Raw genomic sequence first — 57,671 nt, 5'->3', positions numbered from 1 at the left:
AGTATGTCGATAAACATGGATATTTCAGTTCGTTTTAATCCATTATATAACGAAATCGGTCAACTTCACGAGAAGTTTGGAGTAGATTATATTAGTGTATTGGTAATTCCTGAAGTTAGATCGGCTGTAAGAAGTATTACTGGTAGGTATACCGCAGAAGAACTTTTTGCAAGTAAACGTAAAGAAGTGGAAGAGCTTATTGAAAGTGAAACTACAAGAGCGCTTAAAGAAAACCATATTGAAATGCGTGCCTTATTAATTCGTTCTATACAGTTGCCTGAACAGATTAAGCAAGCCATTGAAAATAAGCTGAAGCAAGAGCAAGAAGCTCAAGCCTATCAGTTTAGATTAGATAAAGAGCGTAGCGAGGCTGAACGTAAACAAATTGAAGCAGAAGGCATTGCTACTTATAACAAGATTATTGACAATAGTTTAACTCCAAATATCATTAAACAAATGGGTATTGAAGCTACATTAAAACTTTCGGAGTCACCAAACTCAAAGGTTGTGGTTGTAGGTTCAGGTAAAGATGGTTTACCATTAATATTAGGTAATAACTAATTTATAGATATTGAATAAATTAAAAATGCAGAGATCTGAATTGATCTCTGCATTTTTCGTATAAAAAAAACTCCAATTTTTCTTAGTAGTACGATTGTGCGCCGGTTGTGGTTACACCGGTTATTAAAATATCCCCTTTTCCAATCTTCAGCGACTTCTTTTTTGACTTGGCCAAAGCTCTAAGTACTGAGTTATCTGATGTTAATTCGTAACGAATATTGGTTTTGGTATTGGTTTGTATTTTTACACTGCCCTCAGTAGTTTTTATATTAGACGAATCTGCAAACTTAATTCTCGTGCCTACGATATTTCCTTTTGAGGATTCTAGATTATATACTCCATTACATTGAAATAATTTTTGTTGACCAACAAATGTTCTGCAATTAATCTCTCCATTACAAAGAGATATTTTAACATTACCGCTTCTAGATTTTGTTTTTAATTTACCTGTAACCGTATCAAATTCCTGTGTTCCTTCACCTCCGAAAATTTGAATATCGCCTTCTACAGACTTTACTGCAATATCACCCTTATCAGCACTAATGTTTATTTTTCCCTTGTATTGATTGATGTTCAAACTTCCAGTTTTTGTTTTCCCTTTTATCGAACCTGCGCAATTTGATACCACAATATTCCCAGTGCTCGAGTCTGTGTTTATTTCACCTTTAACATTTGAAAAGTTGGCATGCCCCGATTTTGAATTGAAATTTAAGTTTACATTTTCGATATTGGCAACGTCTACTTTTCCAGACACACTATTCACATCAATTGCCACATTGCTTGGTACATTAAGTTGTATTTCACCCCAGTGTGATGTCCATTGTGCCGGTTTCTTAACACTAATTGTTACACTGCCATCATCGTTAGAAACCAATAGTTCGTAACCAACTGCTTTTTCGTTTACCTTTAAAGAGCCGCTAATATCTAACTTATCGTTTGTGCTGCCCGAAATCTTTACTGCACAAAAATCAGCTTCAATTAGTAATTTGCTCACATTAGTAAAACTGGTGTCTAATTTAGTGGTTTTAGTTTGTGCATTTGTATTCAACCCTAAGTATAGAAATGATAAGGTTAAAAGCACTTTTGAAAGAATCTTCATTTTAATAATAGTTATAGAACCAAACTTAAGCTTTACCATTTCAATATGATAGTGCTGCAAAGTAGATGGTCTAGGTGTTATAAATAAATATTGGTGATACCAACTGTTCATTTTCGCCCAATGAAATGTTGGTATAATACAAAAGCAATTACGAGGATTCCCTATAGATGTTACGATCTAAAGTTTAAAAAGTATGCTGATGTATTTTTTTACAAACGATTTTGATTACTTTTACAAGCATTCAATAAAATTCAGGGGTGGTTTTGAAAGATTTAAGAGTTCTATTTGTATATAATAGTAAAGGCATTGATGCCCGCACTTTGCTAGTGACTACACAAGGACGCTCCTTAATGAATAAGGGTGTTCATATCGATTACTACGATATTTGTAGTAAAAACGTATTTGGCTATATCAAACATGTTAAACACTTAAAGAATTATATTAAAAGAGGACAGTACGATATAGTACATTCTAAATTTGGTTTCTCAGCCTTTACCAGTACTCTGGCTGGAGCCAAGCCTCATGTAGTTTCTTTAATGGGCTCTGACTATAAGTTAGAAAGAGCTTCGCTATATATTTCTAAGTTATTCGCACGATTCTTTTGGGATGTAACCATTGCCAAATCGCCATTGATGTATAATGCCTTAAAAGGCCAAAACACAGTTATGATCCCTAATGGGATTGACTTCTCGCGATTTAAGCATATAGATAGAGAAATTGCTCGTAAAAGAGTTGATTTTTCATCATCAGCTCATGTACTTTGGGTATCTGACCCAGAACGTAAAGAAAAAAACTTTGATTTAGCGCGCGAAGGTTTTGCAAACCTTAATACAAATGATGTAGAATTAACTGTTGTAAATAATGTAGAACTCGATAAAGTTCCGTTTTATTATTATGCCGCTGATGTTTTACTAGTTACTTCAAAGTGGGAAGGATCGCCAAATGTTGTGAAAGAAGCAATGGCTTGTTCGCTTCCTATAGTATCTACTGATGTTGGCGATATAACCAATATTACAGAAGGAACCACGGGGTGTTATATTGTTGAAAGTGACCCTGAGTCAATTGCCATGGCTATTGATACAGCATTAAGTTTCGGAAAAAGGACCAACGGACGAGATAAAGTTAGAAACCTAGACGTTGATAATATCTCTGACCAAATGATCGAAATCTATCTAAAACTAGTTGATAAATAATCAGCACATTCAATAAACCATATATTAGAAATAGTCATCATAAAGACTTTACTAGTTACTTACCAAATAAAATTATTATCCATGAATATTAAAATTATAGCCACAGGCATTTTATTAATCACAAGTTTATATACACAAGCTCAATCTGATTATAATTTCACTCCTGTTTCTAATTTAGAAGCTACTTCTGTAAAAAGCCAAGGACGAACAGGTACTTGTTGGGCATTCAGTACTGTATCATTCATGGAAAGTGAAATCATCAGAATGGGTGGCCCTATTCTTGATCTTTCTGAAATGTATATTGTAAAACATGCCTACCAAAATAAAGCAAAGCAATATGTTTATATGCACGGAGTTGGTAACTTTAGCCAGGGAGGTCAGGCGCACGATGTAATAAAAGTAGTTGCCGAAGAAGGCTTTGTTCCTGAGAACTATTACTTAGGTAGAGACTCTAAAAAAACACCACATAATCATTCTGAATTAGAACCCATCCTTAAAAGTATGCTCGATACTTATATTGGTCAAAAGAATGCTCAGCCGAAGAAAATGTGGTTTGATAATATAGAAGCTGTATTAGAATCGCAGTTGGGTAATACACCAAAATCGGTATCGTTTAATAATAGAAAATACTCACCGCAAAAATTTGCTGATGCACTTGGCTTTAAAGCAGAAAACTATGTGGAGTTAAGCTCGTATACACATCATCCGTATTATAAACCTTTTGTATTAGAGGTACCTGATAATTGGTCGAATGATTTGTACTATAACGTTACGCTCGACGAGTTGGTAAATACAATGAAAGAGGCCTTAAATAGTGGTTATACGCTAGTTTGGGATGGAGATGTATCTGAAGAGTTTTTTTCTCATAAAAAAGGATTGGCCATAATACCAGCAGTTGATACTTTGGGGTTTCAACCACAAGAAGAGATTACTGTTACTCCCAAAATGCGCCAACAAAACTTCTTCAATTGGAAAGCTAGTGACGATCACTTGATGCATATAACCGGAATGGTAAAAGATGAAGAGGGTAAGATCTATTTTAAAACCAAAAATAGTTGGGGTGCAAAGTCTAACGAATTTGGAGGTTACCTTTACATGTCTGAAGCTTATATTCGAATGAATACAGTAGCGATAATGCTCCATAAAGCAGCGATAAATAAAGAACTTTCTAAAAAACTATTTAGCAAAAACTATAAATAGATGAATTCATTTCTTTCTGCAGAATCGCAGCAGAATCGGCAATTATTACTGATAGAGCAATATGTTGCAAATCAGTTTAACAATGTGGAGGCAGGCCATGACCTTTCGCACATTGAGCGCGTTTACAAAAATGCTATTGCCATTAACAAGAAAGAGAAAGCAGATTCTTTTCTTGTGGAAGCGGCGGTTTTACTTCATGATATTGCCGATGAAAAACTTTTTATAAAGGAAGAAGCAGAAGCAAAGTTGGATTTATTTTTTCAAGAGATTCAGTTGAATAAAACGGTTGCCAATAAAATTATAGATATCATTGAAAATGTTTCATTTGGTAATTCAATTGATAAAAATATTATACTAAGCAAAGAACAGAAGGTGGTTAGAGATGCTGATAGACTTGACGCCATTGGAGCGGTTGGCATTGCACGTGCCTTTCAGTATGGAGGCCATAAAAATAGGGCTTTGATTGATACTGAAAATCCGCCGCAAAAATATCTTAGCAAAGAAGATTATAGAAACAATAATGGCTCTACAATCAATCATTTTTACGAAAAGCTATTACTGCTAAAGGATAAAATGGAAACCGAAACAGGTAAGGAGTTGGCACAACAACGCCATGACTTTATGCTTAGTTACTTAAAGCAGTTTTACAGCGAAATTAATTTTGAAGGTTTCTCCTCTTTGGAGGGGATCAAATAAGGCATACAAAACATAAAATTTTTTAATCGGAAAGTTTTTCTATTTTTGTGCGCCTATACTAACTAATTGGCTTCTTAGTTCAATGGATAGAATACTGGATTCCGGTTCCAGCGATATGAGTTCGAATCTCATAGAGGTCACATAGAGACTGTCTCATACAGAGATGGTCTCTTTTCATTTTATACCAAAAACATCACAATTACACAATCCTATTGGGGATTTACTCAAAACCAATGGGGAAAAGTCCATTTTGATGGGGATTCATTGAACTTTAGTGGGGATTTAGCCAATTTGGCAGTACTTTATTGAATTCGATTGGGGATTTAGCCAATTTGGCGTAAAAAAATGCAATTTTATTGGGTACATGCAATCGCATTAAATAGTAAGCTGAAACTTAAAATTCAACTACCAAAAACAATATGTTTACAATCAAACCAATAGTTCGGTGCTATTGATTTGATTGTAATTAAGCCTAATTCTGTATTTACAGAGAATAGTATTATTTACCAGCTATTGTTTTTTCAACCTCATCAATGGTAATTGGAATACGATCTCCCATAATACGGCTTCCTTCTTTCGTAAGCAAAATATCATCTTCGAGCCTAATGCCACCAAAGCCTTTATAACTCTCAACTTTCGAATAGTTAATAAATTCGGATAAGTGTTTATCAGCTTTCCATTTATCAATTAATGCAGGAATAAAATAGATGCCTGGTTCATTGGTTATGGTAAAATTCTCTTCTAATTTACGTCCTAGTCTGAGCGCTGAAAGACCGAATTGAGTGCTTCGCTTTACCTCATCATCATACCCCACTAGAGTGTCGTTATAATCTTCCATATCGTGCACATCTAGCCCAATCATATGCCCTAAACCATGCGGGAAAAATAAAGCATGTGCACCTTCAGCCACAGCCTGATCAACGTCGCCCTTCATTAAGCCAAGTTCTTTTAAACCTGTAGCAATGGTTTTGGCGGCTAATAAGTGAACATCTTTATAGGTAACACCTGGCTTGGTAGCTGCCAATGCATTATTGTTAGCATCTAAAACAATCTGATATATTTCTTTTTGTTGTTGCGAGAATTTTCCTCCAACTGGCGATGTTCGTGTATTATCAGTTGCATAATGTAATGGTGATTCACTTCCGGCATCAACCAATAGCAAGTCGCCATTTTTTAAGGTATTTCCATGATAATGATTGTGCAGTGTTTCGCCATGTATAGAGCAAATTATAGGAAATGAAACCATTCCTCCCCCCGAAATAGAAATAGCTTCTAATATACCGGTGATTTCCTGCTCACTCAATCCTTCTTGGGCCATACGCATAGCAGTTGTATGCATTTGATGACCCACTGCCATATGACGATCCATCTCTTCAATTTCAGCAAGTTCTTTAATAGAACGAATAGAGATGCAAGCCTTTATCAATTCAAGCGAGGCCATTTCTTTTACCTTATTGGGATGAACGTTTAATAAATCGCCCATCGTCATCATATTCTTACCTCGGTAAGGTGGTGTAAAATGCACAGCTCTGCCCTGCTTTTGCGCTTGGGCAATTACCTCGCCTAACTTCGCAAAGGGATAGGTTTTGCTTACGCCAACTTTGGCTGCATTATCGGCTAATTTGGCCTGGGGACCCATCCAAATGATATCATCAACAGTAAAGTCGTCGCCAAAAAGCATTTCTTCGCCACTTTCTAAATCTATAACTCCGGCAAGGCCCTGTAGGTCTATCCCAAAAAAATATAAGAAAGTACTATCCTGACGGAAGTGATAGGTGTTATGCAAGTAATTGGTGCTGGCATCAACATTTCCCATTATTAGGGCAATTCCGTTGCTCAGTTTGTTTTTCAGCTGAGCCCGTCGGTTTATGTAAATTTCTTTAGCAAACATAGTTTAAAATTTTGCTGCTAATTTAATGATAAAGAATTAAGAAAAGTATGTGTTTACTCAAGGTTAAACACACTACAAATTACTTTACTATGCAGGCGGTATTATGCGTGAGGGATTGAAGTGGATACCCCACAGCTGAGGAACGAAGCGAGGAGTATGAACGCAAAGCCCGGCCCGATAATTATAGGGTTCTTTATTTTGAAGGGTTTTATTAAGGGACACGCCCTTATGCTTAAACTATGAACTTTTACCTATTAATAGGTTTGTGATTGGGCGATACCGTGGAAATTGATCGAGAATAATTTTAACAAAAACCGTTAATGGAATTGACATGATTAAACCTGGAATACCCCAAATATATCCCCAAAACATGAGCATTATTAAAATAGTAATTACGTTTACCGAGAAGGTTTTTCCCATAAAAATGGGTTCTAAAACTCCACCGAACAATACTTGAATGCCTGTTATTACTAACGAAAAAATGAGTAAAGTTGTGGCGGAATCAATTTCGACGAATGCAAATAGGCTGAGTGCTACCACTGAGATTACAGATCCGATCATTTGCACAAAATTGATTACAAAGGCAAATAAGCCCCAAAATATAGGGAAACTCACGTCGAAAAACCAACAGGCTAAACCGAAGCTTACACCGGTCATTAAACTAATTAGGAATTTTACGAAGACGAATTTAATGATGTCTTTCTCTATTTTACGAAATGCTTTTACTGATGAATGTTTCACCTTAAACAGGGTACTATTTAGTACATTTTCGAAGTTGATTGAACCTGATATTAATAGGATTACAAAAAATAGTGTGGTTAATGATCCGGAAAGTAGTTTACGAATAAAATCGAGCGATAGTGTAAGATTTGAAATGACATTAATTTGAGGTATATAATGTTCTAATACACCTTCGCCTTCAATACGAGAGATACCAAAAAATTCTTCGAAGGCTACAATTAAATGCACTAATTTAATCTCGGCCTTTGCCACAAACGATGCTCCTGTAGAGATTAATTCTTTACTAGTAAGATGAATAAAAACACTTCCCAGCTTAATAAAGCCAATCATGATAGCAATTACCAATAGGATACTAATTGGGTGTGGTACTTTTTTTCGGTGTAACCAACGCATTAGTGGCAAAAACAATAATGCAATAAACATGGCAAACACAAGAGGTACAAATATGAATGACAGCGTTTTGAGTAGATAAAAAATAATTGGAACGGCAATAATCAACAATAATATATTTGTTGTTTTTAAATCTTTCATCATAACAGTAGCATTACTTTGTTGGTAATATATGGTATCCGCCTCTTAATTGAGATTATAGAGAGGTTTATTTTCGAGATGGAGAAGGTATATTTTTTACAAAAAAACGAAATACTTTTCAGTATTTCGTTTTCTCTATATTAAATATCTTTACCACTATTGAGGTGCTGCGTACATTTTAACATCAGCGGCAGTGATTGTTTCTGCACAAAGAATAATTAAACGCTCCATTACATTTCTGAACTCGCGAATATTACCTGTCCAATTTAAAGCTTGTAAAGCTTCAATGGCAGAAGGTTCAATATTCTTTTGTGCCATACCTTGTTCCGTACAAAGAATTTTAATAAAATGATCGGCCAATAAAGGAATATCTTCTTTTCTATCGTTAAGCGATGGTACGTGAATTAAAATTACGCTTAAACGATGGTATAAATCCTCACGGAAATTACTATCTGCAATCTCTTGCTTAAGGTTTTTATTGGTAGCTGCTAAAACACGAACATTTACTTTAATATCCTTATCGCTACCCACACGGCTAATTACATTTTCTTGCAGCGCACGTAGTACTTTAGCTTGCGCTTTCATACTCATATCGCCAATTTCATCTAAGAAAATGGTACCACCGTTGGCTTGCTCAAATTTACCTTTGCGCTGTTTAATGGCTGATGTAAAGGCTCCCTTTTCGTGACCAAATAGTTCACTCTCGATAAGTTCCGATGGAATTGCCGCACAATTCACCTCAATAAACGGCTCCTTGGCTCTGTTGCTTTTCTCGTGCAACCAACGTGCAACTAATTCCTTACCCGTTCCGTTACCACCTGTAATTAATACACGAGCATCGGTAAGAGCCACCTTATCAATCATCTCTTTTACCTTCAGGATAGGTTCTGACTCACCAATCATATCGAAGGTTTTGCTCACTTTACGCTTTAGCACTTTGGTTTCTACCACCAATTCTTTCTTCTCTTGTGCATTGCGCAGGGTAACCAACAGGCGATTTAAATCGAGTGGTTTTTCGATAAAATCGTAAGCGCCTTTTTTGATGGCTTCTACAGCTGTGTCGATATTACCATGACCTGAAATCATGATAACAGGAATTTCTTGCGTTTTTGCCACAATATGATCGAGTACTTCCATACCGTCCATATTTGGCATTTTTATATCACAAAGCACCAAGTCGTATTTATCTTTTCCAAAGAGCTCAACGCCCTCTTCGCCATGTTCGGCCAAAACCACTTCGTGTCCTTCGTATTCAAGTATATCTTTTAAAGTATTTCTAATACTTCGCTGGTCGTCAATGACTAATATTTTAGACATAAATTAGAAAATCTATTTATTGTTTTTTAGGATTTGATAAATCGCCCCTTCCTTCAGTGCATAAGCACATTGAAAAATTTTATCAAATTTATATTTTTCGATCACAAAATTAATAAATAAAGAGGTTAAAACCATCATTTCTACACGATGAGGTTCCATCTTCTTCATTTTTAACCTCTCATTAACAGTTGACTTTAGATATCGCTTGTGCAAACGTAGGTATAAATTATAATCAATCTCATAATTTGTTAGTTTGCTCATATCTAAATGCGGATGCTCTTCTGCCGCAATCATAGCCGCCAATGTATCAAAAGAACCCGAAGAACCTATTAATGTTTCAATTTGATGCTTTTTCATTTCTTCAAAAAGCAGAACTAACTCTTGTTCGGCATAGGAATTCAGATATTCAATTTCGCAAGCATTAATTGGGTCGGAAGGTTTTATTAAATCCAACATACGTGCCGCCCCAACATTGAAGCTATGTTTCCAAATAACACCATCTTTATTGGCAATAATAAACTCGGTACTTCCGCCACCAATATCCATTATTAAAACCTTTTCTTCGCCAATGGGAACAACTTGTTTTACACCATCAAAAATTAACTCGGCTTCTTTATCACCTTTGATAACATTGATATCGAGATTGAATTTGTCTTTAACGGCATCTACAAAATCCTGCCCATTTGCCGATGAACGTATGGCTGATGTTGCAAAGCAATTTATCGATTCTACATTATAGACTTCAAGAGTTTTAAGATGCGTTTCTATACCCTTTAACCCACGTTCAAAAGCATCGGGCATAATTACTTTTTTATTAATACCACCCTTGCCCAGTTTAGCAGGGTACTTACTTTCCAAAAGAATTTTATAATTGTTATCTCCCGTAACTTCTGTTACCAGGAGGTTAAAGGTGTTAGTGCCTAAATCTATAATTGCTATCTGCATCTTAGTATATTCTTATGGGATTATTTGCCAGCTTGGATAAACCATTTCCAGATTTCCTTGTAGCTTACTTTTTTCCCGTACATTAAAATTCCGGTACGATATACCCTACCCGCAAACCATGTGAAAAACACGAATGATACCATCATGATAAACATAGATAATATGATTTCCCATGCTGGAACATCAAAAGGTATACGAGCCATCATAACCACAGGCGAAGTTAATGGAATCATTGAAAACCAAAAAGCCAAATCGCCATGCGGATTTTGCATAGCAGCCATGGCCACATATATTGATAATATAATAGGTATCATTACAGGCATTACAAATTGCTGTGTTTCTGTTTCGTTATCAATTGCAGAACCTATGGCAGCAAACAGCGTTGAGTAAATTAAATATCCACCAATGAAATAGAATAGGAAGAATCCGAATAAAGAGGCGATATTTAAATCACCGATGATTCCCATAATATCATTAAACTTTGATTGCACCTCAGGATTACTACCGGCATCAATACCCGCTTGTTGCATTGCCATGGCATCTCCTCCGCCAAATACAAAAGCTTGCATCACAAAAACAATAGCAACGGTTAAGCCTACCCACAATAAAAACTGTGTTAAGGCGACTAAGCCAATTCCTACAATTTTCCCCATCATTAACTGAAAAGGTTTTACTGATGATATGATAACTTCTACAATTCGATTTGTTTTTTCTTCGATTACACCACGCATTACCTGCGTTCCGTAAATAAGCATAAACAAATAAATAAGCAAAGCTGAAACCATACCAATAACCATTGCAAACTCAGCACTGTTGCGCTTTTCGCTACCATCTTCATCTAACCTTACGGTATCAATATTAACATGTATTTGATTTACTTCGGCAATTTTTTCTTTAATTCCTTCAATATCGTATGATTCTAATTTTTTATCGCGTAAGAAATTATTCAGCTGATTTTTGATATTGTTGGTTACATCCATTGTAATCTGTCCATCAGAATATAACCTCAATTGAGACGGATTTTGCAATAAGTCACCCTCTATAACCAATAATGCATCATATATTTCCTGAGTTACTACTGCATTTTTATCTGTAGCATCATTATGACCCAAAAATTTGTAAGTGATATTCTGATCCGATTTTAAAGCATCTTCATAAAAACCCGTTGCATCATCAACCGCAACCACCTTATCTTTTTTATCATCCATGCTCATTAACCAACCCGGCACAACCATCATAGCTGCAAAAAGTAAGGGCCCCAAAGCGGTCATTATTATAAAACTCTTCTTTTTTACGCGAGTTAAATATTCGCGCTGAAGTACTAATAATATTTTATCCATGATTAGTTTGTTTTAAGTTGGTTGGCGTTTTCAACAGCTTTAATAAATACTTCATCCATACTTGGGAGTACCTCTGAAAAGCTATGGATTTGATAATGTGTTAATACGGCTGATAGCAACTGATTAGAACTGGTTTCAGCATTTAAACTAACCAATGCATGTTGCATACCCTGCTTTACTTGTAAAGAATCTACATGACACAGGGCATCAACTTCTTTTGTGAAATGGTCTGCATCGCCAGTAAAAGCAACCTCAATTTTATTAGATTTAAAAGATTGTTTGATATCGCCAACCTGACCTTTTAAAATGGTTTTTGAATTGTTTACCAAACAAATTTCATCACATAGCTCCTCTACAGAACTCATATTATGGGTAGAGAATATAATGGTTGATCCCTTTTCTTTTAATCCTAATATTTCTTGTTTTAGAATATTTGCATTAATGGGATCGAAGCCACTAAAAGGCTCATCAAAAATAAGCAGTTCTGGTTCGTGCAAAACGGTTACTATAAACTGAACTTTTTGCTGCATCCCTTTTGAAAGTTCTTCTACCTTTTTATCCCACCAAGAAATAATTTCAAACTTCTCAAACCAATACTTTAGCTTTTTTAGAGCATCGTTTTTACTCATCCCTTTTAGGCGAGCTAAATAAAGCGCTTGTTCGCCGACCTTCATTTTTTTATAAAGGCCACGCTCTTCGGGCAAATAGCCGATGCGTCCAATATCGTTTGCTTTCAGAGGTTTTCCTTTAAAAAGGATTTCGCCTGCATCGGGCATGGTTATATGATTTATAATTCTGATAAAAGTTGTTTTACCAGCGCCGTTGGGTCCTAAAAGTCCGAAAACTTTATTTTCGGGTACAGCAATATCAACATGATCTAGAGCGAGGTGGTTGGCATATTTTTTTACCACCCCAGTTGCTTGGAGTAAATTCATTAAGTCTATGGTATTATTTATCTACGAAAATAAGATTTTGTTTTAGTAATTGAAATAGCTTATGGTGTTCGTCCTCTATTTATTAAAACAATTCCATAACGCTTCTCAATAAAAAGGAAGTAATTATATAAACGATAGTTCAATTCTATATCGTAATCTTCTAGTGCATCGTAATTAATTCTGGTCTCATAAAAATCGCCATACCTGAGTGCATCACTATGCCTCAAATTCCATTCTGCAACATAGCGTACATTCCAGGTTTGATAATAGTTATTACTATAAAAGTGTATTGGTTGTGCCTGCGACTGTAAAAAAGTTTCATAGCCAGGATCTAAAACTATTAATTCATATACAGTTGAATCTTCTGTATGATGCTCAAGATAAGCTTTTGGCGATTTATCATCACTGAGTTTTTTGGAGGTGTTACACGAATATATTAGACCCAATATTATTATAAAAGAAAGAAAACGCATAACCTGATATTTTAGCAAACAAGTTACTAAAAATAAAGACACAAAAAATCCCGAGTTCATCGGGATTAATGTAGCAATATCTTAAGTTAATATTTTCTATTTATTATAGTTTACAACACGCTCTGTTACCAACTTAGAACTGATAACTGCCATAGGTAAACCTGCCCCTGGAACCGTGGAAGCACCCACATAAAAGGTATTATTAAAATGCTCATCTTTATTACTTGGTCGGAATCCTCCAATTTGATCCATAGAGTGCGAAAGGCCTAAACCTCCACCCTTGTATAAGTTAAATTTGTCTTGCCATGTTTGAGGCGTAAATGCCATACGAAATACAACATCTGATGTAATATCTTTCTCTATCCTTGTTGAGAAGTCTTCTAAAATACTATCTATAATCGTATCCTTATCAGACCAATCTTCTTTGTATAATAAGTTAGGAACGGGACATACGAAAAACAAAGCCTCGTGGCCATCCGGGGCACAATCTGTATTATGCTTTGAAACTACATTCACATAATAGTATGGTTTCTCAAGCGTTCCCGGATTCTTCATCACATCCCTAGAATAAGTTTCGTAGTTGTTACCCAAAAAATAATTATGATGTTCAACCTGAGGAAGTTTGGTTTTTAGTCCGATATAAAAAGTAAGGTAACCCATAGTCCAACTCTTCTTACTCATTTTGAGGTCAGAATATTTGGCTCGATTAAAAACTTTATTTCTAAAAAAGGCCGCATCACTATTAATAACAAAGATATCTGAAGTCCATTCTTTCCCATTAGTATCAATAAGAGTTTTCAATGCCTTCTTTTCACCAATGTAATCAGCAATCTCAACATTAAAATTAAATTTGGCGCCACCCTTTATGAGTTCACGTACAAAACCATTTACTATCTCGTACATGCCTCCTTTTACATTGTAATAACCATCGTTCTGAAATTCAGTATATGACAATAAGGTATAAACTGAGTTAGTATCAAAAGGTGTACGTCCGAGAAAAAAAGCCACCAATGAAATAATTTGTCGGGCCTCTGTTGATGAAAAATAGTTTTCTACCTGACTCCAAAATGTTTTCATCAAAACGGGTATGTGAGTCGGGTTTACCTGCATCAATGCTAACAGATATTGAGGGATACTATCAAAGTTTCGCTTAATAACAATATCAACTGTATCGTTAAATAATGCATCACACTTTTTAATGTAACGTAAAAACCTATTTTTAAAATCGGGTTCTATACCCTCAAACTGAGACGAAAGCTTATCAATATCTTTGTATAAGTAAAATTTCTTATTGCTACCTCGGAAATTCACTGTATAAAGTGGATCGAGCTCTTCATACTCAAAAGGCATTTCTATACCAGAATCTTTCACAAGTTCTTTAAACTCATAAGACATTGAAAAGAAACTAGGACCTGTATCAAAGGTAAAACCATCCTTTTTTATTTGATTTAATCTTCCGCCTGATTTTTCATTTTTCTCAACAAACTCAACTTCATAGCCTCTTTTTAAGAGCCTAAGGCCAGTACTTAATCCTCCTAATCCTGTGCCAACAATTAAAACTCTCTTCATAGATTCTTATTTTGAATGATTATCTCTTTTTTCTTCTAATTCAGGAAATAGCTCTTTTTTAACCCAAACAAATTCTGGAGCAACAGCTAATGCTTTAGAACAATAGGTATCGGCCTTTTCGTGATTATCACATGCAATATTTGCTTGTATTAGTATTCCTAAAATATTCAGGTAATTCCAATCTTCTTTTACTTTTAAGCTATCTTGTTCAAACAACTCTAAAGCTCTTTCGTAATATTTAAGAGCTTCTATTTTTGAGCCTCCAAACACTGTAGGCATATAATATTGAATATTCCCTTTTTGCTCATAAGCAAAGGCATTACCTTCATCTAACTCCAATGCTTTGTCTGCAAATGTTACACTATCAAAACCAATAAATGGTGCCTTGTAAGGACTTATGCCTATCCGAAATCCGATGAATGCTGCTTTATATGCATACATTAACGAAGGTAAATAATCAGCCTTCAACATTGATTCAACAGTGTTTTCGGCTTTTTTCAAATACTGCTCCGCCTCTTTCTTTCGTTTATTACCTATGCACCATCCAATATAACCATATTGATAATTAAGCAATTCTAACTGTTTCTCTTCATCTAAAGAAGTAGTGTTTTCAAGGCTGTCAATAATTAGTTTCCAATTTTGCATATCACTTTTTACATAGGCCTCAAATATTTTTTGTTTACAAGATGCTTGCACCATAGTTACAATAATTAGTAATAGACTTATTAAAAGATATTTCTGTCTTTCCATTACAAGTATTTTTTAGTCCTATAAATTTTATTTTCAAGAAAAAACGAAAGAGTGGTGCTTGGCTTTGATATCATAACACATTAAATATTAAATGCAGTGATAGAAAAAATACAAACTGAACTATATAAATATATTTCGCTATTCGATTTATCGCATTAACCTTAAAACCTAATAAAATGGATGTAAATAAACTTGCAATTACAAACCACCCTAAATAATTCTGCAGCGGAATTACATCATCTTGCCAATACCACATATCAAGTATTGAGGCTACCTGCTCCATAACCACATCATAAATTACCATTAACATTGGAGCAAAAATATATTTTATTGAATTTGAGATTTTCAATTGCTGAACTATTGAAACAGAACAATATGATAGTACTAACCAATTTACGCCTATCAATAACGGTGTTTCGGCAATCTCTAAACCAAGTGCAGATCCATACCTATAATTTCCGAACAAGATGCCGGTTTTTACACCAATTGCTTCAATAATAATTGATGAAATTATTATACCAAAGAAAATAATAAGCGCTTTTGATCCCTGTTTATTGTAATCGAGCATCAATAAAAACAAGCTAAGTAAAATAGCTAGAGGAAAAATAGAAATAAACAATTCTTGCGTAATAGGTAATACAATTCCTATTACTCCAACAAGATAAAAAATGGCAATAACTATCTTGATAACCTTAATTTTTTGAGCGCTGAGTTCCATCATAAATAATTAGCTCTTATTAAAATAATCCTTAAAACACTCAGTTAGAAGAAGGTTCAGTAAAAGCATACTAAAGCCATACATAAAATCTTCAATCGGGATAGTCAGTATTCTTAATCCAATAATTTCATTTGGGTTATACCAAACAATAGGTTCGCTAATTAATGAACCTGTTAATATCCCATCCACTATTATAAAAGGAAGTAGAATTATTGTATATGTTGCATAAAATTTTGATAATAAGCCTTCAGCTTTATAAGTACCATAAATAATAACTCCCATCATTAAAACACAAGCATATCTGGTGTAAAATTTATCTACAAAAACGAACGTAAGAATCGATACCGCAATTATGAAAATGGATAATACTCTGGTTCCCTTAGCAGGTAATTTAAATTGACGAAAATAAAGAACCAACGAATAGTGAAGAAACATGCTTGCGTAAGGAATAACTATGAAAAATAAATATTCTTCAATGGGCAATCCAAGTAATACAAGGTTGCTATGATATTTTGAATTAAACCCCCAAACGGACGCTTCTGTAATGAAAATATCAGGAATTATAAATATCAGTGCGACTAAAATAATAGATAAAAGCACTTCCTTCCAACGCTTATAGAAAGCAAGTTTTTTATCAAATGATAAAACTACAGGGACTAGAATAGAAGTTAGCATCAGTAATAAGTACAGGCTCATTTACTATCTTTTAGATATTTACTAGGAAAGATTAACAAGCCATACGACTCAAAATCTGTCTTATTCTTAGGCTTATGATGTCCTCTGTGCGCGCGTAAAACTGCTTCAAAATACTTCCCATGCTTTTTTTGTATAAACGACATTTTAATTCTCTTATGATACATAACATCATGAATTAAAAAATAGGTAATACCATAAAATGTGATTCCTATGGATATACTAAGCATAATCCAATTCTGTAGATTAATGCCCAGGATCATTAAAACAATGGCTGGAAGAGCAAAAATTAAGAAGAACAAATCGTTTTTCTCGAAGCCATTATTTTGCACAAGCTTATCAGGTCTTTTTAAATCGTGCATATGGTGGCTTACATGCCAACTCTTTAATAAACCATGCATCAAATATTTATGACTCAAAGCTGCAATCCACTCCATTAGTAGATAGGCTAGTATCCCAAATAATATATTATAAAACCACATACAATATCATTTTAAAATTAAACCAATCGAAGCTTATACATCACCATGGTTTTTAAGATTAAATAGTATTTACGAATATTAGAAATACGCACGCGTTGATTAATTATTTTTTGTGGCGGTGTACGTTTAATTTTCTGAAGCAATCCATTATAATAATTAAAAGCCACTAAAACTGAGAGCTTTGAACGCCCGGGCAGATTTCGCAAGCCTATATATGCTGCTTCAAAATCTTCATCAATTGATTTCTCAATTTTTGCTTTTGTTTGTTCGTTAAAAGTAGCATTTGATAATTCGGGGAAGTAACTCCTACCTAACACTTGAAGGTCATCTTTTAAATCACGAAGAAAATTTACCTTTTGAAATGCTGAGCCCAATCTCATTGCAGAACTTTTCAATTCATCATATTGATCTTGATTGCCATTACAAAATATTTTCAAGCACATTAAACCAACCACATCTGCTGAACCATAAATATATTTATTCATATCATCGGCAGTATGATAAGTGGTTTGTGTTAAATCAGCCCGCATACTATCCATAAAAGCGGTTATATTTTCAGATGAAATATTAAACCGCTCAACTGTATCTACAAAAGAATACAAAACACCATTAGTACTAATTTTATGCTTTAATGCATAATCTAATTCGTCTTGTAGCTTATTCAAAAGTTCTTCTTTATTATAGGGATGAAAAGTATCAACTATTTCATCTGCCAATCTAACAAAACCATACAAAGCGTATATGGCCTCCTTTTTTTCATCTTCCATTAATGATGTAGCTAAAGAAAAAGAGGTACTATAACTTTTAGTAATCAGCTTTGAAGTATTATAACAAACTTCCCTATAAAGATTTAGACTCATAAATTATGGTTTAGTACGAAAACAAACATGTTTATTAAAGAGTAATGATACTACTTGCCTTTTGTTTAAATTAAACATACAAAAGTTTAAACAGTTCAATTGAACCAATAAAAAAAGGCTAGCTGAAATAAATCAACTAGCCTTTTTATGCGATAGAGAAGTAATAATTACTTCTTATAATCTTCTATATTTTTGATAAAATCATCAAATAAAAACTCTGTATCCGTTGGTCCACTTGATGCTTCAGGGTGGAACTGGGTAGAGAAGAAAGGTTTAGACTTGTGTCTGATACCTTCGTTACTTTTATCATTTACATTGATAAAATATGGCTCCCAATCATCAGTTAATGAATCATTATCTAAGGCGTAACCATGGTTCTGAGAAGTAATGTAACAACTATCAGTTCCTACTTTAATTACAGGGTGATTATGTGCTCTGTGTCCATACTTTAATTTATAAGTCTTTCCACCAGAAGCCATACCTAGTAATTGATTACCTAAACAAATTCCGAAGATAGGTTTACCAATTTCAATAGCCTTTTTAATATTAGCAATTGTAGCTTCACACATTTCTGGATTACCCGGGCCATTTGACAACATTACACCATCGTAATCTTCTTGTGTAAAATCATAATCCCAAGGTACAACAGTAACTGTAGTATCGCGCTTTAATAAACAACGTAGGATATTATATTTCGCACCAGTATCAACAAGTACTACTTTATTTTTACCATTACCGTAGGTCTTCTTTTCGGTAATACTTACTTGTGCTACTAAGTTATCGAAGTTTGGATCATATTGCTCAATATCAGTATCATCAACTAATATTTTACCTAACATAGAACCTTTTTCACGTAACACTTTTGTTAAAGCACGTGTATCGATATCAAAAATTCCAGGAATTTCGTTTTTTATCAACCAGTCTCTTAAAGAGCCTTCTGCATTCCAGTGACTATATTCAAATGAATAGTCTGAAATAATTAAACCTGAAATATGAATCTGATCAGACTCATAAAATTTAGGAATACCATTTTCCTCATCGCTTTTAGGCACACCATAATTTCCTATTAAAGGAAACGTGGATACTAATATTTGTCCTTTGTACGATGGATCGGTTAAACTTTCAGGGTAACCAGTCATGGCTGTATTAAATACAACTTCACCAGCTATTGATTTATGGTATCCAAACGACTTTCCTTCGAAGACTGTTCCGTCTTCCAGCACTAATTTAATTTCTTTAATCTCAGGCATAAATCCATTATTTATCAGAAAAAATGCACCTTATCGAGATACTCGAAAAAATGCACATACTCTTTTACAATTCTGGCGCAAAGTTAATAAATAATTGTTAGCCACACTAATAAATGACATAAAATGCATAATTATTAATATGGTTGTATATTTATACAACGCCTCGCAAAAAAGGCTGTCTGATGTTTCCCCCACAGACAGCCTTTCATTACCCAATCAACAAAAACACTTATCTCGATTCCAAAGGAAGATAAGTAGAACGATCAATTACACACTTATAAGCCGGTCGGATAATACGACGACTAGAGAATGTAACCTCCTCAATACGATGCGCTGCCCAACCAGCGATACGGGCAACAGCAAAAATTGGAGTATATATTTCTTTAGGGATTTTTATACATTGGTAAACGAAACCTGAATAAAAATCGACATTTGCACAAATTACTTTCGCATTTTCTCCTTTAAACTGATAGAATACTTCAGGAGCCAACTCCTCAATTAATTCATACAATTTAAATTCATCCATTCTATCTTTTTCAGCTGCTAACTCACGCGCTTTTTCTTTTAATAAAACAGCTCGTGGATCAGACAAGGTATAAATAGCATGACCTATACCGTAGATCTTGCCTGTTTTATCAAATGCTTGCTTATTAAGCATTTTCAAAAGATATTCCGTTACTTCTTTTTTATCACCCCAATCTTTAACGTTTTCCTTGATGTTATCCATCATATCAATAACCTTAAGATTAGCACCACCGTGTAAACCTCCTTTTAGAGATCCTAGAGCTGAAGCAATCGCTGAATAAGTATCTGTTTGAGCAGAACTCACCAAACGAGTAGTAAATGTAGAATTATTACCTCCACCATGTTCAGCATGAATAACTAAAGAAAGGTCTAATAGATCAGCCTCAAGTTTAGTATAATCATTACCCTTAAGCATATACAAGAAATTCTCGGCTAAGCTTAAATCTTTTTGTGGGTGGCGAATAATTAATGACTTACGTTGGAAAGAATGACGCATTCCGTAGTAGGCATAAGCTACAATCACAGGGAATTTAGCTATTAAACTCACTGCTTGCTTAATTAGATTAACCTCGTCAAAATTTTCAGCTTCCTCATCGGCAGCATATAAACCTAATACTGAACGAGCTAACATATTCATTACATCACGACCTCTGAGAGATAGTATCATGTTTTTTGAAAAGAATGGTGGTAACTCACTTTCTTCACCTAGTAGATCATTAAATGCACTAAGTTCATCAGCATTTGGCAATTGACCAGTTAAAAGAAGATATGCGGTTTCTTCGAAGCCATGACGCCCTGAAGACATGAAACCATTAGCTAAATCCTTCAACTCATATCCACGGTAGTACAATTCTCCCTCGCGAGGAACTAAGGCACCGTCTTTTTTATCGTATCCGACAACATTTCCGATATGGGTTAATCCAACCAATACACCAGAGAAATCATCATTACGCAAACCTCTCTTCACTCCATATTCGTTAAAAAGTTGTTTGGGGATTTCACATGATTGTACAGCCTTCTTAGCTAAGTTTTCCAATAACGTCATATATTCTTTTTCTAATTAATAAGTACTTCAATGGCTTTCTGAACTTTATCCATATTAAAGGATTGAATTAAGCCATCCATCTTTTGTTTTATCTCACTGGTGCATAAATTACCAATGGAACCTTCGTGGGAATGATTCACCTCGATACTCGGTTCGAATTTTCCTTCTTCAATTTGTGCACCCACTTGTTTATAAGCATCTCTAAATGGAACACCTTGAAGAACTAATTTATTTACCTCTTCTACACTAAATGCGTACTTGTAAATGTCATTACTAAGTACATCCTTACTGATAGTCATATTCTCAACGGCAAATGTTGCCAAATCTAAACAACTGATTAAATCATCGAATACAGGTAAAAAAGTTTCCTTAATTAACTGTAAGTCTCTGAAATAACCCGATGGTAAATTTCCGACAATAAGACCTATTTGTTCTGGCAAAGCTTGAATTACATTACACTTTGCTCTAATTAATTCAAATACATCTGGATTTTTTTTATGTGGCATAATACTCGATCCAGTGGTTAGTTCTCCCGGTAGGGTTAAAAAACCAAAATTTTGGCTCATGTATAAGCAAGAGTCCATAGCAAATTTACCAACAGTACTAGCTACAGAACTTAAGGCCATTGCCACGTTCTTTTCTGTTTTACCACGACCCATTTGCGCATAAACTACATTGTAGTTCATATTGTCAAATCCGAGTAAATCAGTTGTTAACTGTCTGTTTAAAGGAAATGAACTTCCGTAACCAGCAGCAGCACCTAATGGATTTTGATTTGACATTTTCCAGGCGGCATTTAACATCATCATATCATCGGTAAGGCTTTCGGCATAAGCACCAAACCATAATCCAAATGATGAAGGCATCGCTACCTGTAAATGGGTATATCCAGGAATTAAAACTTCCTTATATTTTTCGCTTTGTGTTTGCAGTGCAGTAAAGAAATCGTTTACCGAAGCAACCACTTCTTGCAATTTATTTCTCACAAATAATTTAAGGTCGAGTAGCACCTGATCGTTACGTGAACGTCCGCTGTGTACTTTTTTACCAACATCACCTAGCTCTGCGGTTAGTAACATTTCAACTTGTGAATGCACATCTTCAACACCATCCTCAATTACAAACTCGCCATTGATAGCCTTTTTATACAAAGCTTTTAGTGCCTCTAATAATTGCGCTAACTCATCCTTCTCTAGTAAACCAACAGATTCGAGCATAGTAATGTGAGCCATAGTACCTAATATATCAAACGGTGCTAAATAAAGATCCATTTCACGATCTTTTCCCACAGTAAAAGCCTCAACCTTATCGTTTACTTTAATTCCTTTATCCCAAAGTTTCATGTTAATTACATAAAGAAGTGTAGATTTAAAACTCTACACTGTTAAGTATTTGAGCTCCAAAATAGTGTAGATTACAGAATGTTAATGCAAATACTCTAAACCTTATAATTGAAGCAAATATATGTTTTTAAACTTATAATTTCAAATTAATCATTCCGAAATGATGATAATTATCACATTTTTTAACTTCTTATGTTTAGATTATTAAGCATCTCGTAATAAAGATGAATTCCCTCTTTAATTTCATCCAATTTAATATACTCATCAGCAGTATGTGAACGCGCAGAATCTCCAGGTCCCATCTTCAATGTTGTAAAACTCATAACAGCCTGATCTGATGTTGTAGGCGATCCATAATATTCTCTTCCCAATTCGATACCACGTTTTACCACCGGATGTTCTAATGGAATATACGAACTATTTAATCGAGTGCTTCGAGGAACAGCATCACATTTAACCTGTGCTTGTATCAGCTTAGCAGCTTCTTTGTTAGAATACTTTTCATTTAGCCTAACGTCAACTACGAAAGAGCAAGTATCAGGCACTACATTATGTTGAGAACCAGCATTAACTTGAGTAACGCTCATTTTCACAGGTCCAAACAAATCAGAAACCTCAGGAAACTGATACGTACGAAACCACTCAATATCAGCCAAAGCTTCATAAATTGCATTAAGTCCCTCATTACGTGCAGCATGACCTGCTTTCCCTTTGGCCGTACAATCTAGAACCATTAAACCTTTTTCGGCAACAGCCATCTGCATTAAAGTAGGCTCTCCTATAATTCCTAGATCAATATTTCCCAATTCATCTAAAATAGAACTCACTCCATTTATGCCCGATATTTCTTCTTCGGCAGTGGCAGCAAATACCAAATTAAATGGCTGTTCGCTTTTTGACAATAATAAGAATGTAGCCATCAGTGAAACCAATGGTCCTCCGGCATCGTTACTCCCTAAACCATAAAGAACTCCTTTTTCAAGAGTTGGAGAAAACGGCTCGTAAGTCCATTTGGAGGATGCTTTTACAGTATCTAAATGCGAGTTTAGCAGCAAAACAGGTTTGCTTGGATCTTTCTGACCCGACCACACCCATACATTATTTCCTTTACGATTTACATCAAGGCCTTTTGATTGAAGGTAAGATTCCATTGCATCTGCAGCTTCCTCCTCCTCTCTACTTAAAGACTTAATTGAAATCAATTGCTTTAATAACGCAACTGCTTCATCGTATTCTTGCTGATATTCAATCATCATTAATTACTTAAAATTGTTCCTGAGCCATCATTAGATGCAATCCCTTGTGTATTGGTAATAATAACTTTAGCAACACCTTTACTTAGGGCTGTAAAACCATTATCCAATTTAGGAATCATACCTTCGTTAATAACTCCCGACTGCTGATATTCTTTAAACAAATCTTTTGTTAGATTAGAAATAACAGCATCATCGTCATTCGGATTGCTAAGTACGCCCTTTTTCTCGAAACAGTACATTAAGCTAACATTAAAAAATGGTGCTAATGCTGATGCCAAAGATGATGCCATGGTATCGGCATTGGTATTCAGCATATTTCCTTGTCCATCATGCGTTAAAGGTGCGATAACGGGAACAACATTCTGATTTAATAAAGCTGTTAATTCTTCTACCTGAACAGATTCAACATCGCCTACAAAACCATAGTCAATATCCTTAACCGGACGTTTTTTAGCTTTTATTAGATTTAAATCTGCTCCGGTTAAACCAATCGCATTAGCGCCATTGGCTTGTAGTGAGGCAACAATTTTTTTATTTACCAAACCACCGTAAACCATTGTAACCACATCTAAAGTTTCAGCATCTGTAATTCGGCGGCCTTCAACCATTTTAGTTTCAACACCTAACTTCTCTGCAATTTTAGTAGCTGAACGTCCTCCACCATGAACCAAAATTTTTAATCCTGGTATTTTCACGAAATCGCTTAATAATTCACTTAAAGATTCAGGAGTCTCAACAACTTTTCCTCCAACCTTAACAATGGTTATATTTTGCATTTTATATAAAAAAGTTTTAGGCATCATTGTTTACAAGAGATATATCACTTACAAAAATTGACGCCTAATTTATTAGTAATTATTTTAAAGATTCAAGCATACGCTTGATTACTGCTTGAGCGGATACTACTCTATTGGCAGCCTCTTGAATAACCAAAGAATTTTCGCTTTCAATAACACCATCAGTAACAATCATATTACGGCGAACCGGAAGACAGTGCATGAATTTACCATTATTGGTTAATGCCATCTTTTCCTCATCTACAGTCCAATCTTTATCCTCAGAAAGAACTTTGCCATAATCTGAGAACGATGACCAGTTTTTAGCATATACAAAATCAGCACCTTCAAATGCTTTACGCTGATCATATTCAACCGTAACACCTTCTGTAAATTCATCAGATAACTCATAACCTTTTGGGTGTGTTACTACAAATTCTACATCAGCTTCTTTCATCCACTCGGTAAACGAGTTGGCTACTGCCTGAGGTAATGCACGTGGGTGCGGTGCCCAAGTTAAAACAACCTTTGGACGGTCAACTGTTTTATGCTCTTCAATGGTTACTAAATCAGCAAATGATTGAAGCGGATGACGCGTAGCTGACTCTAAACTGATAACAGGCACACCTGAATATTGAATAAATTGGTTGATGATCTTTTCTGAATAATCATCTTCTTTATTCTCAAAAGTAGCAAACGAACGAACCCCTATTAAATCGCAATACTGACCAATAACAGGCACAGCTTCTTTGATGTGCTCAGGTTTATCACCATCCATAATTACGCCTTGCTCTGTTTCTAGTTTCCAAGCACCATTATTGATATCTAAAACCATCACATTCATTCCCATATTCATTGCTGCTTTTTGGGTACTTAAACGCGTACGCAAACTTGAGTTAAAAAATACTAGAATGATGGTTTTATTTTTCCCTAACTCTTGAAAAGCATAAGGATTCTTTTTTACTTCGAAGGCATCTTTTAAAGCTTGCTTTAAATCGCCAATATCATCTACTTTTAAAAATCTTTTCATTTCTTTTAAATATAGTATCAAGACATAAGATTTATTTACAAAACGTAAATATCGTATACCTATTTTTAAAATTAAATCATGATGATTTTACACCTACAAAATTCAATGCTAATACTTATGCTCTAGTATGACCATCACCCGTTACCAACCACTTATAACTTGTTAACTCGCGCAAAGCCATTGGTCCGCGTGCATGTAACTTTTGTGTGCTGATACCAATCTCGGCACCTAAACCAAATTGAGCACCATCGGTATAGGCCGTGGAAGCATTTGCATATACTGCAGCTGCATCAACCTCATTAAAAAACTGAGTTATTACTGTTGCATCTTCTGCAATAATAGCTTCACTATGCTTTGAACTAAACTTATATATATGATCCAATGCCTCATCAATATCAGACACGGTTTTTATAGACATTTTGTGCGCCAAGAATTCAGTCCCGAATGACTCTTCATCTGCTTTTTGAAGTAATTGGGTTGGATAATCTCCTGCAGCTTCAAAAGCATCCTCATCCGCAAAAACTTCAACATCAAATGCTTTCATTGGAGCTAATATTTGAGGCAAAAGAGCTAATTTATCCTTGTGAATAACCAAGCAATCTAATGCATTACATACACTAACCCTTCTTGTTTTGGCGTTTACAACCACATCAATGGCTTTTTTATTATCTGCAGAAGCATCTACATAAGTGTGTACAATACCGGCACCTGTTTCAATTACAGGTATATTGGCATTTTCACGAACTGAATTGATTAATCCCTGCGATCCACGCGGTATCAATATATCAACATATCCAATGGCATTCATTAGCTCTGTGGCTGCTGAACGATCGGGAGGCAATAATTGCAATACCTCAGAATTAAAACCTTTTGCTTTCAATACTCCATGGATTAAAGAAACAATTGCTTTGTTTGAATACTCGGCATCGCTACTTCCCTTTAACACACAAGCATTTCCCGATTGCATACATAGTGCAAAAACATCAAATGTAACATTTGGACGCGCCTCGTATATTACGCCGATTACACCTAAAGGCACACGAACCTTTTTTAGTTTTAGTCCATTATCCAATGTTTTTTCTTCGAGAATCTCGCCAATTGGAAAAGGTAGCTGTGCTACATTTCGCATTTCTCCGGCAATTCCTTCAATTCTATCTTTGGTTAATTTTAATCTATCGTACTTGGGGTCATTAGAATCCATTCTATCCAAGTCTTTTTTATTTTCTATTAAAAGACTTTCAATATTCTTTTCAGCTTCATCGGCAACAGCATTTAATAAGTCAACGATATCGGCTTTTTTAACTTGAGACATGCTGCGAGCAGCCTCTTTTACATTCTGAAATTGAGATAGACACTTCATATTTCTATTTTTTCAAGTTTCGATTTTAAATTATTGGTTTAGATATAAATAATCGTAATGGATTAATGGTTGGAATTTAGAATCCTCCATATGTGAATCAGCTTCTTCTCTCCCATATTTAGCTTTACCAATACCTATTGATTCGCCAGCTTCGGTTGATATCCTTAATAAATCTCCTTTTTGGAAATTTCCAATCAACTTTACCACACCAGCCAATAATAAGCTTGTGGCCTTTTTTGAGATTAAAGCATCATAAGCACCTTGATTAACAACTACCTCAGCATTCGCAAAGTCTTCGGAATAGGCCATCCACTTTTTAACTGCCGGATATTTATCACCCGGCTTAAACTGTGTATGAATTACCTCTTGGTGATTTTTATTTAAGCTAGTTAATATATTATCGGTCGTTCCGTTGGCGATGTGCACCGAAATACCCGAGGATGCAGTTTTCTGAGCCATCCTACATTTAGTTAACATTCCACCTCTACCAAAGTTAGACTTGGTAGTAGATATGTATTCTGATAAATCTGCATTAGAACCATCAATAGATCGAATTACTGTGGCATCCGGATTAGTTGGGTTGCCATTGTAAATACCATCTACATTACTTAAAATAAACAAGGCTTCAGAACTCATCATTGTAGCCAATAAGCCAGCTAGCTCGTCATTATCAGTAAACATTAGAGCCGTAACTGAAACTGCATCATTTTCATTGATGATTGGAAGAATTCCATTATCCAACAAAGTAGTGATACAATTTTTCATATTAAGATAATGTTCTCTCGAACGAAAATCTTGCTTGGTTACTAAAACCTGGGCACACTTTATTCCGTGCGCATCAAATAATTGAAAATAGGTATTTAAAAGTTTCACTTGACCTACCGAAGATAGTAATTGACGTTCTGAAACAGTATCTGTTTTTTTGCATACCTTCACCATAGAACGGCCTGCAGCAACTGCTCCTGACGAAACAAGAATTACCTTTTTTTTCTTTCGATGTAAGTCGGAAATCTGATCTACCAAATGAGAAACCCTATTCTCATTCAACATTCCATCATTTCCAGTTAATACGTTGGAACCAATTTTTATTGTAATGGATTTAAACACAGAAAATATATTAGCCGTTTTGAACCTTGTTGAATGAAGTAATCAAACCCTTAATAAGGGATGAACTAAAACCTTGGTGTTCCATTTCATTTAAACCAGAAATGGTAACGCCGCGAGGTGTAGTTACTTTATCAATTTCTTGTTCGGGATGTGTTCCTGATTGGATTAATAACTCTGCAGCTCCCTTTACTGTTTGGGCAGCAATTTTTAAAGCTAGATCTGAACCAAAACCTATTTCGATACCACCTTGAGTAGCGGCTCTTACAAAGCGTAATGCATATGCAATTCCGCAAGCAGCAAGCACTGTTGCCGACGACATTAATTCTTCAGGAATAATAAGGGCTTGACCTACTTGGTTAAATAAAGTAAGTACCAATTTCTCTTGCTCCTCACTTGCATTTAATGCCGCAATACAAGTCATTGACTCACCAATTGCAACGGCAGTATTTGGCATGGCTAAAAAGAAAGCCAATTGCTTATCAAAATAGTTTTGTAAATCAGCCGTACTAACACCTGTTGCCAATGAAATAATGATGGCATCACTATTTACAGCATCTTTTATTTCTGTAATGATACTTTCAACCTGATAAGGTTTAACGGCAAGAAAAATAATATCGGCACCATCAACCGCTTCACTATTATCCGAAATAGTATTAATGCCTAAATCGGATAAATTCTGAATCAATTTTAAACGACGTCGGGTAACTGTTAAGTTGGCTGCTTCAATAATTTCAGAAGCTACAAGGCCTTTTGCTATTGCTTGGCCAAGGTTACCACCTCCAATAATGGCTATTTTTTTGTTATTCATAGTAAGTTAGTGACTTAAGCGTAAAATAGTAGCTCAAGTTATACAACTTACTAATATTCTACGCCATTAATTTCTATTTTAACATGTCCCCAGTTTTCACCAGACTTAATACGATACAGTTGCATTTCGCTAATTCCAAATTGCTTTGCAATAATCTTAAGTCTTGACTTCCTATTGGGGTCAAAAATCTTCTTTTTTAATCTAATCACTTCTGTTGAAGTCAACTTGTGCCCTTGAACTGTTTTGCGTCCTTTAAGCTTTTGTCTGGCTCCAATTACAGCAGGATTACTTTGTTGGTGCTCATATACCTCATCCTTAGTGCTCCATTTTAAATTTTCGATGTAATTATTCGATTTATTATAATCTAAATGAATTACAAATGTAGCATCCTCGCTAGGTTGTTCTAAAAAATACTGTGCAACTAATTTATGCACATAAAAAGTTTTTGATTTTCCGAATGGGCGAATAGGCAAGGTAGGATAACCACGTAGGACTCCTCCTCTAATTACATCACCTTCTTTTACAGAAGTAATGTAACTAACTATTCTTCCGTAATTCGAAATCGCATACTTTTTCTTAAGAGCGCCTTCTTCAAAATTAATCTCTTTCCACTCTTCGTTCCAGAAAGATTTAACCATAACCTAATGTCTTTATGTTTATAACATAGCATCAGGCACCATTATATACAACGTGAGACCAATTTATCCATAAATAAATCAGCTTCTTTCTTTGTTAAATTAAGGGGTGGTAATATCCGTATAATGTTGGTACCTGAGACTCCTGTGAAGATTTTATCTTCAAACAAAAGTTGCTTTCTCAAATCACCAATTGGATATGCAAATTTCAGACCAATCATTAGTCCGTTACCACTTATTTCACAATCTTTTAATTCTTTTTTTGCACGAGTAATTAAGTACTTCCCTACCTCAAAAGAATTTTCAACCAATTTTTCCTCTTCAATCACCTCTAAAACAGCAAGTGCAGAAGCACAAGCTAGGTAATTACCTCCGAAAGTTGTACCTAACATACCAAACCATGGCTCAAACTTTTCAGAGATTAAAACGCCGCCAATAGGAAAGCCGTTGCCCATCCCTTTTGCCATTGTAATTATATCGGGCTTAACATTGCTATACTGAAAAGCGAAAAATTTACCTGATCTACCATATCCTGATTGTATTTCATCCAAAATAAGGATGGCATTGTACTTTTCGCAGATGTCACCTAACCCTTCTAGAAATGAAGAATTAGGTACTACAATACCTCCTATTCCCTGAATACCTTCGATAATTACGGCGCAAACATCCCCTTTCTTCAGTTCTGCTTCAACTGCAGCAAGGTCGTTTAACTCCAAAATTACACTTTCGTGATTGGCATTTATTGGCGCTACAATCTTAGGGTTATCAGTAATAGCTACTGCTGCAGATGTTCGCCCATGGAATCCTTTTTTAAAGGAAATCACTTTTTTATTACCCGTTTTGAAAGATGCTACTTTCAATGCATTCTCAACAGCTTCGGCTCCTGAATTACACAAAAACAGATCGTAATCAGGTAAACCCGATACTTCGCCAAGCTTTTGGGCTAAATCTTTTTGAAGTTGATTTTGAACAGAATTAGAATAAAAACCAATATTATTTAATTGATCTGATATTCGTTTCACATAATGTGGATGCGTATGACCAATTGAAATTACCGCATGACCACCATATAAATCGAGATATTTATTTCCTTCTTTATCCCATATATAAGAACCTTGTGCCTTTACTGGCTCAATATCGAACAATGGATATACATCAAACAACTTCATATTTTAACTACTTATACCATTTACAAAATGGCTTGTTTTTAATTGACAATTAATAAAAAGTCTTGCAATACTTTTTGTATTGCAAGACTCTCCAGCATTGTCTTTTACTATTATTAACTTAATATCTAGGAAGCTTAGAATCCAACCGACTTTAAACGTAAGCCTGTTGTTTCCTCTAAACCAAACATTAAATTCATATTCTGAACCGCTTGTCCTGAAGCTCCCTTTATTAGATTATCAATCATACTAATGATTAATACCTTCCCATCATGCTTCTCTACATAAACAATACCCTTATTTGTGTTAACCACCTGCTTTAAATGCGGGTTAACATCGGATACTATCACAAACGGATGATCTTTATAATAAGTCTTATATAATTTAATTACTTCTTGTTCTGATAAATCAGTCTCGGCATAAGCCGTAGCCATAATTCCACGAGTAAAATTACCACGTACAGGGATAAAATTAACCGCCTCTGAAAAGCCTTCTTGCAATTGAGATAAAGATTGTTTTATCTCACCTAAATGCTGATGTGCAAATGCTTTATAAACCGATACATTACTATTTCTCCAACTAAAATGAGAAGTTGCAGTAGGCTTTTGCCCCGCACCTGTTGAACCTGTTATGGCATTTACGTGCACTTCGTTTAACGCTTTTGCCGAAGCTAATGGCAATAAGGCAAACTGAATAGCCGTTGCAAAACATCCTGGATTTGCAATTTTTGTTGACTTCTTAATCTCTTCGCGATTTAACTCGGGCAAACCGTAAATAAAATCGTTACCATCACGATTTAAACGGTAGTCGTGACTTAAATCTACAATTTTGATATGTGCAGGAATCGTATTCTCTGTTAAAAACTCAACAGATTTTCCATGTCCCATGCAAAGGAAAATAACATCAACTACGCTAGTATCTAAATCAGCCACAAAACTTAGTTCTGTATCTCCCAACAAGTCTGTATGTACTGATGAAACAGCATTTCCAGCATTACTTGTACTTTGTATACAGGTAATATCTACTTCGGGATGACAAATTAAGATTCTCAATAACTCACCTGCAGTATAACCTGCTCCACCAACAATACCTACTTTTATCATTTCTATATCTTAATAAACGAGGTAGAAAATGATTCAGATGAATCCGTAGCAAAACCTGAATCACCTCCTAACCTCTACTTAAAAACTTAATTAATACACTAATACTAGATTAGTTAATATCTAAAGATCCTTTATTAACCTTGTTAAATATCTTCAATTGATTCCCTAATATTGATGTAAATCCTTTTACGTCATCACCAGACCAACCCTTGTTAATTTCGCCATAATCACCGAAACCAGAGTTCATTAAATCGTTATCCGATTCAATTCCTACCAACTCAAAACGATAAGGATGTAATTTCATAATTACTTTACCATTAACGTTTTCTTGAGAGTTATCTAAGAATTTCTCAATATCGCGCATTACAGGCTCTGTATATTGTGCTTCGTGCAATAACATACCATACCAATTACTCAACTGCTCTTTCCAGTACATTTGCCACTTGGTTAAAGTATGCTTCTCTAATAAGTGGTGTGCCTTTATTATTAACAATGGCGCTGCAGCCTCAAAACCAACACGCCCTTTAATACCGATAATGGTATCTCCAACGTGAGTATCTCTTCCGATAGCATATGCCGAACCTATTTCTTCAATTTTTCTGATGGCGTCAATTCCTGTGGCAAAACTCTCTCCGTTTACTGTAGAGATTTCACCCTTTGCGAATTCTATCACCAACTCCTCAGAGTCTTCTTTCTGCAATTGAGATGGATAAGCCTCTTCTGGTAAAGTTTCGTTTGTAGTTAAGGTTTCTTTACCTCCTATACTCGTTCCCCAAAGACCTTTGTTGATAGAATAATCCATCTTTTTCCAGTCCTTAACAACGCCATGCTTCTTTAAATAATCAATTTCCGCTTCGCGCGATAACGTTAAATCGCGAATAGGAGTAATTATTTCAATCTCAGGAGCAATAATTTGGAATGTTAAATCAAAACGAATTTGATCGTTACCAGCACCCGTACTACCATGAGCAATATATTTTGCCCCAATTTTACGAGCATAATCAACAATTGCATAAGCTTGGAAAATGCGCTCCGAACTTACTGATAATGGATAAGTATTGTTTTTTAAGATATTACCATAAATCATGTAGCGAATACAGTTTCTGTAATACACATCAGTTACATCAAGAGCCACATGCTTAGTTACACCTAAATCATAAGCTCCTTTTTCGATATTAACCAATTCATCATCAGAAAAACCACCTGTATTGGCAATTGCTGAATAAATATCTAAATTCTTTTCGTGCTTTAAGTACTTTACGCAAAACGACGTATCTAAACCACCACTAAAAGCTAAAACAACCTTTTCCATTATATATATTTTTATCTATTGTATCTATTACGATACAAAACTGTATTCTCATTAATTTTAAAACAAGGCTATAAATTTAGCCTGCAATCTCTTTAGGTACGAAAACTTATTTCGTTTAGAACCGCCCTTTAGAAAGATAGATTGCTTTAACTGCAACCACCTGTCATAAACACCAAGGCTTTTAGCTGGCTCATCTTTCTTATTATCCTTTTCAGGATCGAAAAGCATACCCGTGCACAAACAATGTCTTCGATTGGTACGAACCAAAATATCGTAATTCACACAACTTTGGCAACCCTTCCAAAACATTTCATCATCTGTTAACTCTGAAAATGTAACGGGCTTATATCCTAACTCGGAATTAATCTTCATTACAGCCAACCCGGTTGTTAATCCGAACAACTTGGCTTTTGGAAACATCTCACGAGAAACTTCAAAAGCTTTCGCCTTAATAGCCTTTGCTAAACCTAAACCTCTAAAAGCATCAGCAACTATTAACCCTGAGTTAGCCACAAAACGATTGTGCCCCCATGACTCAACGTAACAGAAACCTGCGAAAATTCCATCCGGGTCAAGCGCAATAATGGCCTTCCCTTCATTTATTTTCTGAATAATGTAACCCGGACTACGCTTCGCAATACCTGTTCCACGTACCTTTGCAGCATCAGCTATGGTTTGTAAAATTACATCCACATAATCCAAATGCTCCTTTTGGGCAACCTCTATATTAAACTCGCTAGACATTATATATATTATATACCTAAACTCTACAACACTTTATTTTTCACTCCCGGGATAAACATCGATAAGGCATCCACCACATAACCTTTTGCAATACCCTCTCTGGAAATTAGCAAAATAGTATCATCACCTGCAATTGTACCTAATATCTCATAGGGCTCATGACTATCAATCACCGAAGCAATACTTGCAGCAAACCCTGGTCGGGTTTTAATTACAGCCATATTACCTGAGAAATCAATGGATTCCACTCCCGAAAGCGGAAAATCCTCATGCAAATCCTCTTCCACTACTTTTGATGCAGCAGAATTGGGCAATTCATAAATATATCCCTTCTCCGAATCAGGCACCTTTGATACCTTTAAAAACTTCAAGTCTCTAGATAAAGTAGCCTGAGTTGTCAGAAAACCAGATTCCCCAAGAAGAGATAACAATTCCTCTTGGCTACCCACTTTCTGATTGTTAATGATATTTTTAATCTCAGATAATCGTTGTGCCTTTATCTTCATTTTGTATATTTATTCATATGCAATGCAAATTTATTCACTTTTTTAAAATAATCAAATAATAATTGATAATTATTTGTATTTTTGCATCCGATAAAGAAACATGATTATCACTGAAGACTCTATTTTACAGCAACAAAGACAATTTAGAGCCTCTTTTTGTCATGTCCATTTCTGAGATTAACAGGTAAATTGAAGTTTACAACGGTGAACCTTTTTTGTTAATTTCCATTAAAGATGCATAAGAATACATCAATTTCATAATAGCCAAAAAGATGAACAAAGAGATTAAAAAGGTAATTATCCTTGGATCAGGCGCGCTTAAGATTGGAGAAGCCGGAGAGTTTGACTATTCGGGATCGCAAGCCCTAAAAGCATTAAAAGAAGAAGGTATCGAAACGGTATTGGTTAATCCGAACATTGCTACCGTTCAAACTTCGGAAAACATTGCCGACAAAATTTACTTTTTACCAGTTACCCCTTATTTTGTAGAAGAGGTAATTAAAAAAGAAAAACCACAAGGTATATTATTAGCTTTTGGAGGTCAAACAGCTCTTAACTGTGGAACCAAGCTATATTTAGCTGGTACTCTTGAAAAGTACAACCTTGAGGTATTAGGTACGCCAGTACAATCTATCATTAACACTGAGGATAGAGAGATTTTCGCCAACAAACTAAGAGAAATTGATGTAAAAACCCCTATTAGTGTAGCTGTAGGTTCGGTTGAGGATGCTTTAAAAGCTTCTGACGAAATTGGCTTTCCTATTATTGTGCGCGCTGCGTTTACATTAGGAGGTATGGGTTCTGGTTTCTGTTACAACAGAGAAGAGTTGGTTGAACGTGCCGAAAATGCTTTCTCATACTCTGATCAGATATTGGTTGAAGAATCACTTAAGGGATGGAAAGAAGTTGAGTACGAAGTTGTGCGTGACCGCCATAACAACTGTATTACAGTTTGTAATATGGAGAACTTTGATCCACTAGGTATCCACACCGGTGAAAGTATTGTAATTGCACCTTCTCAGACTTTATCGAACTCTGAATATCATAAATTACGTGAGTTAGCTATTAAAATTATCCGTCATATCGGAGTAGTTGGTGAGTGTAATGTTCAATATGCATTAGATCCTTACTCTGAAGATTACAGAGTTATTGAGGTAAATGCTCGTTTATCACGTTCATCGGCATTAGCCTCTAAAGCTACAGGTTACCCATTGGCATTTGTGGCTGCTAAATTAGGACTAGGATATGGCTTACATGAGCTTAAAAACTCGGTAACTAAAACTACCTCTACATTCTTTGAGCCTGCATTAGATTACGTTGTTTGTAAAATACCACGTTGGGATTTAAATAAATTCAACGGCGTAAGCAAGCAAATTGGTTCAAGTATGAAATCAGTTGGTGAGATTATGTCTATCGGTCGTACTTTTGAGGAGGCTATCCAAAAAGGTTTACGTATGATTGGACAAGGAATGCACGGTTTTGTTGCCAATCAGCCTTTAAAAGGAATTGATGTTAAAACAGAATTAGCAGAACCTACCGACCAACGTATTTATGCCATTGCTGAAGCATTCCAAATGGGAATGACAGTTGAAGAAATTCACAAACTAAGTAGAATTGACCATTGGTTCCTTGAGAAATTAAAGAACATCAGTAACATTGAAACAGAATTAAAAGCATTTGATAAGCTTGAGGCACTTCCTTCTGACTTATTAAGAAATGCAAAACGTTCAGGTTTCTCCGATTTCCAAGTAGCACGTTCTGTATTTAAGAGCACAAGCGAAGTTATTGGCGACGACTTATTAAAAGTAAGAGCTGAGCGTAAAAAACGTAATATATTACCAGTAGTGAAGCAGATTGACACCATGGCTGGTGAGTTCCCTGCACAAATTAACTACTTGTACTTAACTTATAGCGGTAGCGAGCACGATATCGACTACGAAGCTGATGGCAAATCAGTAATTGTATTAGGTTCGGGTGCATACCGTATTGGTTCTTCTGTTGAGTTTGACTGGTGTAGTGTAAATGCACTTAACACTATCCGCGAGCAGAAGCATCGTTCTGTTATGATTAACTACAACCCTGAAACGGTAAGTACGGATTATGACATGTGTGATCGTTTATATTTTGATGAGCTTTCGTTAGAGCGCACATTAGATATCATCGACCTTGAAGCACCAAAAGGTGTTATCGTATCTGTGGGAGGTCAAATTCCTAACAACTTGGCCATGAAATTAGATGCTCAGAATGTACCTATTTTAGGAACATCGGCACAAAACATTGATGGAGCTGAGAACCGTCAGAAATTCTCTGCCATGTTAGATGGTTTAGGAATTGATCAGCCACGTTGGAACGAGTTAACATCTATTGAAGACATCTTCACCTTTGTTGATGAAGTAGGTTTCCCAGTATTGGTTCGCCCTAGTTACGTACTTTCGGGTGCTGCCATGAATGTGGTAAGTAACAAAGACGAGTTAGAGCACTTCCTTACATTAGCAGCCAACGTATCTAAAGAGTATCCTGTTGTAGTTTCTGAGTTTATCGAAGAAGCCAAAGAGATTGAAGTAGATGCTGTAGCTAAAGATGGTGAGTTAGTAGCTTACGCTATTTCGGAGCACGTTGAGTTTGCCGGAGTTCACTCGGGTGATGCAACCATCGTATTCCCTCCGCAAAAGCTATATATTGAAACCATGCGTCGCGTGAAGAAAATTGCTCGTGAGATTGCGAAAGCATTAAACATCTCAGGACCATTCAACATGCAAATTTTAGGTAAAAACAACGAGCTTAAAGTAATTGAGTGTAACCTAAGAGCATCGCGTAGTTTCCCATTCGTATCTAAAATACTTAAGGTAAATCTTATCGATTTAGCCACTAAAGTAATGTTGGGTATGGAGGTTGAAAAACCAAGCAAAAACTTATTCGATGTTGATTATGTAGGTATCAAAGCCTCACAATTCTCTTTTGCACGTTTAGCAAAAGCCGATCCTGTGTTAGGTGTTGATATGTCGTCAACAGGTGAAGTAGGTTGTATTGGCGATAACTTCGACGAGGCTATCCTTACTTCAATGCTTTCTGTAGGTTATACAATTCCTGAGAAAAACGTATTAATTTCGGCAGGTCCATTACGTTCTAAAATGGAACTATTGAGCGCCGTTAAAATACTTAAAGAAAAAGGATACAACCTATTTGCCACTAGCGGAACACAGAAATTCTTTGCCGAAAACGGTGTAGAAACTGAGTTGGTTTACTGGCCAAGCGACGAAGGTAAAGAGCCAAATGCTTTAGAGTTAATTAGAGAGAAGAAAATGGATTTAGTTATTAACATTCCTAAAAATCTTTCTACTAACGAGCTTAACAACGGTTATAAAATCCGTCGTGGAGCTATCGATTTTAATATTCCATTGGTTACCAATGCACGTTTAGCGGGCGCTTTCATCAGAGCCTTTGCAAAAATGGGTAAAGAGGATATTACCATCAAAAGCTGGCAAGAATATAAATAATGCCCTTCTTACAATAAATTTGTAATAGCCGCTGCACATTATGTGTAGCGGCTTTTTTTATGCCGAAAACTTAGAAGTTATAAGTGATAAATGATCAATTATAAACGGAATTTACAGTATCAATATGCACAGTAATTCCCGTTTATAATTTAACACATATAATTTAAACGATCTGAAGGCGTAAACACAAACACTTCAGCCTTCTAACTAATCACTAAAAATTATAAACACAGCACATTACTTATACAGGATACCTTGAGACAGCCACGTTCCTCGCTGTGACGAGGCGCCTACACGATATTACGTCATCGCGATGCAAGAAGCGATCTCAAGGCACAAACACAGATACTTCAGCCTTCTAACGCATCACTAAAAATTATAAACAAGACACATTACTTACACCAGACGCCTTGAGACAGCCACGTTCCTCGCTGTGACGAGGCACCTACACGATATTGCGTCATCGCGATGCAAGAAGCGATCTCAAGGCGTAAACTCAGATACTTCAGCCTTCTAACGCATCACTAAAAATTATAAACAAGACACATTACTTACACCAGACGCCTTGAGGCAGCCACGTTCCTCGCTGTGACGAGGCGCCTACACGATATTGCGTCATCGCGATGCAAGAAGCGACCTCTAGGCGTAAACACAAACACCTCTGCCTTCTAACTAATCACTAAAAGCTATTTTCAGGGTGTGTCCCTCGTCAGCACATTTGTCAATAACTTCAGCGATATTAATCTCGGGCCGCGCTTTCCACTATATCTTTAGTCGCCATAATGGGCTCCCAAAGGATGCCGTTGCAATCGCTCACACAAAAATGTTAACTATCTGTTGAAAAATATAATATCTTCTATAAAGTTATATACCTATAATGAATATCACTGTTCAAAACTTACAACAATTGAAACCCTATATCATTAATAATTTAATATGATCTTTTAATGATTTCACTGTTAATATATACGCAGGAATTTGATTTAAATAGAAATAACTTCTCTTAAAAACTACTAATAGCCAAACGCGAATGTTTGATAACTACGTTTAAACAAAACGTGGGTAAAAATTCGGTTCTGCACTTATTAACAAGTCGATATACTAGTCGGGAACTACGAATAAATAGACAGCAGTAAACACTAATATATTGAGCACATTAGCTGCCTTTTTAAGATGGAGTGAGTAAGTAATACTACTTTATCAACAAAGCAAAAGAGCGAGACATTATACACTGCGATGAGGCATTTAGATCACACGAAGTAAAAATTTAGGCATAAAATACAATGCGCAAAGCCCAAGTAACTGTTAACAAGTATTCCGATGTATGTAAATGCCCAAAGCAACGCAGCGCATACTAAAAGTTACCTTTTTATGAGCTGCGATTGAGTGCGCAAAGCCTGCGACTTGTTATTCTATCATTACGACCAATTGCTACGGTAAAAGATTTGTTGTTTTGATATCCGATTGATTGCTGAAAGCTAAAGCAACAGTATTTTGCCCTCCGAAGTAATTATTATGCGTTGCGACACAAAATTTATAGCCTCCGAACACAAAATTTTGATAAAAGTAGGGTTACTGAATAACTAACACACCTGCTGTAAACATATAATAGATAGGCTAATGCGCGTAGTTTATATTTGTAAATAAGAATTATTATTGTAATATTCGTATAGACAAGACATAAACTATTAAATTTTTAACTATGAACAGAAAATTCCCAGGGGCGGCCTCAACCACCCTTAGTGCATGCGCTGTAATTGCACAATCAGCAGAAACTAATCAAGCTGATTTAGTATTGATTAAACCCAGTCTTACACCAGAGTATTTCACAAACTTTAAAGCAGAGATAGATAGTACACGGCAAACTGTTGTGGGCGTTAATAAACATGCCACGCTTAAGCAAGCCACATCAACCGTGACTAATCATATTGAAGAAGCGTTCTCGTTAATAAGACGCTTAAATGTTATGATAGACGTGAACTTTGATCCTGCTAGCGCTCAAGAGTGTTTAGATACCATTAGGTATCAAGAATTTTTTAGAGGCGTTACCAAAAAGCAGCAAGCAGCAACTATGGATTTGCTGAGTGCCATAAGCGAAAATCATGTGTGGCTAAGCGATACATTTACTCAAAAGGGTTTAGATATCGAAGTTATCAATAAGCTTATTGCTTTAACTCCCAAAATTATTGAAGCCAATACGTCTCAGGAAGTAAAGAAAAACACTAAAAAACTTACCAACGAGCAGATAGAAGCCATTAATGATATTTATAAACAAGTGAGCGATATTTGTAAAATTGGCAAGGTTATTTATGCTGATGATGAGGCAAAAAAACGAAATTATAATTTTAAAAAGGTTGTGGCAGGATTGAATTAAGTTGGTAAAAACAAGAAAGTACAAAGCAGGAACACCACTAGGTATTCCTGCTTTTTTATGAATAGAATAATACTAAATTTCGTTAGTTAAATATCTGCGTGCATATTTACTATCACCGCTAAATACATGTTTCCCTTCCGGGTTTAAAATAACCAGTGTTGGATATGTCTGCACTCTAAGAATCTCGAATATAGGATTACTTGGCTCTGCAACAAGCGTATTAAAGGTATAGCCTAAGTCAGATATTATATCAAATGCAGTTTGGTTTGTTTCGCTATCTAACATTCTATTTACCGAATAAAAAACTACATTATCAGCTTGAGCAAAATCTCTATACAAGTTCTCAAATTCAGGAAATAACCTAAAGCACATACCACAATGCGAATGCCAAAAATCTAACACAACATATTTGCCACGTAATGCATCTGTATCTAGTAATTCGCCATTTTTATTGAGCAAGCTAAAATTGTTTGCCCCTTCTCTTGTTTCAATTTTACCAGTATAAGAGCCATAGGCTATCTTATTACAAAACATATTGTATCCCTCAAAGAACATAAATAAGGCCAGTACCAATCCTCCCAAAAAGCTAATAAGCTGAACACTTATTTTTTTATTACACACTGTATAGGCCAAAATGCAAGCCAATATACCCGTTAGAAAATCGGGTAAAGCATATATTGTTGCTTGAAAATTCATAAGCAATACGGGTAATTCAAGTATAGTAAAACCCAATAAACAAGAAATAAAAAGTGCTTTTTTTGACACCCCATTTCCCAATGTTCGCATAATTAGTATTACTAAACCAAAGTAACTTATAAAATGCACCAGTATGGCGAATTGAAAACCTCCGTAGCCATTATAATATAAATAGCCTCTTGCTAGGCAGGTTACAAGCGTAGTAATAAGTGAGAGCGCAAAGGCCAATACAATTTTTTGCTTCTTAGTCATGTTTAAATAGATTAGGTATTGAATACAAATTGAATCATTAATACATATTATAGTTATAGGCAAACTAAACATATTTATGATGCAAAAACAAAAATTAAGCGTGACAAAATTGTGACTAAACACAAACACCTGTTTGTTAATTAGCTATAAACTTATTGCTGAGGTAAAACAAGAGAATTGAGAGGTGGTGATATACCCGTTCGTGCAAATTTGTAATCTATGCACGTTAGATGACTACAGCTTAAACAAGTGAATTGATATTTGCATATTTAATTTTTAATACGCATCTATATGACTTTGTAAAAAACTAAGTTAAATGGATGATAAAAAACGACTACTCAATAAGAGAGAATATTATAATTTAAATAAGTATACCATTGGTAAGTTGTTTAAAGTAGTTGGAATAGGAGCCACATCAGTAATTGCATTATTAACTGTTATTGCTACTTATGATACGCAATCTTTTGGAGAGACTATCTTTTTGTTTTTATTAATCCTATTTATTGGTAATTTAATTTCGCTAACGCTAAGTTCTTCTATATTTTTTGCCGGATATTGGGAAGCAAAAGCTCAATTCAAATTCTTTTATAGAATACCAGAAGAATTAAAAACTGACATTGAATTTGAGCTATATTTTAAACCTCTTTATAGTAAATATAGTCTTCTGGAAATACATACTCTTTTCACTTATGAAAACACTACCTTCTCTTTGGTACATATGAGAGGAGAAAGGCAAGTATGGATAAATATGATGAATGAACTTAGTTCTGTTGAAAATATAATGGAAGAAAAAAGGCCTTTTGATAAAAAATATAAAACTCAAAATATCGAATTAACGGGTTTAGGATTAAGAAAAGTAATCAAATACAAAGACTGGGATTTAATAAGTAAGGATAAATTTATAAATGCTTTAGAAGATTTACATAAGGTATCAACACAAGAGGGATTTAATAAACCTTAAGTATAAGGTTTTATAAAATAACACCATGCTGGTGCGAGTTTGCAACTCGTACCTTTTAAATAAATAACAAAGCCACATTTAAGTAATGCGGCTTCTGTTTTATAAGACTGTTTGCAAGCTATTTAAGCCCACGTTCGCACGGATTTCTAATCCGTGCAATAAGCGTTAAGTAAAGGATTAAGGATTTACATTTAAAAGAAGTTAGCCATTGAAATAAAAAGTAAGGGTTTATAACAGATAGTCTTTCAATATAAATGTTTCACGGATTACGCTGCGTTTAGTCCGCGCGAGCAAGGCAATGAATTTAACATGATTAGAGTTGAAATTATTCTGTAGTCACGAGCTAAAAGCTCGCGCTAGCAACGCGAGGACTCGTTCTGTAGCTTAAGCAAGGAAAGAAACAATATTAAGGCTTTGCCATGACGAGGCGCTTTTGGTCTTAATACTTCATACTGAAAATTAAGTAATACCCCCAATCAATGCAAAGTATTTATGATTTTGATATATTGGTACATATACTTTTGAATAAACCTTAATTATGAAGAAGATAGTATCAATATTAGTTTTGTGTTTCTGCCTTATCAATGTTGTATGTCAACAGAAAACACAGGGAAAGCAAGATCTTAGTAATAATAAAACAACACGGGATAGCTGCGCCATTAACTACTTTATAGCTTATGGATTAGGCGAAATGGCATTTAATCAATTTCAGAATTTTAGTGGAGAAATTGGACTAAGGTTTAAAAACCAGCACATGCTAAGGTTTGTATATAATAACATAAAGGCAACAGAAAAACACTTATCGAGTAATTTTGCAAATGCCGTTGATGGCCATAATGTACGTGGTTTACTTAAAAGCTATGACTTGATTTACAATATACCCGTATATAAAGGTATTTATGCTGGCGCTCTTGGAGGCTATGTTAATGATTATTATGAACACACTGAGTTAGACGAATCTGTTGAGCACTTCTCACCAACTTTGGGCTTCAGCGTTGGGTATAGAGATACCAATCTATTTAAAGTGAAAGGTCTTTACTATTATTTTGAACTCCCTTTTAGGTTTTACCTGAACCCGCTTGAAGAAACTAAACTAGGCGATTCAACAGTAAACCGCCATTTTTTTGTGAATAATATTTGGTTCTTTATTGGCTTTCAGTTTTAAGATAAGGAAGCTGCACTCTTTTTTTGCAATCACCACAAACCCCAATAAACCCCACTGCAGGTTCTTGTGTGAGCAATTGCAGCGGCATCCTTTGTGAGCCCATTATGGCGAAACAAAGATACAGCGGAAAGTGCGACCCGCAGGGGCACACCCTACCTTTTAAACAATAGTTTTACAAGAGAAAAAAGAACGTATAGGGCAATGGTAATGGCTATTCCGCCTACTCCGTTGGTGATTAAAAAGAAGAGACTCACGGCCAAAAGTAAATACTTATCAACATTATCTTTTAGAGAGAGGTTTTTGAATTTGAGCGAGAACATAGGTATTTCGGAAACCAATAGAAAACTGAATACGGGCACAAAAGCCAATAGCAACCATTGATTGTGAATAAGTGTGTGCAACCATCCATCGCCATTAGTAAAATCATAAGCTAAAGCAGACAAAAACAAGCCTGTTGCGGTGGTGGTTAACCCGATGAAGCTTTCGCTTTGGCGGGTATCTACATTAAATTTAGCCAATCGCAAGGCCGAAAAAACAGTCACTAAAAAGGGAGACAAGATAATAGCTATTTGAGTAGGCTGGGCAGCTAGGGTATCGGCAGAGAAGCTTCCTAGCAGAATGTACTTCAGCATCATGTGCAGCAATACCATTGGGGCAAATCCGAAACTAAGCATATCGGCCAATGAATCGAGTTCCTTGCCCATTGGCGAATAGGCCTTAAGAGCACGGGCTGCAAGTCCATCGGAAAAATCGAAAAGTGAAGCCAAGAAAATTAGAATGGCAGCCTGGGGCAATAAACCCTGAAAGCCCGCGAAAGCCGCTAGTGCTCCGCATAATACATTAAGGCTGGTTATAAAATTTGGGATATGATTTTTGATTGTCATGGGATGCTATTTTGTTTGCAGCAAATGTAAAAAGATATTGTGTAAGGACAAGTGCTGAGGGAGAGCTTATTTTTGAGTATCAAGTATCAAGTATCAAGTATCAAGTATCAAGTATCAAGTATCAAGTATCAAGTATCAAGTATCAAGATAAAAAGATGAGTACTTATATCCAATACTGATTGAGGCGATATACTTTAAAGATGTAAAGAGTCTTGCTACTTGATACCTGATACTTTTGTCTTAAAGAACCTATATCTTCTTCCCTGCCCAACGCGTTGAAAAAGTAGTGAATACCACTACTGTTATAGAACTTACGGGCATTAAAATAGCTGCTACTACGGGCGATAAATTTCCGCTTATGGCGAATGCCAAACCAATAAAATTATAACATATTGAAATAATAAAACTTTGCTTTACAATGCGCAAACTCTTTTGTGCGTAACGCACAAACTGGTGCAGACGACTAAAGTGTTTGGCTTCGAGAATGGCATCGCCAGCAGGCGAAAAATGGTAAATATCGTCGGCTAAGGATAATGCCACATCGCTACTTAAGAAGGCTCCGGAGTCGTTTAGTCCATCGCCAGTCATGAGCACTCGCCTACCCTCTTCTTTCAGTTGAAGTATGAAGTTTTGCTTGTCTTGCGGCTTTTGATTAAAACGTATCTTATCTGATTCGAAATAGCTTAGCAGGTTTTCTTTCTCGCCATCGTTATCTCCCGATAGCAGGTATAAATCGTACTTTGATTTAAGAGCTGCAATTACCTCTTCAATGCCTTCGCGATACTGGTTGCTTACTTTAAAGTAACCGCGCAGTTGATTATTTATAGAGATATACACAGCCGAATTTTCTTGCTGTACCGCTTCAGCTTCGCCACTAACATATTCTAATGAACCCAATTTTATAGGCATTTGATTAATGGTAGCAAACAAACCACGTCCGGCTATTTCAGTAAATCCAATGGTTTGAAGAGCTTCTGCGGGCGAATAGTTGGCCGCAACAGCTGCACTCAAAGGATGGGTTGATTGTTTTGCAAGAGCCAACACCATATTGAGCTCATGATCTGTTAAAGGATTGCCCACGAACTTAACGCTGCTTTCCTCGGGCTTGGTAAGCGTTCCGGTTTTATCGAAAACAATGGTATCAATAGTGGTGAGTTTTTCAATAACATCGATATTTTTAAGATACATGCCCTTTTGGCCCAATACTCGCATGGCACTACCAAAGGTAAAAGGCAGCGATAGCGCAAGGGCGCAGGGACACGCTACAATAAGCACTGAGGTTAATACCATAAGTGCTGTTTTAAAATCGGCTTGAAGCATCCAATAGCTGAAGCCTGCCACGGCAATAATAATTACAGCAATGGTAAATCGTCCGCTTATTCGATCGATAATAGACGTAAGGCTGCGCTTGCTTTTCGCCTGCTTTTCGCTTTGATTCCAAAGTTGGGTAAGGTGACTTTGCTCAACTTCTTTATCAATTTTAACCACAATGGCTCCGCCGGTTTGTATACCACCGGCATATAAAAAATCGTCTTTCTTTTTAATAACAGGAACTGACTCTCCGGTTACAAAACTATAGTCGATCAGTGCATTTCCACTTACGAGAACAGAGTCTGCAGGTATGAGTTCCTTATTTCGGATTAAAAGTTGATTCCCTACTTCAATATTTTTTAAAAGCACACTCTCTTCAACCTCATCGGTAATTCGAGTAACTGCCACCGGAAAATACGATTTGTAATCTCTATCGAAAGCCAAGGCCTGATAGGTTTTGCTTTGGTACCAACGCCCTAATAATAGAAAAAAGAGGAAGCCACTTAAGCTATCGGAATAACCTGGGCCTATGCCTAAAAGTACTTCGTAGGAAGTAACGGCAAAAAGCGCCAATATACCAATGGCAATGGGTAAATCGATATTTACGATTCCTTTACGGAGATTTTTAAATGCTGAAATAAGGTAATCGCTTCCGCTATAAAATACCAAAGGAATGGTAAGAACGTACATCAGGTAGTATAGGAATACTCCAAAACTACCATCGACAGCTTCGCCATTAAAATACTCGGGCAAACTGTAAAGCATCACATTTCCGAAAACAAAACCTGCTACTCCAATTTTATAAATGAGGCTTTTATTCTGCTTGCTTCCGTGTTCTTTTCCGTCAATATCTTGCAATGAAATATCGGGGATATAATGAATAGATACCAATAGTTCCACCAATTGGCGCAGACTGATTTGCTCTGTATCGAAACTTACAGTATAGGTTTTCTTTACGAAGTTTACCGCGCCATACTTAACGCCTTCGTTCAGCTTATTTAAATGCTCGAGCAACCAAATACACGATGCACAGTGAATAGTTGGTATATAGAAAGTGACTTTGGCAATGCCATTATCGAAGAAATCGTATAGCTTTTCTTTAACCTCGTCGTTATCGAGATAGGCGTATTTATTTTGATGCGGCACTTCATTTAAGCGAATACCGGGCTGTTGTTCAAACTCGTAATACTGCTGCATTTCGCTGCCATTAAGCATCTCGAATACCGTTTGGCATCCGTTACAACAAAATAGATTTCCATTTTTCTCAATGGGATGTTTGCCACAATCGGCACCACAGTGTACGCATTTATTCATTTAATACTTTTATAAGGCGATTAGTGGTTTTGGTTAATCACAAGCAAGCTGCGAATCAGACTAATTTCTATTATCTAAATTCTAATGATCTTTTCAATTAATGACAACAAGAGTTATCAACAGCTTCCTTAGTATCTACTTGGGAATGGGCTGCTGGTGATAATTTACTCTCGGGTGGACTTAAATAAGGAATACCCAAACTTAAACCTCGCAACACAAAAATAAGTCCGATTACCACAACCATTACAGGGATCACTTTATTCATTTTATTACGAACAGAAAGGCTCATCATATTACCCAATATAGAAATAGCCAACATTAAGGGCAGCGTACCTAAACCAAATAACAACATAAATAGGGCGCCTTCTGCAACTCCTCCTGCACCAATGGCGCCGGCAATAGCTACGTAAACCAAACCACATGGCAATAGGCCATTCAATAGGCCAATAAAAAATAAGCCTCCGAACGATTTCTTTGCAAATAGACGTTGAATGCCCTTGCGAACAGCTCCCGCGAATGGTATTTTTCCTGAATTCACCTTTTTAAATAGCGAGGGCACTAATACTGATATAATCATTAAAACACCCATTGCAACGGATACCCATTTCTGAAATCCAACCAATGAAAGTCCTTGCCCCACTAATCCGAAAACTGCACCCATAAGCGCATAGGTAACACTGCGGCCAAGATTATACAAAACCCCACCTGTGACTTTAACGGCATTATTATTCCCGTTTAAAGGCAAAGCCAAGGCTATTGGCCCGCACATACCCGCACAATGGAAACTACCCATTAAACCGAGTACAAATCCTGATAATACAATATCCATAATTATCTAACGAAAAAATCTTTAGTAACCTCGTAAGGCTCTTGGTTGTATTCCCAAGATACAGTTACATTATATCTGCCGTGTTTTAGCTGACTCTTATCCACTAAAAACTGTGCATCACCTGCTGGCACATCGAGCTTTAAATCGTCTTTCTTGTCCGAAGCACGATAAAAATAGATTTGCTTCTCTCCTTTTAACTCAGGGCAAACCTCTGCGAAGGCAAACAAAACATGACCCTCTTGATTCTTTATTGAGACACTATCTTTTAATGAATAAGATCTCTTTTGAATTTCCATATGATTAGAAAACTCAGCCCCTTGCTTATAGTAATCCTTAGTTACTAAATCGTTATTCTGTTTTAACGAAAACATTACAAACGACACCATCCAAGTGAAAAATAACACTAGAAAAACTATTACTCCATGTCCCCAACTAAACTTCATCTTACTATATAATTTATTTTTTCTGATTAGGCCCTACAAAAGACGCACTAGCCGAATCAATCATTTTTCCATTCTCGAAAGCACCAATTTTTACTTTAGTACTTCTTTTAACAATAGCACTCTTGGCAAGTTTTATAATAATGATACCACTAAAATTATTACTTGCTTTTAACTCTACTGGATGATCAGACAGAAAGAAGCTTCCCTCTTCTGGCTCCAGTAATTTTATTTCTATATCCTTAAATTCAGGTGTTTTATTAATAATCTTTAATTGATACATATTTGATAATGTATCGGCACTTACCTCTTGATACAAAGTCCCTGGCATTCTTAACAACGAAGTATCCACTTCGGTTCGCTTAGAGATTGCAATAATCAGTGTAATTAATAAGGCTGATAGAACTAGGACATAACCCAAGGTTCTGTAATTCTTGATACTACTCTTACCTGTCTCTAGTTGATATTGTGAGGTAAACCTGATTAAGTTTTCGGGTTTACCAATACGCGTCATTACGGAATTACACTCATCAATACAAGATGTACAATTAACACATTCGAGCTGACTACCATTTTTGATATCAATCCCCGTTGGGCAAACTTTAATACAAGCTCCACAATTGATGCAATCGCCAGCTTCTTTTGATCCGCGTGGCTCTCCCCTCTTATAATCGTAGGCAACGGTAATTGACTTTTTATCTAGCAGTACACCTTGCATTCTGCCGTAAGGGCAAAACATAGTACAGACTCCTTCGCGCAAATAAGCATAAATCCAGAAGTAAAATATACTCACCGCAAACATTGCCCCGTATACTTGCCAATATTCTTCAATGGAACTATTCCATATTTCAAGTAAGTAATCTAATCCCGTAAACCAAAGAATAAATACATTGGTAAAAAACAGCGTTACAATATAATACAATGCATATTTAAGAATTCGCATTGGAAGGGAAACTTCTCTTTCTTTGTTACGATAATTACCATGAAACAGATACTCTATTCTTCTGTATAGGCCTTCCATAAAAACAGTGTGCGGACATGCCCAACCACACCATATACGACCAAATACTGCAGTAAATAAAACGATGAATACAACAACACTAGCCATAACCAAGGCCATTATATTGGTATCCTGCGAATAAACAATCTGTCCGAATAAATAGAACTGCCTATTGAGCACATCCAAACGCATAAACGGATGACCATTTATAGTTACAATTGGTGCTAGAATAAAAAAGAATAATAACAATGTAGAAACCAAGGTACGACGTCTGTACCACTTCCCTTGAGGTTGGCGCACCTTAAGCCATTTACGCACTCCTGTTTCATCAATATTATCAGGCCTGTCTCTAAATGTTTTTTCCATACTTTTCAATCTGGTTAGCTACTAATTACTAGCGGGAAATTAAAAATAAAACACCCCTTTATTAAAAGCATAAAGCTAATAATAAAGGGGTGAAATCTCTTATCAAAAATGTATATTATTTACATTCTTCGCCTTGCGGATCTTTAGGATTTGCTGGTGATGATCCAACTAACTCTTGTAATATGTAATTGGCTACATATTTGATTTCGTCTTCAGACATCATAGCTTTGTAAGGAGTCATACCTTTGGTTGGCTTACCTTCGCTAATCACTTTCATAATATCAGCTTCAGAGCAGCCATTAATCCAGAACTTATCTGTTAAATTAGGACCAATTGCATTACCTTCTCCACTTTGACCGTGACAGGCCATACAAGCGTTCTTAGTATAAAGCTCTTTACCTTTTGCAACCATATCATTCATGGCCAACTCTGGTTTATTGCCCTGATTTTGTTCTTTCAACTCAGCCTGACTGGCTTCATAAGCAGCTACTGATGCAGCATATTCTCCATCCTGACCTCTTCCGTTACCTGGGTATCCAAAGTAGTGAATTGTATAAAACAACGAGAAACCAATTGTTACTAAAAATAATAAAGTAATCCATAACGGAGCAGGATTGTTTTGCTCTTTAATGCCATCATAATCATGCGACTCGATATCGTCATGAAAACCATTGGCTCCAATATTTACTTCTTGGCTCATAAATTATATATTTAGTTAATTATTAACGCATCTCGGTTCCGTTATCATCTTCTAGTATGGCATTTTTATACTCATTCATCACCTCCTTTGGAGTGCGAATGGTTTTATATGCAATAATGATGAACAGAACAATAAAGATGAAGATACCTATTGAGTAATACCAATAGAGACCTTCAACATTTTTTAATACTTCACTTACAAATCCCATAAACTCTTTTATTCTGTAACAGATATATCGCGTCCTAGTTTATGTAAATACGCAATAATTGCAATTACTTCTTTAGTTGGCTCAACTTCTACACCCGAAGCTTTTAAATCCGCTACTATCTTTTTAGCTTCTTTTATATATTCCTCAACGGCACGTTTATCAAAATCGGCATCATACGGAACACCCATCATTTGCATCACGCGAATCTTACGAGGAATTTCATCTAGATTAACATCATTCTCTGCCAACCAGCTATATTCAGGCATTATCGTTTGAGGATTCATCTCAAACGGATTCATAAAGTGATTGTAATGCCAAATCGCCGTTTTATAGGTAGTAGACCCCGCAATAGAGAAATCACCTAAATATCCTGCTCTAGATAAATCTGGCCCAGTACGACGAGATCCCCATTGGAATGGATGATCATATACATACTCACCAATTTTATTGTACTCACCATATCTATCCGTTTCCCAACGAAGCGGTCTAATTTGTTGCGAGTGACAGTTATAACAACCATTGGCAATATATACATCGCGCCCAGCTAATTCTAGAGGCGAATAAGGTTTTACTGATTCTATTTTAGGAACATTAGATTCTATTTTTAATAATGGAATAATTTCTACTGCTCCACCAATAACCACTGCCACAAAAACCAATACGGCAAAACGAACACTTCTACGCTCTAACCAACGGTGCACTGTTTCGCCTGATGCATCACGCTTGCTAGGATTAACAAGAGCTGGTGCTTCTGCTTCCTCATTGGCTGTAATTTCACCCATCGCAAATGTTTTTATCATATTAAATAAGAACATTAAGAAACCTGCGAAGAATAATACACCACCTACAATTCTAAAGGCGTATAATGGTAATATTTGTATCGTTGTTTCAAGGAAATTTGGATAAGCCAAGCCACCTGCATCCGTATATTCTTTAAGCATTAACCATTGTGTAATGGCTGCCCAATATAGTGGGATTGCAAACAACAGAATACCCAATGTACCAATCCAGAAATGTGCGTTGGCTAATTTCTCAGAATATAATTTTGTTTTAAATAACTTAGGAACTAACCAATAGAACATACCGAATATTAATCCGCCATTCCAGCCCATTCCGGCAATATGCGTATGTGCAATAGTCCAATCTGTAAAGTGACTAATTGCGTTTACCGATTTTAATGACATCATTGGGCCTTCGAAAGTAGCCATACCGTAGGCAATTAATGCCACTACAATAAACTTCAGGTCAGCTCTATCTCTCACCTTATCCCATGCGCCACGCAATGTTAATAATCCATTAACCATACCACCCCACGAAGGTGCAATAAGCATGATCGAGAATGTAACCCCTAGCGCCTGTAACCAATCAGGTAAAGCACTATAAAGAAGGTGGTGAGGACCTGTCCACATATATAAGAATATCAATGTCCAAAAATGTATAATGGATAACTGATACGAATAAATAGGACGATTTGAGGCCTTTGGTAGATAGTAGTACATTAAACCAAGCCATGGCGTAGTTAAGAAGAATGCTACTGCATTATGACCATACCACCATTGTACCAATGCATCTTGTGCACCTGCAAATATTGGATAACTTTTTACTAGTGAAACTGGAATACTCAATGAATTTACAATATGAAGAATAGCAACACCTAAGAAGGTTGCCAAATACCACCATACCGCAGCATAAATATGTTTCACCCTACGCTTTACAATGGTTCCAATCATATTCCATCCAAAAAGCACCCAAGATATTGCTATTAAGATATCAATGGGCCACTCTAACTCAGCATATTCCTTACCTGTTGTAAAACCAGCTAATAAAGTAACTGCTGCCAAAACGATAACAAGCTGCCAACTCCAAAAATGAATTTTACTAATCCAATCGTTGAATAATCTTGCCTTTAAAACACGCTGCAAGGAATAATAAATTCCCGCAAACATTGCATTTCCGATAAATGCAAAAATTACAGCATTAGTATGTACTGGTCTTACTCTACCAAAAGTGGTATACTCAAGGCCAAAATTAAATTGTGGGTATGCCAACTGCAATGCAGCCAAAAGCCCAACAATTAAAGCAACTACTCCCCAAACGAGAGTGGCAAGAATAAAATTCTTAACCGTTGCATTGTCGTATTTAAATTTTTGTATTTCCATTATTGTTACTCAATATGGTTTGTTATTTATCTGTTTTTGTCTTTTGCTCTTCAGTACTGCTGACCGACTCATTGTCATCATCGAATAAAATCCGAACTGAAGGTGTATATGTATCTTCATACTGTCCAGATTTTACTGCCCATACAAAAAGCCCTAAAAAAAATAGGGCTGCAAATAAGCTTACTCCGACTAGTAAATAAAGAATATTCATAAATATTTTCTAATAGATTACTTGCTCTTCATCCGATACCTCATCCTTACCTAAAGCAAATATCTTTTTTAATGATAGTGCAACGTAAATAATAAAGAACCAAACGGTAATGACACCACCTAAATATGAAAACAAGATCCAAAGTGGTGCTTTTTTAACAGTATTCCACATGGCTCGTTCTGCATTCAAAGCTGGTTTATTAGTGGCAACTGCAATTTTTAAATCTTTTGCTACAGTTAAATCGCCATAATTCTCAGTATCAACAAAACTAGCTGTTAATGCAACATTACCAATTGAATCTCCAGGAAGCTCATCGTTCCAATCGATATTAGCAATACCATTGCCGTCAGTTGTTTTTGGCTCTCCGATTGGCAATTGACCAAAATATCTCTTGGCTACAATCTTAACATCTACTCCTGCTACAGGAATTTGTTTTCCTTCATTGTTAGCAATTACCTTAACCAATACTTTTTTTGCGTCAGCATCATAGGATAAATCCATAGCCAAAGTCGCACCTTCTGGGATATTCGTTTCTACCTTAGCAGCAACTTCTTGTTTATACCCTTTATGAAAACTGCGGATATAAGCAATCACGTTCCAAGTATCTGTAGCACTTAATGCACTCTTAAAAGATGGCATTGTCACTCTTCCCTCTTGTATCTTATAATACAGCTCTCCATCAGTATTATCACTAAACTTTGAACCTGCAGGATCTCCAGGAGATGGCATAAGTGGAATAGGATTATTCTGCCCCGGCGTACCATGACAACTTACACAGTTATTTTTAAAAATATCTGCACCTAGTTTCTCCATGCTTGGCGAGAAGGTTACGGTACTCAATTTTCCTTTTTTATCGGCAGGAACAATCCATTCTCCTTGAGCATAAACCCCTGTAGAAATTACAAAACCGATAATTAGTAATATATAATTCTTCATAAATTCTTTATTAATGGGTTTTGTTCTCTTTATCTTCAACATGCTCTTCTGCCATTTCCCAAATAGGAATTACCGGGAATAATTTGGCTAACACTGAAAAAATCATCACAGCCATAAGAATAGACCCAACTGTTACAGCAGTCTCAATAACTGTTGGTTGATAAACCACCCACTCATGCGGCAAATTTTGTACTGGTAAGAAAGGATGTTCCATTGTTGGGATCACAATGATATACCTTTTAAACCAAGCAGCAACCAAAACAAACAGAGATATCACCATTAAGTTAATTGGGCTACGCATCTTTTTCCATAACAATAAAAAGATTGGTAATATTAATCCGGCTAGTTGAGTAAACCAAAACATTATAGCATGTTTCCCTACAAATAATTCGTGAATATGAATGGCATCAGCACCTTTCATTTTATAAGCCGGAACCAAAAACTCATTTAAGTTAAAATAGAAATAAACTACACAAACGAGTTGTAATAACTTACCCATCTTATCAAAAACATCATCATTTAAATACTCGCGTAATCTATATGAATTTCGAATTACAAATACTGCAATAACCAATGCAGCCATACCTGTTACGAAGGCACCAGTTAAGAAATAGGGCCCAAACACTGTACTATCCCAACCTGCACGTGGCGTTACAGCCATTAACCAAGATGTAACCGTGTGAATAGCAAACGCAGTTGGTATTACCAATACTGTAAGTATTCGTATGGATTTAAATAATAATTTATATTGTTTTGGATGATGTGTCCACTTAAATGACAATAGTTCGTAAACCATACTTTGCCATTTCGGCATTTTATTATCCCTACCTCTAGCAATTGCTAAATCCGGAATTAATGGTAGTAGATATAATAGTGAACTGATTACAAGGTAAGTTGTAACAACAGTAACATCCCAAAGAATTGGTGATTGTACCCTACCGTATAAGAAAACATTTAGCAATCGCTCTGGACGCCCCATGTCTGATACGATCACAAGCCCTGCCACAGCGGCAAAGGAAACTGCGATCATTTCTGCAATCCTTGAAACAGGCTTAATCCACTTGTAGCCTAACAGACCACAAACCCCACTGATTAACATACCAACTAAGGCAGTGGCTACAAAAAATACGAAGTTGGCAATATACATACCCCAACTTACCATATCTCTCATGCCTGTAACAATAAGACCTTTATCAAACTGGATATAATAAGCATAAAGGCAAGCTACTAAAGCTACGGTTAAAAATGCCATCCAATTATGGAAACCCCTTGTAAAACCAACAGGCCTCAGAACATCGGTGGCAATTTTATCGAGCTTTGTTTTATTTAGTCTGAACTTCTCTCCCGACATAAAATTAAAGTTTAAGTTTATTAGCTATGATGATTATCTGGTTTCTCTGGAGTATCAAAAACTCTATCTTTTGGAGGCAGATAATACACTCTTGGCTTAGTTCCTAACTCTTCCATAAGTCTATAACCTGCTTTCTTCTCAAGAAGCTCACTTAATACAACAGTTTCTTTTGTTGTACCATTAGTAACTGCATCTTCGTTCTCATCACCGAAATAAAATACCCCATTCGGACAAGAGCTAACGCAAGTTGGTAAATCACCTTCTCTGAGGCAATCGGCACTAAATACACATTTACTAACTGTACCTTTCTTCTGTGGGATATTAGCTTCAATATCATATTCCATTGGTTGCTCCTTGTACATCTCAGCATGGAAAGGCTCTTCCCAATTGAAGATACGCACTGAATAAGGACAAGCTGCCATACAGAATCTACAACCAATACAACGCTCGTTATCAATTAGTACAATACCGTCTTGACGCTTAAATGTAGCATCAACAGGACAAACTGAAACACACGGTGCATTATCGCAATGCATACATGGTTTAGGCATATTGTAAGGTGCCGACTTAGGACTATCCTGCATTACCAAGGTGTTGATATGGAATTGATATGGGTGCAGGTGATGATGCTTTTGGCACCCTTTAATACACTCCCTAGCATTTCTACATTTGGCAAGGTCAATAACCATAACCCAACGCTTACCTTTAATACCAACACGTCCTCTTGACTGCAAAGCTTCTGTATCTAATTTAACAGCTTGCATCTGAGTTTTTGGTACTTCAACCATCACATGATCTGAAGTCATTACCTTAACGTATTCGCCTTGATTGCTATCTGAATATTTAAATCCCGAAGCAATTGCTCCAGTTGAAGCAGCACCCCCTACTAAACCAAGTTTACGTAGGAAAGCTCTACGAGAATCTTTCTGATTTTCACTCATCTCACTCTTTTGCTTATCAGAACTCATTAGTTATATTTTTATATTTTAATTTCTTATTTGAACCTTAACTAACCCTAAACTATATTTCACAACAATAGCCTAATAAAAGGCTATTAACATAGCTATCAGAAAATTAGATATTCCGATGCTGAATATAGATATTTTAACATTTTATCGCACTAGAAAGTTTTAACAACAAGGCCGTTATTTTATCATTTATAATCATTCTAAATAAGACCCCAACATCCGAATTAATTAATACTTCTAGTTTTCTTAGAATATCAAACAATCAAAATGCAATATGGTTCTTTTATAATCTGATACTAAACAGTGCAAAAATCTTTTAAATTAACTATTATTTATCATTCATTTGCTTGGATGTTTAAAAATAACACATACATTTGTATGCAAATAATAGAAACAATGACATACATCACACATCATCACGGGCATCTTTATAAACTACCATAAATGGGAGCCGTGACTGTGTATCATGATATTTAAGAGGGCTTACCGTTTGGTTAAGCCCTCTTTTTTTGTTTAAAATATTAGAATTGACCAGAAATAATTAGGTATCCAACCTATTTGATAAAAAGAACGAGAAATGGAAAAACTTAGAATTGCATTACAGAAAAAAGGAAGACTTCATGATGATTCAATGAAGTTATTAAAAGAAGCAGGTATTAAATTTAATATTGGTAGCGGAAAACTAGTAGCTCAATCACCTTCCTTTCCAATCGAAGTATTATTCTTACGCGACGATGATATCCCACAAACAATTGCTGATGGCGTTGCCGATCTTGGTGTTGTAGGAGAAAATGAAGTTGCGGAAAAAGACTTTGACATAGCTGTTGCAAAACGCCTTGGATTTAGTAAGTGTAGAATTTCATTAGCTATTCCTAAATCAGAAGAATATACAGGTAAAAAGCATTTCCAAAATAAAAAAATAGCCACATCATATCCGGTAATACTCCAAAAGTATTTCGATAAAGAAGGAATTGATGCAGATATACATGAAATTACAGGATCTGTTGAAATTGCTCCTGGAATTGGTTTAGCTGACGGTATATTTGACATTGTTAGTTCTGGTAGTACATTAGTTGCCAACAGCCTTAAGGAGGTTGAAGTTGTTATGCAATCAGAAGCTTTGCTTGTAAAAGCCGATAATTTATCAACAGAGAAGCAGGCCTTATTAGATGAATTATTATTTCGCTTAAATGCGGTAATGACAGCAAACTCTAATAAATACATATTATTAAATGCGCCAAACGATAAAGTTGATGAGATTGTTAGTATTCTACCAGGTATGAAGAGTCCTACAGTTTTGCCTTTGGCAGAGGAAGGATGGAGCTCGATTCATTCGGTAATTTCAGAAAAGAAATTTTGGGAGATTATTGGCAAATTAAAAGAAAACGGTGCAGAGGGCATTATCACTTTCCCTATTGAGAAAATGATATTATAATAAAACACATAAGTAAGGGCAAAAACAAATCAATATGTTATTGCCTTTACTTTACTCAACACAACTAAAGATTCATATGCAGGTATTTGAATATCCACAGAAAAACGAATGGTCTCAGTTACTTGAACGTCCAGAGAACGATTTAAGTAACTTGTATGAAACAGTTCAATCAATATTATCAGATATAAAACAGAATGGCGATAAAGCAGCCAAAGCCTATTCAAAGAAATTTGATGGCTATGCGGCCGATCATCTATTGGTTTCTAAAACAGAAACTGATAAAGCATGCCTAGAAGTAGGTTCTGTTTTAAAAGAAGCTATTTACAAGGCTAAATTAAATATTGAGAAGTTTCATGAGGCACAAATTTCTTCTGAAAAGATAATTGAAACTTGCCCTGGCGTAGTTTGTCGTCAGAAAAGTGTTGCTATAGAAAAAGTAGGTTTATATATTCCTGGCGGAACAGCGCCACTTTTCTCAACTGTACTTATGCTTGCAGTACCCGCAATTATAGCCGGTTGTAAAGAAATAGTTTTGTGTACACCTCCAAATAAAGAAGGCGAAATAAATCCAGCAATACTTTACACTGCTTCGCTTATCGGTATAAAAAGTATATACAAATTAGGAGGAGTTCAGGCCATTGGAGCTATGGCATA

Annotated in this window: 52 protein-coding genes and 1 tRNA gene (2 of these 53 cut by a window edge); 11 read left to right on the top strand and 42 right to left on the bottom strand. The window is 35.8% G+C overall.

Annotated features, from left to right (window positions below; genetic code table 11):
• Positions 1-561, top strand: the 3' portion of a protein-coding gene (locus QMO11_RS09155; protein WP_083634502.1) for a prohibitin family protein. The gene continues 258 nt to the left of window position 1, outside the view; the window shows 561 of its 819 coding nt (coding positions 259-819); its start codon lies beyond the left edge, outside the window; the stop codon is at positions 559-561.
• A gap of 82 nt (positions 562-643) precedes the next feature.
• Here QMO11_RS09155 and QMO11_RS09150 read toward each other — a convergent pair whose 3' ends face one another.
• Positions 644-1,771 carry a DUF4097 family beta strand repeat-containing protein gene (locus tag QMO11_RS09150; RefSeq protein WP_282036999.1) on the bottom strand — a complete coding sequence of 376 codons (1,128 nt, stop codon included), beginning with the start codon at positions 1,769-1,771 and terminating at the stop codon, positions 644-646.
• A 152-nt stretch (positions 1,772-1,923) separates the two neighbouring features.
• Here QMO11_RS09150 and QMO11_RS09145 point away from each other — a divergent pair, with 152 nt between their 5' ends.
• The 4 genes from QMO11_RS09145 to QMO11_RS09130 all read left to right on the top strand — a co-directional run bounded on the left by QMO11_RS09145 (position 1,924) and on the right by QMO11_RS09130 (position 4,889).
• Positions 1,924-2,853: a glycosyltransferase gene (locus QMO11_RS09145; RefSeq protein WP_282036998.1), complete on the top strand. Its 930-nt coding sequence runs from the start codon at positions 1,924-1,926 to the stop codon at positions 2,851-2,853.
• An 81-nt stretch (positions 2,854-2,934) separates the two neighbouring features.
• A complete protein-coding gene (locus QMO11_RS09140) occupies positions 2,935-4,053 on the top strand; it encodes a C1 family peptidase (protein ID WP_282036997.1) in 1,119 nt (372 codons plus the stop codon).
• Positions 4,054-4,749: an HD domain-containing protein gene (locus tag QMO11_RS09135; protein ID WP_282036996.1), complete on the top strand. Its 696-nt coding sequence runs from the start codon at positions 4,054-4,056 to the stop codon at positions 4,747-4,749.
• Positions 4,750-4,817: 68 nt separating this feature from the next.
• Positions 4,818-4,889, top strand: a tRNA-Arg gene (locus QMO11_RS09130).
• Positions 4,890-5,248: 359 nt separating this feature from the next.
• On the opposite strand, the gene QMO11_RS09125 is transcribed toward QMO11_RS09130, so the two are convergent.
• The 28 genes from QMO11_RS09125 to QMO11_RS08990 form a co-directional block, all read right to left on the bottom strand.
• Positions 5,249-6,640: an aminopeptidase P family protein gene (locus QMO11_RS09125; protein ID WP_282036995.1), complete on the bottom strand. Its 1,392-nt coding sequence runs from the start codon at positions 6,638-6,640 to the stop codon at positions 5,249-5,251.
• Positions 6,641-6,877: 237 nt separating this feature from the next.
• A complete protein-coding gene (locus QMO11_RS09120; RefSeq protein WP_222844171.1) occupies positions 6,878-7,915 on the bottom strand; it encodes an AI-2E family transporter in 1,038 nt (345 codons plus the stop codon).
• Between the two features lie 153 nt (positions 7,916-8,068).
• The gene (locus tag QMO11_RS09115) at positions 8,069-9,229 is read right to left on the bottom strand and encodes a sigma-54-dependent transcriptional regulator (protein ID WP_068474468.1); all 1,161 of its coding nucleotides are present in this window, start codon (positions 9,227-9,229) and stop codon (positions 8,069-8,071) included.
• A 12-nt stretch (positions 9,230-9,241) separates the two neighbouring features.
• Positions 9,242-10,174 (bottom strand): Ppx/GppA phosphatase family protein, encoded by a 933-nt coding sequence (locus QMO11_RS09110; protein ID WP_282036994.1) that lies wholly within the window; start codon positions 10,172-10,174, stop codon positions 9,242-9,244.
• A gap of 20 nt (positions 10,175-10,194) precedes the next feature.
• The gene (locus tag QMO11_RS09105; RefSeq protein ID WP_282036993.1) at positions 10,195-11,514 is read right to left on the bottom strand and encodes an ABC transporter permease; all 1,320 of its coding nucleotides are present in this window, start codon (positions 11,512-11,514) and stop codon (positions 10,195-10,197) included.
• A 2-nt stretch (positions 11,515-11,516) separates the two neighbouring features.
• A complete protein-coding gene (locus QMO11_RS09100; protein ID WP_282036992.1) occupies positions 11,517-12,449 on the bottom strand; it encodes an ABC transporter ATP-binding protein in 933 nt (310 codons plus the stop codon).
• A 59-nt stretch (positions 12,450-12,508) separates the two neighbouring features.
• Complete coding sequence (locus tag QMO11_RS09095; RefSeq protein WP_282036991.1) at positions 12,509-12,922, bottom strand: DUF6146 family protein; 414 nt, start codon at positions 12,920-12,922, stop codon at positions 12,509-12,511.
• A 96-nt stretch (positions 12,923-13,018) separates the two neighbouring features.
• Positions 13,019-14,491 (bottom strand): phytoene desaturase family protein, encoded by a 1,473-nt coding sequence (locus QMO11_RS09090; protein ID WP_282036990.1) that lies wholly within the window; start codon positions 14,489-14,491, stop codon positions 13,019-13,021.
• Positions 14,492-14,497: 6 nt separating this feature from the next.
• Complete coding sequence (locus QMO11_RS09085; protein WP_282036989.1) at positions 14,498-15,241, bottom strand: hypothetical protein; 744 nt, start codon at positions 15,239-15,241, stop codon at positions 14,498-14,500.
• 70 nt (positions 15,242-15,311) lie between these two features.
• Positions 15,312-15,962: a carotenoid biosynthesis protein gene (locus QMO11_RS09080; RefSeq protein ID WP_282036988.1), complete on the bottom strand. Its 651-nt coding sequence runs from the start codon at positions 15,960-15,962 to the stop codon at positions 15,312-15,314.
• Between the two features lie 6 nt (positions 15,963-15,968).
• The gene (locus QMO11_RS09075; RefSeq protein WP_282036987.1) at positions 15,969-16,655 is read right to left on the bottom strand and encodes a lycopene cyclase domain-containing protein; all 687 of its coding nucleotides are present in this window, start codon (positions 16,653-16,655) and stop codon (positions 15,969-15,971) included.
• Positions 16,652-17,134 (bottom strand): sterol desaturase family protein, encoded by a 483-nt coding sequence (locus QMO11_RS09070; RefSeq protein WP_282036986.1) that lies wholly within the window; start codon positions 17,132-17,134, stop codon positions 16,652-16,654. The genes QMO11_RS09075 and QMO11_RS09070 overlap by 4 nt, the downstream gene beginning before the upstream one ends.
• A gap of 17 nt (positions 17,135-17,151) precedes the next feature.
• On the bottom strand, positions 17,152-17,994 hold the full coding sequence (locus QMO11_RS09065; RefSeq protein ID WP_282036985.1) for a phytoene/squalene synthase family protein: 843 nt from the start codon (positions 17,992-17,994) through the stop codon (positions 17,152-17,154).
• 167 nt (positions 17,995-18,161) lie between these two features.
• Entirely contained in the window at positions 18,162-19,244 is a 1,083-nt protein-coding gene (carA, locus tag QMO11_RS09060) for a glutamine-hydrolyzing carbamoyl-phosphate synthase small subunit (protein ID WP_282036984.1), read from the bottom strand.
• A 229-nt stretch (positions 19,245-19,473) separates the two neighbouring features.
• Complete coding sequence (locus QMO11_RS09055) at positions 19,474-20,814, bottom strand: citrate synthase (RefSeq protein ID WP_282036983.1); 1,341 nt, start codon at positions 20,812-20,814, stop codon at positions 19,474-19,476.
• 11 nt (positions 20,815-20,825) lie between these two features.
• Entirely contained in the window at positions 20,826-22,157 is a 1,332-nt protein-coding gene (argH, locus tag QMO11_RS09050) for an argininosuccinate lyase (RefSeq protein WP_282036982.1), read from the bottom strand.
• 182 nt (positions 22,158-22,339) lie between these two features.
• Positions 22,340-23,410 (bottom strand): M20 family metallo-hydrolase, encoded by a 1,071-nt coding sequence (locus QMO11_RS09045; RefSeq protein ID WP_282036981.1) that lies wholly within the window; start codon positions 23,408-23,410, stop codon positions 22,340-22,342.
• Between the two features lie 2 nt (positions 23,411-23,412).
• Positions 23,413-24,189: an acetylglutamate kinase gene (gene argB, locus QMO11_RS09040; protein WP_282036980.1), complete on the bottom strand. Its 777-nt coding sequence runs from the start codon at positions 24,187-24,189 to the stop codon at positions 23,413-23,415.
• A gap of 79 nt (positions 24,190-24,268) precedes the next feature.
• On the bottom strand, positions 24,269-25,219 hold the full coding sequence (locus QMO11_RS09035) for an N-acetylornithine carbamoyltransferase (protein ID WP_282036979.1): 951 nt from the start codon (positions 25,217-25,219) through the stop codon (positions 24,269-24,271).
• Between the two features lie 115 nt (positions 25,220-25,334).
• Positions 25,335-26,579 (bottom strand): glutamate-5-semialdehyde dehydrogenase, encoded by a 1,245-nt coding sequence (locus QMO11_RS09030; protein ID WP_282036978.1) that lies wholly within the window; start codon positions 26,577-26,579, stop codon positions 25,335-25,337.
• Positions 26,580-26,609: 30 nt separating this feature from the next.
• A complete protein-coding gene (proB, locus tag QMO11_RS09025) occupies positions 26,610-27,686 on the bottom strand; it encodes a glutamate 5-kinase (RefSeq protein ID WP_282036977.1) in 1,077 nt (358 codons plus the stop codon).
• Between the two features lie 10 nt (positions 27,687-27,696).
• Positions 27,697-28,494 carry a pyrroline-5-carboxylate reductase gene (proC, locus tag QMO11_RS09020; protein WP_282036976.1) on the bottom strand — a complete coding sequence of 266 codons (798 nt, stop codon included), beginning with the start codon at positions 28,492-28,494 and terminating at the stop codon, positions 27,697-27,699.
• 50 nt (positions 28,495-28,544) lie between these two features.
• On the bottom strand, positions 28,545-29,132 hold the full coding sequence (locus QMO11_RS09015) for an NUMOD4 domain-containing protein (protein ID WP_068474521.1): 588 nt from the start codon (positions 29,130-29,132) through the stop codon (positions 28,545-28,547).
• A gap of 41 nt (positions 29,133-29,173) precedes the next feature.
• Positions 29,174-30,298, bottom strand: a complete 1,125-nt coding sequence (locus QMO11_RS09010) for an aspartate aminotransferase family protein (protein ID WP_282036975.1) — start codon at positions 30,296-30,298, stop codon at positions 29,174-29,176.
• A 134-nt stretch (positions 30,299-30,432) separates the two neighbouring features.
• On the bottom strand, positions 30,433-31,398 hold the full coding sequence (gene argC, locus QMO11_RS09005; protein ID WP_282036974.1) for an N-acetyl-gamma-glutamyl-phosphate reductase: 966 nt from the start codon (positions 31,396-31,398) through the stop codon (positions 30,433-30,435).
• Between the two features lie 109 nt (positions 31,399-31,507).
• Positions 31,508-32,710, bottom strand: coding sequence for an argininosuccinate synthase (locus tag QMO11_RS09000; RefSeq protein WP_068474529.1), 1,203 nt, complete (start codon positions 32,708-32,710; stop codon positions 31,508-31,510).
• Positions 32,711-32,767: 57 nt separating this feature from the next.
• Positions 32,768-33,454 carry a GNAT family N-acetyltransferase gene (locus QMO11_RS08995; protein WP_068474531.1) on the bottom strand — a complete coding sequence of 229 codons (687 nt, stop codon included), beginning with the start codon at positions 33,452-33,454 and terminating at the stop codon, positions 32,768-32,770.
• 23 nt (positions 33,455-33,477) lie between these two features.
• On the bottom strand, positions 33,478-33,960 hold the full coding sequence (locus tag QMO11_RS08990; protein ID WP_068474534.1) for an arginine repressor: 483 nt from the start codon (positions 33,958-33,960) through the stop codon (positions 33,478-33,480).
• 272 nt (positions 33,961-34,232) lie between these two features.
• Here QMO11_RS08990 and carB point away from each other — a divergent pair, with 272 nt between their 5' ends.
• Positions 34,233-37,457, top strand: coding sequence for a carbamoyl-phosphate synthase (glutamine-hydrolyzing) large subunit (gene carB, locus QMO11_RS08985; RefSeq protein ID WP_068474536.1), 3,225 nt, complete (start codon positions 34,233-34,235; stop codon positions 37,455-37,457).
• Positions 37,458-39,159: 1,702 nt separating this feature from the next.
• Entirely contained in the window at positions 39,160-39,831 is a 672-nt protein-coding gene (locus tag QMO11_RS08980; RefSeq protein WP_282036972.1) for a hypothetical protein, read from the top strand.
• A gap of 72 nt (positions 39,832-39,903) precedes the next feature.
• Here the strand turns inward: QMO11_RS08980 and QMO11_RS08975 are convergent, their stop codons facing one another.
• The gene (locus QMO11_RS08975) at positions 39,904-40,779 is read right to left on the bottom strand and encodes a peroxiredoxin family protein (RefSeq protein WP_282036971.1); all 876 of its coding nucleotides are present in this window, start codon (positions 40,777-40,779) and stop codon (positions 39,904-39,906) included.
• A gap of 316 nt (positions 40,780-41,095) precedes the next feature.
• On the opposite strand from QMO11_RS08975, the gene QMO11_RS08970 reads away from it, so the two are divergent.
• Together QMO11_RS08970 and QMO11_RS08965 are read left to right on the top strand one after the other, a co-directional pair.
• The gene (locus QMO11_RS08970) at positions 41,096-41,740 is read left to right on the top strand and encodes a hypothetical protein (protein WP_282036970.1); all 645 of its coding nucleotides are present in this window, start codon (positions 41,096-41,098) and stop codon (positions 41,738-41,740) included.
• A gap of 538 nt (positions 41,741-42,278) precedes the next feature.
• Positions 42,279-42,905 carry a hypothetical protein gene (locus QMO11_RS08965; RefSeq protein WP_282036969.1) on the top strand — a complete coding sequence of 209 codons (627 nt, stop codon included), beginning with the start codon at positions 42,279-42,281 and terminating at the stop codon, positions 42,903-42,905.
• Positions 42,906-43,057: 152 nt separating this feature from the next.
• On the opposite strand, the gene QMO11_RS08960 is transcribed toward QMO11_RS08965, so the two are convergent.
• The 12 genes from QMO11_RS08960 to QMO11_RS08905 all read right to left on the bottom strand — a co-directional run bounded on the left by QMO11_RS08960 (position 43,058) and on the right by QMO11_RS08905 (position 55,582).
• Positions 43,058-43,789, bottom strand: coding sequence for a CDP-alcohol phosphatidyltransferase family protein (locus QMO11_RS08960; protein WP_282036967.1), 732 nt, complete (start codon positions 43,787-43,789; stop codon positions 43,058-43,060).
• A gap of 249 nt (positions 43,790-44,038) precedes the next feature.
• Positions 44,039-46,414: a heavy metal translocating P-type ATPase gene (locus QMO11_RS08955; RefSeq protein ID WP_282036966.1), complete on the bottom strand. Its 2,376-nt coding sequence runs from the start codon at positions 46,412-46,414 to the stop codon at positions 44,039-44,041.
• A gap of 97 nt (positions 46,415-46,511) precedes the next feature.
• Positions 46,512-47,243: a sulfite exporter TauE/SafE family protein gene (locus QMO11_RS08950; RefSeq protein WP_282036965.1), complete on the bottom strand. Its 732-nt coding sequence runs from the start codon at positions 47,241-47,243 to the stop codon at positions 46,512-46,514.
• Positions 47,244-47,245: 2 nt separating this feature from the next.
• Entirely contained in the window at positions 47,246-47,686 is a 441-nt protein-coding gene (locus tag QMO11_RS08945) for a FixH family protein (RefSeq protein WP_282036964.1), read from the bottom strand.
• 13 nt (positions 47,687-47,699) lie between these two features.
• Positions 47,700-49,049: a cytochrome c oxidase accessory protein CcoG gene (gene ccoG, locus QMO11_RS08940; protein WP_282036963.1), complete on the bottom strand. Its 1,350-nt coding sequence runs from the start codon at positions 49,047-49,049 to the stop codon at positions 47,700-47,702.
• Positions 49,050-49,164: 115 nt separating this feature from the next.
• Positions 49,165-49,749, bottom strand: a complete 585-nt coding sequence (locus QMO11_RS08935; protein ID WP_068474580.1) for a cbb3-type cytochrome c oxidase N-terminal domain-containing protein — start codon at positions 49,747-49,749, stop codon at positions 49,165-49,167.
• 22 nt (positions 49,750-49,771) lie between these two features.
• Positions 49,772-49,957, bottom strand: a complete 186-nt coding sequence (locus QMO11_RS08930; RefSeq protein WP_282036962.1) for a hypothetical protein — start codon at positions 49,955-49,957, stop codon at positions 49,772-49,774.
• Positions 49,958-49,965: 8 nt separating this feature from the next.
• The gene (gene ccoN, locus QMO11_RS08925; RefSeq protein WP_282036961.1) at positions 49,966-52,116 is read right to left on the bottom strand and encodes a cytochrome-c oxidase, cbb3-type subunit I; all 2,151 of its coding nucleotides are present in this window, start codon (positions 52,114-52,116) and stop codon (positions 49,966-49,968) included.
• Positions 52,117-52,138: 22 nt separating this feature from the next.
• Positions 52,139-52,327: a cbb3-type cytochrome oxidase assembly protein CcoS gene (gene ccoS, locus QMO11_RS08920; RefSeq protein ID WP_282036960.1), complete on the bottom strand. Its 189-nt coding sequence runs from the start codon at positions 52,325-52,327 to the stop codon at positions 52,139-52,141.
• 9 nt (positions 52,328-52,336) lie between these two features.
• Entirely contained in the window at positions 52,337-53,263 is a 927-nt protein-coding gene (locus QMO11_RS08915) for a c-type cytochrome (protein WP_282036959.1), read from the bottom strand.
• 10 nt (positions 53,264-53,273) lie between these two features.
• Entirely contained in the window at positions 53,274-54,614 is a 1,341-nt protein-coding gene (nrfD, locus tag QMO11_RS08910; protein ID WP_282036958.1) for an NrfD/PsrC family molybdoenzyme membrane anchor subunit, read from the bottom strand.
• Between the two features lie 20 nt (positions 54,615-54,634).
• Entirely contained in the window at positions 54,635-55,582 is a 948-nt protein-coding gene (locus tag QMO11_RS08905) for a 4Fe-4S dicluster domain-containing protein (RefSeq protein WP_071792537.1), read from the bottom strand.
• A 577-nt stretch (positions 55,583-56,159) separates the two neighbouring features.
• On the opposite strand from QMO11_RS08905, the gene hisG reads away from it, so the two are divergent.
• A complete protein-coding gene (hisG, locus tag QMO11_RS08900) occupies positions 56,160-57,017 on the top strand; it encodes an ATP phosphoribosyltransferase (protein ID WP_068474602.1) in 858 nt (285 codons plus the stop codon).
• Positions 57,018-57,051: 34 nt separating this feature from the next.
• Positions 57,052-57,671: the start of a histidinol dehydrogenase gene (gene hisD / locus QMO11_RS08895; protein WP_282036957.1), read on the top strand. 712 nt of this gene lie beyond the right edge of the window; 620 of the gene's 1,332 nt are visible here — the first part of the coding sequence; the start codon lies at positions 57,052-57,054; the stop codon falls past the right edge of the window.

Source organism: Saccharicrinis aurantiacus (assembly GCF_947489045.1).
In the GTDB taxonomy this organism is placed as follows: domain Bacteria; phylum Bacteroidota; class Bacteroidia; order Bacteroidales; family Marinilabiliaceae; genus Saccharicrinis; species Saccharicrinis aurantiacus.
The sequence above is the reverse complement of the archived record's forward strand: the minus strand, read 5'-3'. Positions and strand labels throughout refer to the sequence as shown.

Excerpts from the sequence above, each read along its gene's own strand:
- QMO11_RS09150 (WP_282036999.1), bottom strand. The coding sequence starts at position 1,771 with ATGAACAGTTGGTATCACCAATATTTATTTATAACACCTAGACCATCT.
- QMO11_RS09140 (WP_282036997.1), top strand. The coding sequence starts at position 2,935 with ATGAATATTAAAATTATAGCCACAGGCATTTTATTAATCACAAGTTTA.
- QMO11_RS09135 (WP_282036996.1), top strand. The coding sequence starts at position 4,054 with ATGAATTCATTTCTTTCTGCAGAATCGCAGCAGAATCGGCAATTATTA.
- QMO11_RS09125 (WP_282036995.1), bottom strand. The coding sequence starts at position 6,640 with ATGTTTGCTAAAGAAATTTACATAAACCGACGGGCTCAGCTGAAAAAC.
- QMO11_RS09120 (WP_222844171.1), bottom strand. The coding sequence starts at position 7,915 with ATGATGAAAGATTTAAAAACAACAAATATATTATTGTTGATTATTGCC.
- QMO11_RS09115 (WP_068474468.1), bottom strand. The coding sequence starts at position 9,229 with ATGTCTAAAATATTAGTCATTGACGACCAGCGAAGTATTAGAAATACT.
- QMO11_RS09110 (WP_282036994.1), bottom strand. The coding sequence starts at position 10,174 with ATGCAGATAGCAATTATAGATTTAGGCACTAACACCTTTAACCTCCTG.
- QMO11_RS09105 (WP_282036993.1), bottom strand. The coding sequence starts at position 11,514 with ATGGATAAAATATTATTAGTACTTCAGCGCGAATATTTAACTCGCGTA.
- QMO11_RS09100 (WP_282036992.1), bottom strand. The coding sequence starts at position 12,449 with ATGAATTTACTCCAAGCAACTGGGGTGGTAAAAAAATATGCCAACCAC.
- QMO11_RS09095 (WP_282036991.1), bottom strand. The coding sequence starts at position 12,922 with ATGCGTTTTCTTTCTTTTATAATAATATTGGGTCTAATATATTCGTGT.
- QMO11_RS09090 (WP_282036990.1), bottom strand. The coding sequence starts at position 14,491 with ATGAAGAGAGTTTTAATTGTTGGCACAGGATTAGGAGGATTAAGTACT.
- QMO11_RS09085 (WP_282036989.1), bottom strand. The coding sequence starts at position 15,241 with ATGGAAAGACAGAAATATCTTTTAATAAGTCTATTACTAATTATTGTA.
- QMO11_RS09080 (WP_282036988.1), bottom strand. The coding sequence starts at position 15,962 with ATGATGGAACTCAGCGCTCAAAAAATTAAGGTTATCAAGATAGTTATT.
- QMO11_RS09075 (WP_282036987.1), bottom strand. The coding sequence starts at position 16,655 with ATGAGCCTGTACTTATTACTGATGCTAACTTCTATTCTAGTCCCTGTA.
- QMO11_RS09070 (WP_282036986.1), bottom strand. The coding sequence starts at position 17,134 with ATGTGGTTTTATAATATATTATTTGGGATACTAGCCTATCTACTAATG.
- QMO11_RS09065 (WP_282036985.1), bottom strand. The coding sequence starts at position 17,994 with ATGAGTCTAAATCTTTATAGGGAAGTTTGTTATAATACTTCAAAGCTG.
- carA (WP_282036984.1), bottom strand. The coding sequence starts at position 19,244 with ATGCCTGAGATTAAAGAAATTAAATTAGTGCTGGAAGACGGAACAGTC.
- QMO11_RS09055 (WP_282036983.1), bottom strand. The coding sequence starts at position 20,814 with ATGACGTTATTGGAAAACTTAGCTAAGAAGGCTGTACAATCATGTGAA.
- argH (WP_282036982.1), bottom strand. The coding sequence starts at position 22,157 with ATGAAACTTTGGGATAAAGGAATTAAAGTAAACGATAAGGTTGAGGCT.
- QMO11_RS09045 (WP_282036981.1), bottom strand. The coding sequence starts at position 23,410 with ATGATTGAATATCAGCAAGAATACGATGAAGCAGTTGCGTTATTAAAG.
- argB (WP_282036980.1), bottom strand. The coding sequence starts at position 24,189 with ATGCAAAATATAACCATTGTTAAGGTTGGAGGAAAAGTTGTTGAGACT.
- QMO11_RS09035 (WP_282036979.1), bottom strand. The coding sequence starts at position 25,219 with ATGAAAAGATTTTTAAAAGTAGATGATATTGGCGATTTAAAGCAAGCT.
- QMO11_RS09030 (WP_282036978.1), bottom strand. The coding sequence starts at position 26,579 with ATGAAGTGTCTATCTCAATTTCAGAATGTAAAAGAGGCTGCTCGCAGC.
- proC (WP_282036976.1), bottom strand. The coding sequence starts at position 28,494 with ATGAATAACAAAAAAATAGCCATTATTGGAGGTGGTAACCTTGGCCAA.
- QMO11_RS09015 (WP_068474521.1), bottom strand. The coding sequence starts at position 29,132 with ATGGTTAAATCTTTCTGGAACGAAGAGTGGAAAGAGATTAATTTTGAA.
- QMO11_RS09010 (WP_282036975.1), bottom strand. The coding sequence starts at position 30,298 with ATGAAGTTGTTTGATGTATATCCATTGTTCGATATTGAGCCAGTAAAG.
- argC (WP_282036974.1), bottom strand. The coding sequence starts at position 31,398 with ATGATAAAAGTAGGTATTGTTGGTGGAGCAGGTTATACTGCAGGTGAG.
- QMO11_RS09000 (WP_068474529.1), bottom strand. The coding sequence starts at position 32,710 with ATGGAAAAGGTTGTTTTAGCTTTTAGTGGTGGTTTAGATACGTCGTTT.
- QMO11_RS08995 (WP_068474531.1), bottom strand. The coding sequence starts at position 33,454 with ATGTCTAGCGAGTTTAATATAGAGGTTGCCCAAAAGGAGCATTTGGAT.
- QMO11_RS08990 (WP_068474534.1), bottom strand. The coding sequence starts at position 33,960 with ATGAAGATAAAGGCACAACGATTATCTGAGATTAAAAATATCATTAAC.
- carB (WP_068474536.1), top strand. The coding sequence starts at position 34,233 with ATGAACAAAGAGATTAAAAAGGTAATTATCCTTGGATCAGGCGCGCTT.
- QMO11_RS08980 (WP_282036972.1), top strand. The coding sequence starts at position 39,160 with ATGAACAGAAAATTCCCAGGGGCGGCCTCAACCACCCTTAGTGCATGC.
- QMO11_RS08975 (WP_282036971.1), bottom strand. The coding sequence starts at position 40,779 with ATGACTAAGAAGCAAAAAATTGTATTGGCCTTTGCGCTCTCACTTATT.
- QMO11_RS08970 (WP_282036970.1), top strand. The coding sequence starts at position 41,096 with ATGGATGATAAAAAACGACTACTCAATAAGAGAGAATATTATAATTTA.
- QMO11_RS08965 (WP_282036969.1), top strand. The coding sequence starts at position 42,279 with ATGAAGAAGATAGTATCAATATTAGTTTTGTGTTTCTGCCTTATCAAT.
- QMO11_RS08960 (WP_282036967.1), bottom strand. The coding sequence starts at position 43,789 with ATGACAATCAAAAATCATATCCCAAATTTTATAACCAGCCTTAATGTA.
- QMO11_RS08955 (WP_282036966.1), bottom strand. The coding sequence starts at position 46,414 with ATGAATAAATGCGTACACTGTGGTGCCGATTGTGGCAAACATCCCATT.
- QMO11_RS08950 (WP_282036965.1), bottom strand. The coding sequence starts at position 47,243 with ATGGATATTGTATTATCAGGATTTGTACTCGGTTTAATGGGTAGTTTC.
- QMO11_RS08945 (WP_282036964.1), bottom strand. The coding sequence starts at position 47,686 with ATGAAGTTTAGTTGGGGACATGGAGTAATAGTTTTTCTAGTGTTATTT.
- ccoG (WP_282036963.1), bottom strand. The coding sequence starts at position 49,049 with ATGGAAAAAACATTTAGAGACAGGCCTGATAATATTGATGAAACAGGA.
- QMO11_RS08935 (WP_068474580.1), bottom strand. The coding sequence starts at position 49,749 with ATGAGCCAAGAAGTAAATATTGGAGCCAATGGTTTTCATGACGATATC.
- QMO11_RS08930 (WP_282036962.1), bottom strand. The coding sequence starts at position 49,957 with ATGGGATTTGTAAGTGAAGTATTAAAAAATGTTGAAGGTCTCTATTGG.
- ccoN (WP_282036961.1), bottom strand. The coding sequence starts at position 52,116 with ATGGAAATACAAAAATTTAAATACGACAATGCAACGGTTAAGAATTTT.
- ccoS (WP_282036960.1), bottom strand. The coding sequence starts at position 52,327 with ATGAATATTCTTTATTTACTAGTCGGAGTAAGCTTATTTGCAGCCCTA.
- QMO11_RS08915 (WP_282036959.1), bottom strand. The coding sequence starts at position 53,263 with ATGAAGAATTATATATTACTAATTATCGGTTTTGTAATTTCTACAGGG.
- nrfD (WP_282036958.1), bottom strand. The coding sequence starts at position 54,614 with ATGTCGGGAGAGAAGTTCAGACTAAATAAAACAAAGCTCGATAAAATT.
- QMO11_RS08905 (WP_071792537.1), bottom strand. The coding sequence starts at position 55,582 with ATGAGTTCTGATAAGCAAAAGAGTGAGATGAGTGAAAATCAGAAAGAT.
- hisG (WP_068474602.1), top strand. The coding sequence starts at position 56,160 with ATGGAAAAACTTAGAATTGCATTACAGAAAAAAGGAAGACTTCATGAT.